We start from the raw sequence: 57,671 nt of genomic DNA on the forward strand, positions 1-57,671 counted from the left end.
TCCTTATGACGAAAGGCAATAATGAGATCGCGTTTTAGCGTTAACATAAATGCTTGGCGGTATGACAATGCCCCTGCTTGGCGATTCGATGCGTTTGTCATATCAAAATAACCTATAACTGAGTTCGATAGTTTTAACCAAGGCAGGATCAATCGCTAAATCTTGGTGTGTCGTTAATATCACACAGCCACCTGCTTTTGCATGAGCAACAAACAGAGCTTCGAGTGCGGCAACGCCTTGTTTATCAATGGCGGTAAACGGCTCGTCTAAAATCCAGACTTTGGCTTTGTTTTGCCATAACCTCGCCAATGCGATACGACGATGCTGGCCAGCACTTAAATGCGATGCGTAACAGTCTTCAAAACCCAATAGGTTAACGTTTGATAACGTTTCTTCAGCGAGCTCTGGATCTTCACCATTGAGCGCTAAATTAAAGGCTAAGTTCTCTTGCGCGCTAAGCTCAGCTTTAACACCCGGCATATGGCCTAAATAAAGCAAATCTTGGCAGTAAACTTCAGGTTGCTCGTGAATCGAGAGAGTTTTATAAAAAATATCGCCTTCAAATGGCATAGACAAACCAGCGAGAATACGCAGTAAGCTGGTTTTTCCGGCGCCGTTAGGGCCAGCCACCTGCACAATTTCTCCTGGCTGGATGGCGAAAGATAGGTGCTCGAACAGCACGCGATCTTCACGAATGCAGGTTAATTGCTTGGCTTGGATCAAAGATGGTGTGTCAGACAAGATAACTTCAGCAGGTTAGGGCGAGGTACAACTTTTTTGGCCAATTCGCCGTAATTGATAACGAGCGTTAATCATACTACAAATTGGCGCCGACAAAACAGTCTGACATACGATGAGTCTCGCTTTTGTTGTGTTAAATCATAAAAGCATGCGATTAGTTGCGAATTGTTACGGTGAAAAAGCTGAAATAAAGCAAAATTTAATGGTAAAATCGCCGGGTTTTTCAACGGCATGAAAGCGCATTATTCGCTGTTTATAGACACATAAATTATGCGGGTATTATTGGTTTAACGTGATTTAGCGCATTTACACCGCGGTAGGTGTTAACAAGTCAGTGCTGAGAAATTATTACAGAGCTTGGAGTTATACATGATCCCAGAACTTGGGCATTTTTCCCTGATCATCGCCATGGCGTTTGCCATGTGTTTGTCAGTAGTTCCGTTAATCGGTGTCTACGCTAACCAGCCAAAATTGGCAGCCTATGCCAAACCCCTTACTTTTGGTATGTTCATTTTTACTGCAATCAGTATTTTTATTCTCGGTTATAGCTTTGTAGTTGATGACTTCTCTGTGCGTTACATTGCCAGTCATTCCAATAGTTTACTGCCTTATTATTTTAAAATTAGCGCGGTTTGGGGCGGCCATGAAGGCTCCTTACTGCTTTGGGTATTTTCATTAACCGCCTGGACCATGGCAGTTGCGGTATACAGCAAAAACATTGAACAGGCGTTTATCGCACGCGTTTTAGCAGTGATGGGGATGATTGCGGTAGGTTTTATGGCGTTTACGCTATTAACGTCTAACCCGTTTGAACGTTTATGGCCGAATGTTCCGATGGAAGGGCGCGACCTTAACCCACTACTGCAAGACATTGGCCTTATCCTTCATCCGCCAATGCTTTACCTAGGGTACGTTGGTTTCTCGGTTGCCTTTGCCTTTGCGGTTGCCGCTTTGATGTCAGGTAAGATGGATGCGGCTTGGGCGCGTTGGTCTCGCCCATGGACAGTGGGTGCTTGGATTTTCTTAACACTTGGCATTGCGCTAGGTAGCTGGTGGGCCTATTACGAGCTTGGCTGGGGCGGCTGGTGGTTTTGGGATCCAGTAGAAAACGCGTCGTTTATGCCTTGGCTGGTCGGTACTGCATTGATCCACTCACTAGCGGTAACAGAAAAGCGCGGCACATTTAGAAACTGGACCGTGCTGTTAGCCATTTTCGCGTTTAGCTTAAGCTTATTAGGCACCTTTATTGTTCGCTCTGGTGTGATTACTTCGGTGCATTCATTTGCCGCTGACCCAACGCGTGGTGCCTTCATCCTGCTATTACTTGCCATTGCAGTGGGTAGCTCGTTAACGCTATATGCGTTTCGTGCCAGCAATGTGCAAAGCTTCTCACGTTTCTCTTTTTACTCTCGCGAAACCGCTTTACTCGCCGCTAATGTGATTTTGGTGACATCAGCGGTAACGGTAATGCTTGGTACCTTATACCCATTATTTATCGATGCGATGGGACTAGGGAAAATATCAGTAGGGCCACCGTACTTTAACGCGGTATTTGTGCCTATGATGTGCTTGCTGTTTGTCGTAATGGGCATTGGGCCGCTAATTCGCTGGAAAAAAGCTAAACAAGGCGAGTTACGCAAACAACTTAACCCAATCACTGTATTGAGTGTGCTGGTTGGTTTGGCCTTCCCATTTGTCTACGGTGGCAGTTTTGATTGGTTAGTCAGTCTAGGGATTGGTTTGGCGATGTGGGTGGCTTGTGTAGTGATCAAAGAAGCCATTAATCAGAAGCAAAAAACGGGCAAACTCACTATGAGCCAACTGGGCATGACGCTTGCTCACTTTGGTATCGCAGTAACCATTGTTGGTGTTACCTTAGTATCTGTTTATGAAACCGAAACCAACGTGCGAATGGTAGCTGGTGAAAAAGTAACGATTGACGGTTACACCATTGCTTTTAATGGTATCAAACCAGTTAAAGGGCCAAACTACTCGGCTGAACAAGGTCAGCTAGAAGTTTATCAAGGTGATGACTTTGTTGCTTTATTGCAGCCTGAGCGTCGTACTTACTTGGTACAAACGATGGGCATGACCGAAGCGGCGATTGACCCAGGTTTGACGCGCGATGTCTATTTAGCGCTAGGCGACCCTCTGGGCGATGGTGCTTGGGCGATTCGCGTGCATATTAAGCCATTTGTTCGATGGATTTGGTTAGGCGCGATATTTATGGGGCTCGGTGGTTTTGTTGCTATGATGGACAAACGCTACCGTCAACGCCGTAAACAGCACACAACATCTCGCGCAGATGAAAGTGCACCATTAACTCAGCAAACAGTTTAAGCAGTAGGCCAAGTAGTCAGTATTATGGGAAAAGTTATTCGTTTTTTACCACTCATTGTCTTTATTGCACTGGGTGCAGTGCTTTATCGCGGTTTATTTCTAAAGCCTCAAGAATTGCCATCGGCACTTGTTGGCGAACCCGTACCTGCGTTTAGTTTACCGAGCTTAAAAAATGCAGACACAGTGCTTACGCCAGCCGATTTGTCTGGTGATATTGTGTTGCTAAATGTTTGGGCAACTTGGTGTCCGTCATGTCGCTATGAACATCCTTATTTACTGGATTTAGCGAAAAGCGGCCAAGTGAGCTTATACGGCTTGAACTACAAAGATGAACGCCAAGCTGCACTCAAGTGGTTAGATGATTTAGGCGACCCTTATCTGCTCAATGTCTTTGATGAAGCGGGCAGATTAGGATTAGATTTAGGCGTTTACGCAGCGCCTGAAACCTTTGTGATTGACCACCATGGCATTATTCGTAAACGCTTTGCCGGCCCTGTTGATGCGAAAGTGTGGCAACAAGAATTTGCGTCGCTGGTAAAAACTATTCGCCAAGAGCAAGCGCGAGGAGAATAAGATGTTAACCCGACTATTATGCTTAATCGCTTTACTATTTATCGGTGCAACTAGTGTGTTGGCCATGCCAAGCCAAACCCAAGCGTTTGATGATCCCGTGATGGAAAAGCGCTATCAATCGTTAATCAAAGAGCTGCGCTGCCCGAAATGCCAAAACCAAAACTTGGCTGATTCAAATTCACAAATTGCCGTTGATCTGCGCAATGAAGTGTATGACATGCTTAACCAAGGCAAAGCGGACATGGAAATCACCAGTTATATGGTCGATCGCTACGGTGAGTTCGTTTTATATCGCCCAAAAGTGAATCAGTTGACCTACATTCTGTGGTTTGGTCCAGCGGTTATCTTGTTTATCGGTGTTGTTATTGTTGTGATCGCTGCTCGTCGAAAAGCGGCGAGCAAAAAAGAGCTGAGTTTGTCAGCTGAACAACAACAACAACTTGACGAAATTCTAAAAGAAAAAGATTAATTCATGTTTGAAGTATTAGTTTTAATAGTTGGTTTTATTCTTCTGCTACTAGCCGTTATTTGGTGGCATTTTATTCGCAGCAGCAAACAACAAGCTGTCGCCATGACAGGTGCTCATCGAGAAGACACTAATGTTGCCCTTTACAAAGAGCATAAAGCGGAAATTGAAAAAGACTTTAACGATGGCAAGATTGATGAAGAAAGTCATCAGTACTTATTGGCTGAGCTTGATAAGAGTCTGCTGCAGGATATTGAGCAGAATAAAAAAGCCCAAGCGACTAACGATGCCAGTGTTCAAAAGCTGTCGGTGATTTGGCCTATTGGTTTAAGCCTTTTTGTACTGATGTTCAGCTTAGCCATGTACAGTCAACACGGTGCTTATGAAAGGTTGGCACAGCCAAGAATGGTGGCGAGCAACGATCAGGCACAACAAGCGCAGCAGGAGCAAATGCATGCGCAACTGCAACAATTACAACAAGCCGTAGCCACTGACCCCAACGATGCTGATGCATGGTATGGTTTAGGCCAGTTGTATGTTACTGGTGGTCAATTTCAACTAGCGGTAGAAGCATTTGATAAAGTGATTGCCATTGAAGGGGAACAAGCCGACTTGCTAGGTGCGAAAGCACAAGCGACTTATTATGGTGCAAATCAAACCATTACCCCAGAAGTACAAACATTGATTGATCGCGCCTTAGCATTAGATGCCAATGATCCATCAACGAATATTTTGCTTGGTATGCACAATTTTATGAATCAGTCTTACCAACAGGCGATAAATTACTGGCAAAAAGTTGTTGATGCTGGCCGCCAAACGGTTAATGTCGCAGCGCTAACCGAAGCGATTAATGAAGCGAAGAGCCGTCTTTCACTGACGCAAGGAGAATCAAGTCAAGGTGATGCAGCTATTGGACCTCAGTTAACTTTGTCGGTTGAACTAGATGAAAAATTTGTTGATCAGTTAAACCAAGGTGAAGATAAAGTCGTATTCGTTTACGCAGTGCCCGCCAATGGTGGGCGCATGCCAGTTGCAGCGGTAAAATTGATGGCGTCTGATTTACCAACGCAAGTGGTATTAAATGACGCTCGTGCTATGAGTCCACAAATGACCTTAAGTATGGTAGACACTGTTAATGTCTACGCAGTGGTCTCTCAGCTTGGTGGGGCAGGCATTCAACCGGGTGACTTCAAAGCTGAAGTTAATAACGTTAAGGTGAATACAACAGCGCCTATCGCCGTTAAGATTGATACGTTAGTGCCTTAGGCGTTACCTGTAGGCATTACTTGTAGATTTTATCTGTAGGGCATTGCCAAAAGAATAAGAAATACTGTGCAATTTAGCGCGCATCTATTTTTAAAAGTATGTTTGAGAAGAGACCTGCATGATCGCAGGTCTTTAACTATGGTTAGCGGTATTTGTTATCTTTAACATTAGTTAAAAGGCGGTCGCCAATGCATCGCCGCTAACACAACAGGCAGCGCCAAATACTAATTTGGTAGTAATTCAATCTGGTGTAAATCCAATTTGGCTTACATTCAATCTAGTTAATATATGAGCGCTTACGACAATACATCACTTGTTGTTCATACGTTTATAGACTGTCTGTAACGTTGAACAGCTAACATAATAATTCGATAAGGATATAACGTGAAAAAATTAACGCTTACCTTACTATCTACTATTGCCGGTGTCGCTATGATGGCGCCAGCAGCAAATGCAACAAGCAGTGGTTCAGTAGATGCTAGTGCCAGCAAGTCATCAGCACAATGTGCACCTTTTTTGAATCACAGTTTCCGCAAGCTACATGCTAAAGATCAAGTTGATTTATGTGAGCTTACCGCAGGCAAACCAGTGCTCGTTATCAACACTGCCTCTAACTGTGGTTTTACACCGCAATTTAAAGCATTAGAAGCACTTCACAAGGAATATAAAGATCAAGGCTTAGTGGTCGTTGGCTTTCCGTCAGATGATTTTTTCCAAGAAGAAGACGATGAAAAAGACACCGCTGAAGTATGCTTTGTTAATTACGGGGTAACTTTTACCATGCTACAAACTTCACCAGTGCGTGGCTCAGATGCTAACCCAGTATTCAAGCATTTAGCGGATGAAACTACTGCTCCTAAGTGGAATTTCTACAAATATTTAATTAGTAAAGATGGCAAGCAGGTTAAGCACTTTAATAGTCGTGTTAAACCTGACGAAGCTGAGTTTATTCAAGCAGTGCAAGCTGTATTGTAAGCTCACACTCTTGACCTCTTACAGACAACAAAAGAGATAAGGTAGCTGTATGTCTCGATTCCTCGGGCTCGATAAAAGCATCCACGATAAGCGTTTAAAAACTGGTGTACTATTGGTCAACCTTGGTACACCTGACGCGCCCACGCCAAGCGCTCTGCGCCGCTATTTAAAAGAGTTTTTGTCTGATCCGCGCGTAGTAGAAATTCCACGCTTGGTATGGATGATCATCCTTCATGGCATTATCTTGCGAGTAAGGCCGGCGAAATCTGCCAAACTTTACAAAAGCATTTGGACGAAAGATGGCTCACCATTGTTAGCCATTAGTAAACGCCAAATGGGCAAGGTCAAGCAGCGTCTACATCAAACTTACGGTGAAGATGTGACTGTGGATGCTGCTATGCGCTATGGCAATCCAAGCGTCAGCTCGGTGCTCAAACAAATGCAGCAACGTGGTATCAACAACTTAGTGGTGCTGCCTTTATACCCGCAATATGCAGGCCCAACTACGGCATCTGCTTTTGATGCTGTGGTTAAAGAAATTCAACAATGGCGCTGGATTCCAAGTGTGAACTTCATCGGTTCGTATCACGACCATCCGCTGTATATCAAAGCGCTTGCTAATAGTATTCGTGAGCACTTTGAGCAGCATGGTAAGCCAGATAAGCTTGTGTTGTCTTACCACGGTATGCCTAAGTTGTTCCATGATAATGGTGACCCTTACTACTGCTTCTGCGCGAAAACCACACGCTTATTGGCAGAGGCACTTGAGCTGAGTGAGGATGACTTCGTGATGACCTTTCAGTCGCGCTTTGGCAAAGCAGAATGGCTTAAGCCATACACAGATGCAACGTTGGCAGAGTTAGCACAAAATGGTGATAAGCATGTAGCCATTGTTAGTCCTGCATTTAGTGCTGACTGTTTGGAGACGTTAGAAGAGCTTGAGTCTGAAAATCGTGAAGAGTTTATGGAAGCTGGTGGGGAAACCTATCACTATATTCCAGCGCTTAATGATCGCGACGATCATATTGATGTGCTAGAAGACTTGGTTAAACCGCACATTGTTTAAATTCAACTAAACTCTGAAGCTAAAAAAAGCAGCCAAATGGCTGCTTTTTTTGAATCTGGTATTTAACCTTTACGAATTTGTAAAGATTAAAGAGCTGTTACGTTCTCAGCTTCTGGGCCTTTTTGACCTTGCTTAACGCTGAAAGAAACAGATTGACCGTCAGTTAATGTACGGAAACCTGAACCTTGGATAGCGCTGAAGTGTACGAATACATCTGGGCCATTTTCTTGCTCGATGAAACCAAAGCCTTTCGACTCATTAAAGAATTTTACTTTACCAGTTACTGTGTCTGACATACCTAATTTTCCCGTAGTCAATAAATTTAAATAATGACGTTACCGTCGCTCACGGAGTAAATGCCCTCTACCCAAAAGTACAGACAGAGGAAGGTATATCCATTAACACAAAACGCGTCAGGTGACTTAACTTACTACACAAATAGCTAATTAAAACCTTCATCCGAACGCAAAAACTCAACGCGAACTAAGCTTAACACACGAATTAGCATTAAGCTTGTAAAAAATAAATAAATTATGTTGCAAACAGATGACTAAAAAAAGAAAAGGCCATCACATTCATGTGATGGCCTTGAGGTCTTACCAGATGTGGGCTAGCCCACAAATGCGAAAGCTAATTAAAGCGCTTCAATTTGCGCCTTTTGTTCTAGCATTTTTGCTAGCGTTGACTTTGCTTCTGCAAGCTTCGCTTTTTCTTTTTCGATAACGGCTTCAGGCGCTTTGCCAACGAAGTTTTCGTTGCTTAATTTACCTTTCACGCGTTGTACGTCTTTTTCCAGCTTTTCAATACCTTTGCTTAAACGAGCAAGCTCAGCATCTTTATCAATTAACCCCGCCATTGGGATAAGCACGGTCATTTCGCCGATCACTGCTGATGCGGAAGCTGGGGCTTCGCTAGCATCGTCTAATACCTGAATTGACTCAAGCTTGGCCAGTGAGCTTAAGAACTGCTCATTGTCGTCTAAACGGCGCTGGTCTTCTGCTGATACGTTGGTCAATAGCACTGGCAATGGCTTGCTAGGTGCAATATCCATTTCACCGCGAATATTACGAATGGCAACGATAAACTGCTTCACCCACTCAACATCCGTCAGCGCTTGTTCATCAACTGCGCTTTCGTCAAATTGCGGGAAGCTTTGGACCATAATGCTGTCACCTTTAGCTTCAAACGCAGAAAGCGGTTGAACTGATTGCCACACCGTTTCAGTGATAAATGGCATGATAGGGTGCATTAAGCGTAATAGCGCTTCTAGCGTGTTTACGAGCGTGTAACGTGTACCACGTTGCTGTGCTTCACTGCCTTTGAATAGCACTGGTTTAGTGAGTTCTAAATACCAATCACAGAATTGGTTCCAAGTGAACTCGTAAAGCGCTTGTGAAGCTAGGTCGAAACGGAACGTATTAAACGCTTCGTGCACGGCTTTTACGGTTTGTTGGAATTGGCTAGTGATCCAACGATCCGCTAGTGAGAATTCCATATCGCCGCCTGCCTTACCACAGTCGTGCTCTTCAGTGTTCATTAACACATAGCGGCTAGCATTCCATAACTTATTACAAAAGTTGCGGTAACCGTCTAAACGCTTCATATCCCAATTGATGTCGCGACCTGTTGAAGCAAGTGCTGATAAGGTAAAGCGCAACGCGTCAGTGCCGTGTGCTTCAATGCCTTCTGGGAATTCTTTCTTGGTGCGTTTGGCTATCTTTTCCGCCAGTTGAGGCTGCATCATATTGCCAGTACGTTTGGTCAGCAACTCATCTAATGAAATGCCGTCAATCATATCGATAGGGTCAATAACATTACCTTTCGACTTCGACATCTTGTCGCCATGGTCATCGCGAATGAGACCTGTTACATACACTTGCTTAAACGGTACTTGTGGCCTGCCATCGTCATCTTTGACAAAGTGCATAGTCATCATGATCATACGGGCAACCCAGAAGAAAATGATGTCAAAACCAGTCACTAACACATCAGTAGAGTGGAAGTCTTCTAGCTCTGGCGTTTTCTCAGGCCAACCTAGTGTTGAGAAAGTCCATAGGGCAGATGAGAACCATGTATCTAATACATCATCGTCTTGGCGAAGTGCAACGTCGTCAGCTAAGCCGTTTGTCGCGCGGACTTCCGCTTCATCGCGACCTACGTATACATTGCCGTTGTTGTCGTACCATGCAGGGATTCGATGACCCCACCATAACTGACGTGAAATACACCAGTCTTGAATGTCACGCATCCACGCAAAGTACATGTTTTCGTATTGCTTAGGAACAAATTCAATGTCACCGTTTTCAACGGCTTCAATCGCCGGTTTTGCTAGTGGTGCAACACGTACATACCATTGGTCAGTTAATAGTGGTTCGATAATCACACCTGAACGATCACCGTATGGCGCGACTAAGTCGTGATCTTTAATGCTGTCAAGCAAGCCAAGTTCGTCGAACTTAGCAATAATCGCTTTGCGCGCTTCAAAGCGGTCAAGGCCAACAAATTCAGCTGGTAGGGCAGTATCAAATGCGTCAGAAGGCTCGCCGTTGGTGTCGTAAACTTCAGCTTGGGCAAGTACTGCTGCATCTTTATCAAAGATATTGATCATGGCTAGGCCACAACGTTTACCGACTTCGTTATCGTTAAAGTCGTGCGCTGGTGTGATTTTCACACAACCTGTGCCTTTTTCCATGTCCGCATGCTCGTCGCCAACAATTGGAATGCGACGGCCAACTAATGGCAATTCAACGAATTTGCCAATTAAGTCTTTGTAACGAGGATCTTCTGGGTTAACCGCAACACCCGTGTCACCCAACATGGTTTCTGGGCGAGTGGTCGCGATGACCAAGTGATCTTGACCTTCGCTGGTTGTCGCGCCATCAGCAAGTGGATAGCGTAGGTGCCACATGTGGCCTTTCTTGTCTTTGTTTTCAACTTCAAGATCAGAAATAGCGGTGTGAAGTTTAGGGTCCCAGTTAACTAGGCGCTTACCACGGTAAATTAAATCGTCTTGATAAAGGCGAACAAATACTTCTTGCACCGCATGTGATAAGCCATCATCCATAGTGAAGCGTTCACGTTGCCAGTCTATTGAGTTACCTAGGCGGCGCATTTGCTGGCTGATGTTGCCACCAGATTCTGCTTTCCATTCCCAGATTTTATCAATAAAGGCATCACGGCCGTAATCGTGGCGAGTTTTCTCTTCTTCTGCGCCAATTTTACGCTCAACGACCATTTGCGTCGCAATACCTGCGTGGTCAGTGCCCGACTGCCATAAGGTCTTTTTGCCTTGCATACGTTGAAAACGGATCAAGGTATCCATAATGGTTTGCTGGAAGGCATGACCCATATGCAAGCTACCAGTAACGTTTGGTGGTGGAATAGCAATTGAGTAGCCATCGCCTTCACCTGTTGGGCTAAAGTAGCCTTTTTCTTCCCAGCTTTGGTAAAGCTGCTGTTCGATATCAGAAGGATTAAATGTTTTTTCCATCTTTAAAGTCTGTCTGCGTAAGTTGTGTTCGTAATATGTTGGCATTTGTACTGTGTTAGTTTGCTAAAGCTAACTGCTATGTCTAACTCGCTTGGCCTAATTCGATACGGCGTTCGTGTCGACTTGAAAGCCTAACTGGCGGCAAGCCTTAAAGCGCTCGCGGGCAAGTTGTTTTTCTTGCTCGGGTGCTGGTACAAAGTCCATTACATGTGAAAATTGGTTGGCAAACACAGGCATGTTTTGCGCTAAATTAATTAGCACTGCCCGTCTGCCGCGCGGTGGTTGCCAGCCGATTTCAACTGGCGACCCCTGCTTAGGACCTTCGCCCACTAGGTTGTGTGGTACAAAACTGTCAGGTTCGAACGACCATAACAGTTCATCAACATGATGGGCCAACTGCTGATCTTCGGTGAAAATATACACCTTTTGCTGTTGGCGAAAGTAGTTGGCAGCTAAGCTACAGGCATAATGTAGTCTTGCTTGTTCGCTGCTGCCATCAGGCATCAAATGAAAAACTGCTTGGGTTTGCATTCGTGAGTTAACCTAACGTTTTATTCTGTGTTAAAGCTGACGTATTACTCGCCTTGCTCTGCACCACTTTTGTTTAGTAAAAACTGGGTTAGCATGCTAACCGGGCGACCTGTTGAGCCTTTGTCTTTACCGCCGCTGCGCCATGCTGTACCTGCTATATCTAAATGCGCCCAATGGTACTTCTTAGTAAATTTAGCTAAGAAACAACCAGCAGTAATGGCACCTGCCGCACGACCACCTAAGTTAGTGAAATCGGCAAACGGGCTTTCTAATTGCTCGTGGTAGTCATCCCATAACGGTAAACGCCATGCGCGATCGCCACTTTGATCAGACGCGTTTAGTAACTCATGTGCTAATGGGTTATGGGTACTCATTAGGCCGGTTGCATGTTTACCTAGCGCAACTACACAAGCGCCAGTTAAGGTTGCCACGTCAATCACCGCTTCTGGTTCAAAGCGTTCTACGTAAGTTAATGCATCACATAGCACCAAGCGGCCTTCGGCATCAGTGTTTAACACTTCAACTGTTTGACCTGACATTGTCGTTAAAATATCACCTGGGCGATAAGCATTGGCATCAGGCATATTTTCACAGCCAGCCAATACACCAATGACGTTAATTGGTAGGTCTAATTCCGCTAGTGAATGCATTGCACCTAACACGCCAGCTGCGCCGCCCATGTCGTATTTCATTTCATCCATGGCTTCGCCAGGCTTAATTGAAATACCACCAGAATCAAAGGTTAAACCTTTGCCGACTAGCACAATGGGGGCTTGATCTTCATCACCACCTTGATATTTGATGATACTCATCATGGATTCATTCGCCGAACCGCGACCAACGGCAAGGTAAGAACCCATGCCTAGCTCTTCCATTTGTTTCTCACCAACAACTTCGGTGGTTACTTTGTCGTAGTCGTTCGCTAAGATATTAGCTTGCTCGGCAAGGTAAGCTGGGTTGCAGATATTTGGTGGCATGTTAGCCACATTTTTACAGGTATTGATACCTTCGGCGACACCTAAACCGTGCGTAATGGCTCGTTCACCAATTGGCAATTCGCGGCGCGTTGGTACGTTGAAAACAATTTTACGCAATGGGCGGCGAGGCTCTTCTTTGCGCGTTTTTAAGCTGTTAAAGCTGTATAGGCAGTCTTGTGTTGCTTCAACAGCTTGGCGCACTTTCCAGTAGGTATCGCGGCCCTTAACATGTAACTCAGATAAGAAACATACAGCTTCCATTGAACCTGTTTCATTTAAGGTGTTAATCGTTTTACTGATAATTTGACGGTATTGACGTTCGTCTAATTCACGCTCTTTACCACAACCAACAAGTAGCACGCGCTCACTTAGAATATTTGGCACGTGATGTAGTAAAAGCATTTGGCCTGACTTACCTTCTAAGTCACCGCGGCGCAGTAAGTTACTAATGTAACCTTCACTAATTTCGTCTAGTTGTTCAGCAGTAGCAGATAAACGGCGAGGTTCAAAAACGCCAACAACAATACAGGCGCTGCGTTGTTTTTCTGGGCTACCACTTTTTACACTAAATTCCATGAATTCTCCTACTGGATTGCTTGCGTGCAATTATCTTTTTGGTGCGAAACTGTATTTCACTTGTATTTACCCGTCTCTGACCTCAACAAATCAGCCAAACAAAGCGTTGGATCTCTCGTTTAGCGACAGATAAACTAGCTAAAATATCTAATTAACCTATTAGGTTACTATCAATTAGATAGGGCTAAGGGCTATAATTATAGCCACATTCAACGGGTTTGCTACGCGCAAGTACGTTCAATTATGTATAAAAATAGCAATTTTACTTAAAAATTGCGCCATTGTCAGAAAAAAACTAAGTTTTTAATCATGGTTATCGATTTGAGGTTTAAGTGATTGTATTTCGTTATCTATTAAAGGAAGTGGCTAAAGCGCAGCTTGCTGTTTTCTTTGTGTTGATGACCATTTTTATAAGTCAGAAATTTGTTCGTGTGCTTGATGACGCCTCTGAAGGGGGGATTCCCGGTCATCTGGTGATGGTGTTTATTGGCCTCAAAATGCCTGATTTAGCGGGCATGTTGTTGCCATTGAGCTTATTCCTCGGCGTTTTGCTCGCTTATGGGCGCATCTATGCTGACAGTGAAATGACGGTATTGCACGCATGCGGGGTCAGCGAATGGTATGTGGTGCGAGTCACACTCGTACTCAGTTTAATTACCGCGATATTTACCGGCATATTTACACTGTACCTTGCACCTATGGCGGCAGAATATGAGTATCAAGTAAAAGAAAGGCTGGCGGCCGATTCCGGCATCAGTGCTATGGTCGCGGGGCGTTTTCAAAAAACGGGCAACGATAAAGCGGTGGTGTTTATCCACGATAAAGACAGAGCCGATAGCTCGCTCAACAAAGTATTTGTCGCGCAATTGCCGAGTGAAGCGGGTGGCGTTGAAAGCGTGATTAATTCCAGCCTAGTTTACGCTGATAAAGGTCGAGTCGTTGAAGAAGAATCAGGCTCACAGCGTTTGGTACTAGAAGATGGCACACGTTATCAAAGCGATATTAATTCCGGCGAGTTTCGCGCTGTAGCTTTTGATAAATACTACATTCAAATTCAAGATCAAAAAGTTGAACATAAACGTCGAAAAATCAGTGCAATTGCCACCGAAGATTTACTGTTAGATGACTCGCAAGATGCGCAAGCCGCGATACAGTGGCGTTTAGCCTTTCCACTCGCTTGTATTATTTTAACCTTAGTTGCAGTGCCGTTGTCTGTGGTCAATCCAAGACAAGGCAAATTCGCTAAATTGTTGCCTGCACTGCTTTTATTCCTCGCCTACTTCTTGTTATTAACGGCAATGCGCTCTGGTGTTGAAGGCAACGCGCTACCTTATTATGTCGGGCTCTGGCCTGTGCACCTGATAGCTTTGGCGCTTGGTGCGAGTTTATTAATACAAAGTAGAACTAGTGGCTTGCGCTTAAAAGCTAGATTACCCAAACGAGCCAGAAATAGAAGAGCCAGCGACGTTAAATCAACCGCTCAATCTGAGCTAGAGCGGAGGCAACAATAATGCGTATTTTAGATGCTTATATCGGCCGTGTTATTGCTTCAACCACTTTTATTACGCTTATGGTATTTGTCAGTGTCAGTGGCATTATCAAGTTTGTTGAGCAAATGGGCGATGTTGGTCGTGGTAATTACGAACTAGCGCATGCTGCGCTTTATGTTTTATATGCGGTACCACGTGATATCGAGATTTTCTTCCCAATGGCGGCGCTGATTGGTGGCTTGATTGGCATTGGTATGCTGGCGAGCAATAGTGAGCTGGTGGTAATGCAAGCTGCAGGCTTATCAAAACTTACTATTGTTAAATCGGCAATGAAAACAGCAGTGCTGTTAATTTTAGTGTCAATGGCGGTAGGTGAGTGGTTAGCGCCAGCAGGTGAGGCGTCAGCACGAGAACTTAGAGCGCAAGCCATCTCGGGTGGTAGCCTGATCTCCTCGAAAAATGGTGTTTGGGCGAAAGATGGCGATTACTTTGTTCATATTACGGAAGTAGAAGATCAAGGCACACTAAACAAGGTGCAAGTCTATCGCTTTGATGAGTCATTAAAGCTAGAAAGTTGGCTATCGGCAGATTCAGCAACGTTTGCAGACGGTGCTTGGCAACTTAGCAATGTTAAAGATACGAAAGTCACCGACCGCGCAGTATTAGAAGAAACGTATGAAACGTTGGCGTGGCAGTCGAGCTTAACGCCGGAAAAACTTGGTGTGGTAACAGTTAAACCAGAGTCGCTGTCGGTACAGGGCTTGGTTAGCTACTTAGAGTACCTTTCACAAAACGAACAAGATCAAAGTCGTTACTTGTTAGCATTTTGGCGAAAATTGGTTCAGCCATTAACCGTTGCGGTCATGCTCTTGGTTGCTTTGTCGTTTATCTTTGGCCCATTGCGCTCAGTATCGATGGGCGCGCGCATCATGATGGGGGTATTGACAGGCTTGTTGTTTCACATCACCAACCAAGTGTTTGGTAGTTTAAGCTTGGTATATCAGTTGCCGCCCATTATTGGGGCGGTTATGCCAAGCATCTTGTTTGTCAGTGTCGCGCTGTTCTTGATGAAGCGAAAGGCATAAAGCAAAATCGACAAACCAAAACCGATAAATCAAAAAAGCAGCTATTTAGCTGCTCTTTTGGTTTTTATTCGATATTCAATAGTCTTTCTTTAATACACTTTCTTAAGCACTCGCTATTTTACACTCTTTGTTCAGTTTTGGTTTAACGTCTTGGCTCATTGGCGGCAAGTGATAAAACAACAACTTCGGTATTGGTTAGTTTATCTTGCAGGCTTTGCTTATTCTTTCTATCAAATAGCACTAAGAAATTCCCCAAACCCAAAAGTGTTGGTAACAAGCGTTTTAAGCCTGTTTTTTTATCGATAACACTGCCGTCTAAATTCTGTACTCGCAGTCGCCATGCTTTCATACCAATAGTCTGACCGTTACGTGCCCAAAAATAAATGAAGAAAAAGGCGACCCAGCCAATGCCCCAACCATCCACTAATATTCGATAAACGATAGAGCTCTCTTTAACATCAATTAGGTGATCATATCCTGCTGTATCTACCAAGCCGATATTGGCAGCCAAGGCGAAAAGTCCAAAGCCTATGGCACCCGCGACCATATAAACCGCAATTGCGATTAATGCATCGTAAACCCAAGAGCCAAAACGACGGAAAAAGCCCGCGCGAGGAAATTCGGTATAACGGACAAAAGTAGTATCTTCTTGTTTAGCCGTTTCTTGTTTAGCCATAGGGAAGTGAGCTTGGTAAATTCGGATTACATTGAGGGGCTAGTATACAGCGCTCTAGTTCACAAACCCAAGCTTAAGTTACGTGGGGAAGGTGGCACGCTTATCTCACAGCTTAAGTAAAACAGGATTTATATACCATTCGCATAATTAATCGCCACTTAGTCTTATTTACGAATAAAAAGGATTGATTCATTAAGATCTTTTCGTATAATGCCAAGCACTTTCGTTAGTCAACGAAACGACACGTGTTGCCGGAGTGGTGGAATTGGTAGACACGACGGATTCAAAATCCGTTGCCTTTGCGGGCGTGCCGGTTCAAGTCCGGCCTCCGGTACCATTTTCTCTAAAAGAGAAAACTAATAAACCTGCTTAATGCAGGTTTTTTTTGTTTCTACTGTCTGTAAAAGCTCAAATTTCGCATCTACTTCAAGCTCCAATCCTATGTTTGTGCAACTAACTTGATAACACTCGCCAATACGTCTTTGTGTTATTTCACTGATATTAAAGCATGTTATTTTCAGTGTTCGAGGTTGTGCCGAAACTAGCGTATTGTTCGTTAGTTTCTGGCATTACAATAGTGCGCCATATAAGCGTTAAAAATTAACTCGTCGAGCGATTGCTTCCCGTCATCTTCGGCCAAACCACAAATCACTTCAATATTACTAATACGCTTTTGGTGTAAGTTGTTGTTAACAAGGGTTGATATTTGTTGAGCTGTGCTAGTTAAAGAATTCATTGAACAATTTGAAAACAGGCCAACAAAGCCAGATTCTTCATATCGGGCAATAACATCTGAGCCAGTAGAGCTTAATTTCAAAGAATTGACAACAATCTTAAGGATCGTTGTATAGCTATCGGGTTTTAAATCCTTTAACCCTGCTAAACCTTTTACATAAAAGTACATCACGGCTAGCGGGATATCAGCATCTCGGCAAATTTTTTGACCAATTGTGGCTATTTGATTAAACCCATCATGATTAAGCAACTGGCTTTCAAGGCAATATGCTTTGCCATTTCGGGCGGCAAGCTCAAGTTCTACAATAGCGGCGATTTGTTTTAACTGCCGCTGTGAGGCTAAATTAAATTCTCTCGGCTTATTGTCGATTAAACACAGTGAGCCAATATTGAACCCTTCAGGAGATCTTATTGGTTGAGCGGCGTAAAACCTGATATCAGGTTTGCTCAATACAAACGGATTTTCTGCAAAGCGCTTGTCTTTTAATGTGTCTTGTACGACAAAGCTTTCTTCTTGAAGAATGGCGTGCGCACAAAAAGAATCATTGCGGTGCGATTCTTTTGCATCTAATCCTATTCGTGACTTATACCAAGTTCGTTTGCTATCAACGATGGAGAAGAGTGCAATAGGGACACCAAAGAGTTGTGAAACAAATTGGGTCAAACGGTCATATTTATCTTCAGGGGCTGTGTCTAAAATATTCAGCTTTTTAAGCGACGCTATTCGGCTTCTTTCATTAGCTGAAATTGGGGGGTTGAGCATGGCTATAAACTCTAAATAAGCCCGAAATTTTCCGCAATTGTAGAGCAAGGTTGTCAGTATGCAATATCAAGCTGCTCAATTCACAAGCAAACGAAATAACTTTTTTTCGAATATTTATTTTATGTGAAATTTTAGTAAACAATTGTTTGAAAATTTGTTTAGTCATGCTCGATTATTTTCTAGATATAGAAAACCATCTTGCCACTGTTTAATTCAAGCAATCGCAAAGATGTTTAAATGTTATTGCACGAATCACGAAACTATTCGTAATTTGTTAGTCCATCTAGTTCTAAATACATGTGGTCAACCAATGATAAAATAATAACATTACTTGATCGCTCCTTTCTGTGTCATCAACAACTGCCGGTCAAGTGCCATTTATCAACGTTAACTAGCGCGTTAGCGTTTCACATTTATTCCCAGACTTTTTCTAGGTAGTGTTATGACTTACTTTAAGCCTTCTGTTATTGCTATGGCTATTGCAACCGCAGCATCTGCTGGCAGTGTTGCGACAAGTGTTGCATTTGCTGAAACAGTAAATGAACAAGAAATTGAAAAAATAAGCATTATTGGTTCTCGCCGTTTAGGGCGCAGTATTGAAGACAGCCCTGTGCCTATCGATATTCTGGACGCTGATACGCTGGCAGGCACTGGCCTAACGGAAACTAACCAGCTGTTAAATACACTATTACCTAGCTTTAATTTCCCTCAGCCTTCATTGACTGATGGCACCGATCATGTGCGTCCCGCTCAACTGCGCGGCTTAGCGCCAGATCACACGCTAGTATTGATCAATGGTAAGCGCCGTCATACCAGTGCTTTATTGAACTTAGGTGGCTCAGCCGGCCGTGGCTCTTCGGCGGTTGATTTAAATGCGATTCCTGTGAATGCCATTGAGCGTATCGAAGTACTGCGTGACGGTGCGGCAGCACAGTATGGTTCTGACGCGATTGCTGGTGTGATCAACATTGTACTGAAAAACGCATCAAGTGGCGGTGAAGTGTCAGTTACTTACGGTGGTAATGTTACTGAAATGGAAGGAGTGCCAAATTTAGAAGGTGTTAGTGTTGGTGAAGACGGTAACTTGGCCTTTGAAACCGGTGGTGACCGCGATGTTACAGACGGACAAACGTTAACACTGCGTGCTAATTCTGGTTTTGCTTTAGGTGAAGACGGTTTTGTTAATGTCTCACTGGAATATCGCGATCGTAACACCGCCAACCGCGCTGACTTTGACCCGCGCGAAAATTACGAGCGCCAAGCAGATGGTTCATTGGACCCTAGAGAACTAACGATTAACCGTTACAACCATACCTTTGGAAATGGTGAAGTAGAAGATATCGCGGTTTTTGTTAATGCCGGCTACTACCTTGATGAAGATACTGAGCTTTACGCCTTTGGCTCATACAGTGGCCGAGAAGGTGAAAGTGGTGGTTTCTATCGCCGTGCCAAAGACAGCCGCAATGTTAAAGCTATTTACCCTGACGGCTTTGCGCCACGTATTACTTCAAAAATTAATGACTATTCATTAGCCGCAGGCGTCAAAGGCTATGTATTAGAAGAATGGAACTACGATGTTTCTGCTGTTTATGGCCGCGATCAGTTCCAATTTGGCGTCGAAAATAGCTTAAATACGTCATTGGGTGCCCAGAGCCCAACTGATTTTGATGCCGGTAGTTTGATTTACGATCAGCTTACACTAAACGCTGATTTTAGCCGTGTATTTGACTCAGCCTTATTTGAAAATGGTTTGAACGTAGCGTTTGGTGTCGAATATCGCCACGAAAGTTACGAAATTGAAGCGGGTGAGCCAGCCTCGTATCAGCGCGGTGAGTTTGGCCGTGGCGGTGCCGTGCGCACCTCAGATAGTGATGCTTTTGGCGCGGCTGGTTCGCAAGTATTTGTTGGCTTTAGCCCAGTATCTGCAGGCGACAATAGCCGCCATAATGTTAGTGCCTACATCGACTTAGAAACTGATATTACTGATTTTTGGAACATGACTGTTGCTGCGCGTTACGAAGACTACTCAGATTTTGGCTCAACGTTAAACGGCAAAATAGCTAACCGCTTTAGCTTAACCGAAGAACTTGCTTTGCGTTTATCAGCATCAACAGGTTTTAGAGCGCCATCATTGCAGCAGCAGTTTTTTACCAATATTCAGACCACGTTTGTCGATTCTGTACCAGTAGAAACGGGCACCTTTGCACCGGGCAGTGATGTTGCTAAAGCACTAGGCTCGCCGGGCTTAGACGCAGAAGAGTCTGTAAGCATCGCTGGCGGCATTACGTGGACACCAGTGGCTGAGCTTAGCTTATCAATCGATGCTTACCGCATTGATATTGATGATCGTATTGTTTTATCAAATAACCTTTCAGGCCCAGGTATTGAAAGCTTGTTGGCAGGAACAGGTGCTACGCGTGCACGTTTCTTCCTAAACGCCATAGATAGCCGCACTGAAGGTGTTGATGTGGTCGCGACTTATTCGTTAGATCTAAACACTTACGGCAACGTGCTGTTTAACGCAGGTTATAACTATAACGATAATGAAGTGACCAACATTATTGAGCCACCAGCGGCACTACAAGGTGCTGGTGTTGACCAAGGTAACTTATTCTCAGGCACAGAAATTTTGCGCTTTGAAGTGGGCTCGCCAAAAAGTAAGCTGAACTTAAGTGCGACATGGAACTTTGATGATGTTAAGGCAACGTTGCGCACCACTCGCTACGGTGAAACGCAAGACCCATCAATTAACCCTGCGCGTAATGAAGTGATCCCTACCGAATGGGTTACAGACATTGATGTCGCTTACCAATTAACTGATGGCTTATCGTTGAGTGTCGGCGCGAACAATGTATTCGATCAATACCCAGATGCAAGCCGTAACTTGATTGACGATGTGACCACCTTTACTCGTATTTTCGCTTATTCTCCGTTTGCGCCATATGGTTTCACAGGCCGATTTGTTTACGGAAAAGTTAGCTACTCGTTCTAATAGCTACTACTAACGTTTGAACTAAGTGAAAGCCCCAAAGTTTTAGAAACTTTTGGGGCTTTTTTATTTTTTGCGTTGATAGTATTGACTGCGAATTTGCTTAAATTTTCCTTCGCGTTTTGCTTTTTCGATGACCTTTTCTAATTCATCTATGTGCTCGAAAAGATGTGATTTTTTGGAAATAATAAAATGCGAGCTGCTTTTTAATGACTTTGGTTGCCACCTCGATGGCACAATCGCATCGCTAAGTTTTCGTTCAGTCAGCACTTTATTCGTACTAAGTGCGGTATGGAAAAAGCCATCAATACGTTTTCGCTCAAGTAGCTGAACTTTTTGACTAAGTGATTTAACTCTCACTTTGTTTGAATAATCTTCTTTTTCAAACATTAAATAGCTATTTGCCCCTTGGCTGAGCCCAATTATTGCGGCCTTTAGCTGTTCTGTATTAGCAATTTTATCGCGATCTTCCGCGCTTACAAAGAGCATTTCCGTGACCGCAGTGTATGCTGGCATCAATGCTACTAGCGCAGGGTTATTATCTTTACCAAATATAATAATATCGACATCTCCTTTTTCTAACTCTTTGACTCGACGGGCAAGCGGTAAAGGTTTGATGCGAATATTTTGGCTGAGCTCATCGGCCAGAAATTGAAAGTACTTTGCGTGTAGCCCATTAGGAAAACCAGGTGATACAGAGGCAATGATAGTTTCTTTAGCCAACGAAGTTGCGCTAAATAGAAAAATACTCATTACCAATGTATTAATGGAAATACGCAAATTAGAAAACTCCTAAAGGTTAGTGCGCGTTAACAGTTTGTTAATGCAAATTACGGTCATTATAGCCTAACTTGATAAGCCTTTTTTAATCAGTCGAGCGTGTTACCGTATTCGCCAAAACCAGCGCAGGTGAATGCGATGTTCGAGGGTTTGTCTGCCACATTAAAAGTCATGGGCATTGATAAAGATAGTGGAGAATCTTCTAAAAAAGAGTCAGTGCGCTATTTTGATAACACCAAGTCCGTACCAGTAAAACATGCAGGGCTATGGTTCCCGACACACGCCAAAGGACGTTTTATTGAAAAAGGCGAGGTGCTAGGAGTACTTAAGGACTACTTTGGCAATGAGCTTGAGCAAGTAATAGCGCCAGTAAGTGGTTATGGTATTTATGGCTTAAAAGGGCCTGCCATTAGAAAAGGCGATAGCGTAATGACGATTGCAATCCCAACGAATTCAATTAAAGAGTAATTATGCTCTTTAATCTCGTATTTAAGGCTATAAATTACAGCTGAAGCCACCAAGTTAAATTTGTTAAAAGTAGGCCGAGATATGAACTCGGCCTTTTAGTATTTCATTCATGACAAGCGCTCTAACTGTAAATCTAGCCTTCTGGAAAATCCAATATTTTTTTAGGGGGCGTTCGCTGCTCGAATTCTTGTGATCTTTAACCAAATCTCTAAGCAAGTAAATGTTATGTCTGTAAGCTGAGTTATGTCGCATTGGAATAACGTAACAAGAGTTTGCAAAATTGTTAATTTTCTGTAACTAATTAATGGTTGTGATTGCACTGCAGGTTCACTGCTTTATAATGCGCGCGAAATTCATCAGAACAGTTTAAAAAATGTTCGCTTGGCTCATAGAAGTAGCTGGCTTAATGCACTTACGCTTTCGGTTTCCGATCGGTAGACCAAGAAAACTGTTCACTTAAATCACTCATATTGGCACTAGCCACAAGCCCATTTAAAAACGTAATAGGGAATCAATGAAACTTGATATTCGTTCTAAAGTTGTTGCTGCGTCAGCAATCGTAATTGTTTTAGCCATTGCGCTTGTTAGTACTTTTAGCATTATTAACACGCGAGATATTGTGCTGTCTAACACAGTAGACAAGCAAATGCCTGCGGTAATGGGGGAGGTAGCCAACAGTATCAATACTGACTTACAGCGCCCAATTGCTGTTTCTCGCGTGTTGGCAACAAATCCAGATTACAAACAATTTTTAGCGAGCGGTGAGCAAGACAGTGCTAAGTTGTCTAACTACCTAAAAGCGATTAAAGAAGAGTTTAATGCAACCTCTTCATTCTATATTTCAGACATTACGGGCAACTATTACACAACAGATGGCATTTTAACGAAAGTTACCTCCAATGATCCTGGCTTCTCTTGGTTCTATGATTTTAAAGCAAGTGGTAAGCCCTTTGCTGTGGTCATTAATATTGACGAAGCGAATGGCAAAATGACCTTGTTTGTAAACTACCGTGTTGAAATTGATGGTCAGTTTAAAGCGCTTGCAGGTGTCGGTTTTGCTGTCGATAGTATGGCTGAGCTTATTAAACAATATAAAATTGGCGAAAAGGGCATCGTTTTTTTGGTTGACGAAGACGGTAAGATCGCTGCGCACCCAGATTCCGACAAGGTTGGCCAAAATTATTTCTCGCACATTGGCGCAGACAAATCGGCACTTCTTACGAAACAGGCATTTGCCAGTTATGAACTAAGCAATGCTGAACACCATAGTTTATTAGCCAGCAGCTACTTGGCTGATCTTGGCTGGTATATTGTTGCTGACGTGCCTTACGACGACGTTTTCGGGCAACTTGATAGCCTAACCTACTCGCTTGTTTTACTCGGCGTTATTATCGCTGTGGTATTTCTAGTATTTGTTACGCTAGTAATCACGCGCCTTATTTCACCGTTTAGCGACATGACCAAATTACTAGAGCAAATTGGCCAAGGTGGTGGTGATTTAACGATTCGCTTAGACGAGTCTAGAACTGATGAAGTTGGTCGAATGGCACGCGGCTACAACAACTTTGTTGAGCATCTAGCTGATATTTTACGTCAAGTTTCTCGTGCAGCGGATGAATTACAAAGCTCTGTTAGTCATGTAGATGCTAAAACCTCTGAGATGACTGATGAGCTTTCAGTGCAAACACAAAACACCGAGCAAGTGGCTACGGCAATTGATGAAATGGGGGTTACCGCAAGAGAAATTGCCAATAATGCCCAGTCAGCTGCTGATTACTCAAAAGCCGCTGAGGATTTAGCGAATCAAGGTACAGAGTCAGTGGTAGAAACTTTAGCGACAGTGAATAGTACAACCTCACAATTAGCAGAAACTACCGACTTAGTTAATCAGTTATCCGATAACACTGAGTCAATTGACGCTATTTTGGAAGTGATTCGTTCGGTATCAGAGCAAACTAACTTGTTAGCGTTAAACGCGGCGATTGAGGCAGCCCGAGCTGGTGAGCATGGTCGAGGCTTTGCCGTGGTTGCGGATGAAGTGCGCAGTCTTGCGTCTCGCAGTCATCAGTCGGCAGAAGAAATTAAAACGACCATTGAGTCATTTAAAGAGCAAACCCAAGTGGTGGTCGACTCTATCGCGCAATCAGTTGAATTGAGTAATTCGAGCTTGGCACAAGCGACTAAGTCAGGTGAGCACTTGGAAGAAATTGTTGGCAATATGGCGCAAGTCAATGAGATGAACTTCCAAATAGCTTCAGCAACAGAAGAGCAGTCTAATGTGGTAGGTGAAATTACGCCGCACGTAGCAGCCATTGCGGAAGTCGCGCAGCATAATTCGTCTAACCTCAATGAAATGGCAGATGACAGTCAGCAATTAAACGAAATGGCGAGAAGCCTAAACAAATTAGTTGCTAACTTTACCTTGGATTAGCTGAATTAGGATTAGTTAAGCTCAAAATATCTGCTGTTTGTTAACACAAGCTAAGTCGCTACTTGGCTTGTGTTTAACTTGTCTAATATCTATTTTTAGTGCGTTAGCCTTGCAGCATTAAAAACTCGACAATTTTATTCATTTCTAAATTAAAATCATCTGCTCGCACACTTTTAATCACAATACCTTCAGTGCTCGATAAATCAATATCTTCAGCCATGGTGTAGTGGCGGTGATCAATGTCGTAAAACGAACGAACTTTTGGGCGGGTTGGGTCATCGGTTCTTGCTTCAACAATGGCTAAGCGATTGGCGTTTAGTTCGACCAAAGAGCCTATTGGGTAAACCCCCATGCAGCGGATAAATTGATCAACCAGAATTTGATCAAGCTCACCATCTTTAGCAAGCTTTCTTAAAATATTAAATGCTTTAATATGGCAGTAGCCTGCTTTGTAGACTCGGTTAGCAGTAAGCGCATCGAAAATATCACAAATAGTGATCATCCTGCCGTACATTGAAATATCATCAGCCGCCAACTGGTATGGATAGCCTGAGCCATTGAGCTTTTCATGATGAAGGGCAGCGACCTCCATACTCAAATCTGAAATACCAGCAATGTTATTAATGATATCAATTGAATGTTGAACATGGGTTTGCATTACCGCAAACTCCTCAGGTGTTAATTTGGCAGGTTTATTAAGAATTTCGTCAGGTATTTTAACTTTGCCAACATCATGTAAAAAAGCGCCGATAGCAACCTCTTTGGCTAAACGCTTTTCAATGCCTAAATGGCGGCAAAATATGCTCATCAATATAGATACAGAAACTGCATGTTCCAGCAGGTAGTCATCTTTAATGCGGATATTAAGCACACAGGCTAATGCGTCTGGGTTTTTAAATACCGCTTCCACAGCATCATCAGTAACTTCTTTTACAGGCACGATGTCAACATCAATGTCATTCATGATATTGCGCAACAGTTGACGTTGAATGCTTTTTGAGTGGGAAAACAGGGCTTTTGCCTGGCTGATTTCGAAGGCCAATGGTTCTACATAAGTGTCAGTTTGCTCAGGACGAGTAAACTGAATGTCGCCATTGTCTGAATTTTTGATAACTAGTGACTTGCTAGTGTCAATTAGAACACTCGAAACGCCGTGATTAGCGAGATTATCAATAATCGCTTGCGATTTAACATGGCCTGGACCTTTTAGTTGATAGGTGCCCGTTTGTTCAACAATATCAACAATATATTGGCCCAATTTTATTTTGGTTATCCCTACTTCAATAATCATTTACTGCCATTCCGTTTCTTCTATTTAATCAAACAATCGAGCAAGGGTAACGAGCCAAGTAACCTGCCAGTGGTGTTAATGCTAAGTGTAGACGTCTAAGGGGGCTTTGCAATTTTATAAGGTGGCCTAATCATCAGTGATTGTGATCAGTATCAAGCCAGTGATGTGCGTGAAAAAAGCAAGTGCTAATGTAGGACTAGCCTATTAGCGCTGGGCTACCCATTAGCGCAGGGCTAAGCTATGTAATTGTTTGAAAGATAAGAATTAAGAGTGAGTCGGGTGTGTTGCTTTATGGCGATATTGGGCTTGGTCTGCCAGTTTAAGTAGGTCGTCCATTGTTTGTTTGCCATTACTTTGAACTGCGCCACAACTAATTGTGACTGGCAGTAATTTGTCTTGGTAGCGCATTTGATGGTTCGCGAAGAAACTGACTAGCCGTTGTGCAACTTGGTCGGCTTCGTGTTGGCGTTGGTTGGCAAGAGTAATGACAAATTCATCGCCAGCATATCTAAAGCAATGGTCAGTATCGCGAATCAGTTCTTTAATTTGGCTAGCAACATAAACCAGCACTTTGTCACCACAATCGTGGCCATAAGTATCATTGATTTGCTTAAATTTATTACAGTCAATAAATAGCAGTGAAAATGGCGTGCTGTAGCGCTTTTGGCGGCTTAACTCTTCGGTAATAGTCACTTCCATTAAGCGACGATTGGCAACGCCGGTTAGGCGATCATAATTCGCCATATATTCGAGTTGTTCACGAATCAGCACATTAGATAAACAAAGACTGACTTTAACTGCTAGCTGCTCAAGGTGGATTGTACCTAAGTCCGGTGCAAACCGGCCGCTGCTGCGATCGGTTAACAGCAAACTACCAAACAGCTTTCCTTCTAATTTTACCGGAATAAAAGCGGCAGATTTTGCCCCTTCGAACAAACTCGTTGGTAAAATACAGTCAAGTTCTGCCAGTTGATTGGTTAGCAATGGTTTTTCGTCGCCATGGAATAACGCTAGTCGTTCGGCACTAATTTGACGGGTATGTTGCGTGTGCCAATCGGTTTGAGCCACTTGGCTTAACATATAGCTGAGCGGTGGAGGGTCAATCAGCAGTAGGTGAATATCATGCAGTTGGAACTTGTTTTTTATCAATGTCAGTAGCGTTTGCAATAACTCTTTGCTTGATGAGCAGCTAAGAATTTCTGTTTCAATTTCAAACAGTTTTTTAGCGATTGCTTCATTCGTTCTGGAGTTTTCAATTAACTGCTGTATTGATGACATAGATGTCCACTCGACTATTTTTCTACTCTGTAATTGTTAAGAATTCTTGCGCATGAGGCAAGCGAAAAATTATCAGAAATTGGTATTTGTGACACTGGTATCTAAATTGCTTTATCTAGCCTATCAGTTGAGTTTCACAGTATTGTTCGCCATGTTTTTGGCGCGGCTAGTGCCGCAAATTAGGGTAGTGATTTATTGATACGTTGCGTATTTCTGCCCAGCATTGCCTTTGCAGACTATGAATTGGCAATGGCTAAGACTTTACTTATTGCTGCCGATAACGGAAGTTAATACTGCAATACTTTGCAGTATTGGCAGGGCTACTGGTTATACGGCATGCGTAAACATATGTAAACCAAGTGGGGTGGGCAACTGATTAATATTCGGTAGTGTATCTCCGACTAATAATTTAAATGGTAAGTAGGTTGGTTTTTTGACAATGCGAGTTTGTTTTATTCTATTTATTGTGGCGCTATCTTGGTTATTTGCGTTGCCAAGCAAGGCACAGAGCTTTGAAGCGGTACAAATTTATACCGACAATCAATTACTTGATTTAATCAAAGAAAATAAACATTTGAGTCAAGTGGTGTTAGATGAGTGCCAGCTTGTGCAAGATATTGAAGCACGTGCTGTGAAGGCAAAACTACCATCGTATCAATTTTTATGGGGCGATATGCTGGCCTTTGGCGTTTGCATTGAAAAAGATATTGAACTTGGTCTTTACTACATGCAGCTATCTGCCGATCAAGGGCTGCCTGAAGGGTTAGAGCAGCTTGGCCGTTATCACCATGTAGGAAAGTTTATGCAGCCTGACTTAAACAAAGCCATTATGTATTTAAAAGCGGCTTCTGCATCGAACAATTTAAAAGCGCAATTGCGCCTAGCCGATATTTACAATCAAGGTCATGGCAGCCCGCTAGACTTTCCAGAGCTTTACTCACAGTTACATTACGCGGTAACTGATGATAAAAAGGTGCATAAGCGCATTAGTATGTCATTAGCGAAACTTGCGAATAAAATGCCAGAACATATTGTCGCCAAAGCTAAACGAATAAAATACTAGCTTTTAGTTTTCACAAAATAAGCTAAATAGCTCACTAGAAGTGTTCAACACAGGTTATACTACAAAAAAAATCCTGAGCATTTCATGTGAGCCCAAAAGACCCATTCCTAGAGCGTGAAGCTAATAAATACGAAAAGCCTGTCGCTAGCCGTGAACACCTGTTAGAACTCATCAAATTATCTGCAGTACCTATGACGTATAGCGCCATCGTTAAAAAGCTAGGTTATGGCAAAGACGAAGATCGCAAAATCGGGGTGAAGCGTCGTTTGCGAGCCATGGAAAATGCCGGTCAACTGACGTTCAATAAATTTAAGCAATACGTAATTGCTGATCAAAGTGCCAAGCTGACTGGTAGGGTCATTGGCCATCGCGATGGCTACGGTTTCTTTGCTCCAGATACTGGAGGTAAAGACTTTTTTATTTCCTCACATGAAATGCAGCGAGCGATCCACGGCGATATTGTTGAAGCGATATTGCTTGACCGTACCGATCGCCAAGGCCGCAAAGAGATTAAAATACTCGATGTCATCGAGCCGCGAAAAGCTGGAATTGTAGGTCGCTTTTTTGTTGAAAATCACTTGGCCTTTGTTGTGCCTGATGATGCCCGCATTAACCAAGATATTTTGATTGTGCCCGATGGCAAACTGGGTGCTCGCCACGGCCAAGTGGTGGTGGTTGAAGTGGTGCAACGTCCGAGCAAGCGCAGTAATGCAGTCGGCAAAGTAATTGAAGTACTGGGCGATCACATGGCGCCGGGTATGGAGATAGACATTGCGCTGCGCGAACACGATTTACCACATCAATGGTCGCAAGCGGTAACAGATGAAATAGCTGAGCTTAGCGAAGAAGTTGAAGAGTCTGCTAAACAAGGGCGTGTCGATATACGCGACTTGCCACTTGTGACCATTGATGGTGAAGACGCACGAGACTTTGATGATGCGGTTTACTGCGAGCGTAAAAAGTCAGGTGGTTGGCGCTTGTGGGTGGCAATTGCTGATGTCAGTTATTATGTACGCCCAGGTAGTGGCTTAGATGATGAAGCGATTGCGCGCGGTAATTCGGTGTACTTCCCAAGCCAAGTCATTCCGATGTTGCCAGAAAAGCTTTCCAATGGCTTGTGTTCGCTTAACCCAGATGTTGACCGCCTTTGTATGGTCTGTGAAATGACCATTAGTGAGCGTGGCAAGCTCTCTGGCAGCAAATTTTATCCAGCGGTAATGCGCTCACACGCACGTTTTACTTACACCAAAGTGGCAGCCATTTTAGATGGTGACGAAGCTTTGCGTGAACAATATGCTCCGCGCGTTAGTGAATTAGAAGAGTTACACAAGCTTTACACTGCGCTTAACGATGCCCGCTTAAATCGCGGTGCGATTGCGTTCGAAACGGAAGAGTCGCGTTTTATCTTTAACGCCGACAAAAAAATTGAAGCCATTTTGCCACTAGTGCGCAACGACGCGCACAAAATGATTGAAGAGTGCATGATTTTGGCGAATGTCGCCACGGCGAAGTTCGTTGAAAAACACGCGATGCCAGGTTTGTTCCGCGTGCACGATAAACCTAGTGAAGAGAAGTATAAAAACTTTGTTAGCTATTTAGCTGAATTGGGCATTGCGATGCCGATTTCCCAAGAAGTTGAACCTCGTGATTACAGTGATGTGTTAGCAAAAGTGGCTGGCCGCCCCGATCAAGAGCTGATCCAAACCATGCTATTGCGTTCAATGAAACAAGCGGTTTATCAAAGCGACAATATTGGTCATTTTGGCTTGGCGTTGCAATCATACAGCCACTTCACTTCACCGATTCGTCGCTACCCTGATTTGGTAATTCACCGCGTTATCAAAGCAATTTTAGAAGCACAAGAAAACAACCCAGTGAATGTTGGCTGTTTTAGCTATTCACAAGAGCAAGTTGTCAACTTAGGCGAGCATTGCTCAATGACAGAGCGCCGCGCAGATGATGCGACCCGTGATGTTGCTGATTGGCTAAAATGTGAATATATGCAAGATCATGTCGGTGATGAATTTACTGGTGTGATTTCAACAGTCACCAACTTCGGTATGTTCGTGCGCTTGTCAGACTTACATATTGAAGGCCTAGTGCATATTACTTCGCTTGGCCGCGATTATTATCACTTTGATGACGTTCGCATGTCCCTGACCGGCGAGAAAACGAATACCCGTTACCATGTTGGCGATGTGTTAAAAGTCCAGGTAGCAGCGGTAAATTTGGATGAGAAGAAAATAGATCTGGTCCTTTGCGGTGAAGACGCTGTTATTAAGCGCGCTAAACCCTTACGTGGTGCAAACAAAGGCAGTGCAAACAAAAGTGGTGGTGCGACGAAGGACAAGGGCAAGGCAAAATCGACAGGTCGAGGCGGCGTAAGTTACCAACCTGAGCGTAAGGGTGATAAAGCCGCAGGCAAAAAGCCCAAAAAAGCTAAGGCAAAAAGCGAGCTGCCCAAAAAGGAAAAGTCAAAAGCGGAAAAACGTAAGGCGAGAAAATCTCGACCTGGCAAAAATGCCCGCAAGCGCGCTAAGCAATAGCTTCATATGGCAGTGTCGCTGGCTGCTAGGTGACAAGCGCTAAGCGGAAATTAGCTAAGCCAAAATATTTAGTTAACATCATTTAATTAACAAACACTTAAGACATTAGAATTTAATAAGTCTAATGGCAAAGAAATGGTAAAAGAATGGCAAAAGAAGAAATTGTTTTAGGTATCCACGCGGTTAACGCGCTTATTAAACGCTCACCTGAGCGATTTGTTGAAATGTGGTTACTAAAAGGGCGTGATGATGAGCGCTTATTACCCATTATCAACTTGGCGCGAAAATATGGAATTCCTGTGCAATTGGTGCATCGTAAAGTGCTCGACGACAAAAGCGATGGCGAGCAACATCAAGGGGTAGTAGCACGCGTTAAGCCAGGAAAAACCTATACTGAAAATGATTTGGAAGACATTTTAAGCGAAGCTGAGCGCAACGACGAGTCACCATTTTTACTGATCCTTGATGGCGTAACTGACCCGCATAATTTAGGCGCTTGTTTGCGCAACGCCGATGCCGCGGGCGTTCAGGCGATCATTGTGCCAAAAGACAAAGCGGCGCGTATTACGGCAACAGTGCGCAAAGTTGCTGTTGGTGCGGCGGAAACTGTGCCGTTAGTTCAGGTTACTAATTTAGCACGTACCATGAAGCAATTGCAGCAAATGGGTGTGTGGATTATCGGTACGGCTGGTGAAACGGATACTTGCTTGTACGATGTTAAGCTCGATGGCCCAATGGCACTGGTGATGGGCGCGGAAGGAAAAGGGATGCGTCGTTTAACGCGCGAGCATTGCGATCAGCTTGTTAAGCTGCCAATGGCAGGCAGTGTTTCTAGTTTAAATGTGTCGGTAGCAACGGGTATTTGTTTGTTTGAAATTGTCCGCCAGCGCCGAGCATAGTCTGATTTAGTAGTGTCCAAGCCACAATAAAAAACGCCAGCCTGATTTGTAAATCAGGCTGGCGTTTTTTTTTGTTTCAAGAGCTTCGAGCACAGAGCTTAGAGCTTAAAGCGGCATTACCTTGTCATTAATTTTTAGCTGACCTTGTGCAAAGCTAGCGGTAAAACTCAGCTTACCTTCATCTTTTGTTAATAAGCCTTGCTGTACATAGCCATCAATCATTGGCGATAGGCCAAGTTGTTGGAAGAAAGCTTCTGGGCCAGCGCCATTAGCCTCTAGATTCATAGCCGCAACGACTGACATGGGGTTGTTGATATCGACCAAGTCTTTATTGATGTCTAGTTTAGCTTTGGATGCTAATTTACCATGTTCAGTTACAACACTAAATTCTTCGATGGCGATTTCTGGGCTGTGGTCAAGCATCGCCATAGCAGTTGGAATTAGGCTAGCTAAAGCCTGTTGGGTTGCTACTGATTGCGGATCACCGTTAAACGATTGCGACGCGCGATTAAGTGCTTGAATTGCTTTAATATCAAGGTTACGTATCGCAACTACTAGGTTGCTTTCAGTCACTTTTTTGTCCATGGCTGTGATCTCATCTGCGCCATAAGTTAATGTTAGATCGAGTAGGTCATCGTGCTCTGTGGTATTACCCTCAATATACATATTGTTAATCGCCAACGACTGGCCGTTTGCTTTGTTATCAAATGAAAAGCGTTCAACACTGACACTGAAGTCGCCAACTGAAACAGCATCACCTGAATACATATCTCCAGCAATTAGAGTTTGATCTAATTTGAAAGTTAACGGCAGTACTTCAAGGGCTTTTCCTTGGCCTTTAATTGACAGCCCTTGCCAAACATATTCACCCGTTAATGTGTCGCCACTTAAAGTGAACTCGCCAAGCGATGGTCTGATATTAACTGACTGGTCGACTTCGTCGATATCAAAGGCAAGCGTTTCAAGCCTAGTCGAATAGTTTCCTAACCAAGATAGTACAGAGCTTATTTTGATGTTTTGATTGAGCTGTTCAACAATTTGGGGCTGAGCGGCGAAAAGGGGAATATCGAAACTTGCTTTCGATTTTACCAATGAAAGTTGTAGCCCGCTGGTAGAAATGTTGACAGGACCAAAGGTTAACGACTCTGTTAATACCAGATCAACTGTTGGCATTTCAGGTGCTTGCGTAGCAATTGATAAGGTTGTTACTGCTTCGCCACCAAACCAGTTACGAGTAAATTGATAGTCTTTAACAGCAATAGCTGGATTTTTTTCTATCGAAGCAATGGTGTTTTGGTGGTAAGTCTGAAATGAGTTGCCAACAAAGTAGGGCAGTATGAGGCAGCCAGTTATTGCGATGGCTGCGCCTATGCTCGCTTTTTTCATGATAATTCCCTTATAAAACATTCCTTGGTATGCAAACGTGTAAGTTTTGCAAACAGGCAACAACAGTACGACAAAAACATAGTTTAGGCAAACAAAAATCTAGTGCTTTCATGGGCTTGTAGATTTCATTAACGGCTCAAATATCATACTTGCCTCTAAACTCGGCAGGGTGAAAATCACTCAAGCTCAGTTCATTATCTGAACACGCCAATGCATTGGGCGTTATCCGCTGAATGTTTCACTATTTGTGGGGTGTAATATCTAAGCCCATTTAGTAGATTTATATAGGGAATAATGGCTTGGTGATGTGATTTATCGCTGAACTTTCACGGCATATGCCTTACTATTCATGTCAGTTTTAAATTTGATATTGAAATAATTAGTGGCCTAAGTATTCAGGTTATTAAGTTACTGGGAATAATTGATGAAGAAAATATTAATTACTGGCGCGGCAACTGGCTTTGGTCGCGAAACCGCTATCGCATTGGCAAAACGAGGTCATCAAGTTATCGCTGCAACTTACGATGAAAATCAAGCAGAGTCGCTAACTGAATTTTCAAAATCGCAAAACGTTGAGCTTCAAATTATTAAGCTTGATATAACTAATCCTGATGATGTCGAACAGGTAAAATCGTTCGATCTTGATGTGTTAATCAATAATGCCGGTATCGGTGAAGGTGGCGCGTTAGTGGAAGTGCCATTAGAACGCATTCGTAACAACCTTGAAACCAACGTGATTGGTACGATTGCTATGATTCAAGCGGCAGCTCCAAAAATGATGGCTAAGAAAAAAGGTACCATTATTATTGTTACGTCGTTAGTTGGTCGTATTCCATTGCCATTCTTGTCGCCTTATTCGATGACTAAGTTCGCGCTAGAAAGTGCGGGCGCTGGTTTGTCAGAAGAGTTGGCACCATTTGGAGTTAATGTTTCTATGATTGAGCCAGGTCCATACGGTACTGGCTTTAACGAAGCCAATATGGAGAAGAAATTCTCTTGGATGAAACCTGATTCGCTTTATAGCGATCACAAAGATTATATTGCCGAAGTAGAGCAAAAGTCAGTGTTAAATATGCAGAACGACAATATTCAACCTGTTATTGATGCTATGGTTAAAGCCGCCGAGCACGACAAGCCTAAACTGCGCTATGCTGTGCCTAAGTGGATGGGACTAGCCGTTAATGTAATGCGTGGTTTTGGTAAATAAAGGCTCTAATAAAAACAACCTTTCCCTGCGACAAAGCCGTTTAACAAGAAGCGGCTTTTATTTTTGCCTGAAGTTTTTGGCGAGCGTTTGCAGTTGGGCTAAGCAAGCTAGCAACAGTAACTCTTCCCAATTTTGTACACAAATACTTTTAATTGGCAGCGCTCCCTATTATCCTTACAAAGTTTGTGGCATTGAAAAGGATTTTATGCTGAACACTTTATTACATCGTGCGACCCTTGAGTGTAGCTTTGCAAGTTGTCATAGCTGCCCTAGTGATTGCACCAGTATCGATGCATTAGCAGCCTCAATTGGCTGCTTTTTTAGATCTCACCTTGTTAGTCAAATAGGTAGCTATAAGTGACTTCAAATAATTCGTCGGCAACTACTCAAGTGATTGAGCAAGTTGAGCAAGATATTGAACGACGTTCACTTAACGGATGTTATATCTATTTATTAGGCTGGCTAGCGATAGGAATTGGCACTGATTTTTATCGCGAGCAGAGCGAATGGTTTTATGGCATTGCTGGCGCATTATTATTGCTCGGCGCTTTTCGTATTGTCTTTTACTTTAGCTCGAAATCACTAAAGCAATATAGCCATAAAGTTTGGTGGTTATTGTTGCGTGCAAGTGTGCTGCTGCCCTGTCTTATTTTCAGCTCTGTATTCGCGCTCTCTATGTTGCTACCAAAATTTGAGCCTTTGTTTATCTACGTCTTTATGACGATATTTGCGTTAGTAAGTAGTGGAACGGTGACCTATTCCCTAGATAAGTCTTTGTACACTAGTTACCTAGCATCAAATACGGTGATTCCAATTATCACTGTGGTGCTAATGTCGGACTCTGTAGTGGCTCAACTTGAAGTTGGTATGCTGTTTTTTTACAGCATTTATATGTTATTTCAAGGGCGACAGTTGAACAAAGAATACCTAGAAAAATTAACTCAGAAGCAAACCTTAAAAGAGCTATCAATAAAAGATGCGTTAACCGGCATATATAACCGCCGCCACTTTGATCAGTACCTAGCACATGCATGGGATGCAAATATGCGCCGCCAAACAACCTTGTCGATTGTAATTGTTGATATTGATTACTTTAAGAAAGTGAATGATCGGTATGGTCATCCTGCGGGTGACGAAACTATTAAGCACATTGCCAGCGCGATGAAGTCAACATTCCAACGAGATACCGATATTGTTGCGCGTATAGGGGGGGAAGAGTTTGCGGTTATCGTTACTGGTACCGAGCAAACTGACGTGTTTAACCTAGTAGAAGCGCTACGTGAAGAGATCAGTTCCTCGACGATTTATTTTAATCAACATGACTTTTCAGTCTCCGTGAGTGCAGGAATTTATTCATTAGTACCTGGTCAACAAAGCAGCGCCAGTAATTTGATGAGCGGCGCCGATAAGGCACTTTATCAAGCGAAAGCTAATGGTCGAAACTGCACGGTAATTAATAAGGGTTAGGCTTAGCTAACGCCAATAGTTAGTGAGTTGTTGTCTATACGGTAATTAACACGCGTTTTTTCTCGCGCCGTACTTGCCTTCCTTGGTTATTTTCCCTACAATACGCGACCTTAAATCAGCCGCAAGTTTTGTTCCTTGCCTCAACACTGGTGTTGGCTGAGCCAGATACGAGGCTACAACCGTAAGGAGCTCGTAATGCGTCATTACGAAATCGTATTTATGGTTCACCCTGATCAGAGTGAACAAGTACCTGGCATGATCCAGCGTTACTCAGACATGATCACAGCTGCTGAAGGCTCAATCACACGTCTTGAAGACTGGGGTCGTCGTCAATTAGCTTACCCAATCAACAAACTACACAAGGCACACTACGTTTTAATGAACGTTGAAGCGCCTCAGTCAGTTATTGATGAATTAGAAACTTCTTTCCGTTACAACGACGTGGTTCTACGTAACATGATCATGCGCACTAAAGGCGCGGTAACTGAAGCGTCTCCTATGGCGACTGCTAAAGATGACCGTCGCGAAGCTAAGAAAGAGGTTACTGAAAAGCCAGCTGAAGCTCCTAAGAAAGAAGAAGCTGCTGCTGAATAATTAGTAATCCGTGACTAACAGCTTCGTTCTTGTTGGTAATGTGGCAAGCTCACTGAAATTATCAACTAGCCCTGCGGGGGTTCACCACTGTCAGTTTAGTATCGAACATCGTTCAATCCAGGTTGAAGATGGCTTAAGCCGACAAGCATTCGTTAGAATGAAAGTGGTCGCAACAGGCGAATGGTCACAACGATTAGCAAGTGAATTAATTGAGGGCATGCAAATTCAAGTGACAGGTTTTATTAACCGTCATGAGTCAAGAACCGGAAATCCAGTACTTGCCTTGCATGCTCAACAGATTGAAATGATTTGATTCGATGATTGTTTAATTGAGTGTTTGCTCAGTAAGCAACATCAATGATTAGGAGAAATCCCATGTCACGTTTTTTTAGACGTCGTAAGTTCTGCCGCTTCTCAGCGGAAGGTGCTGCGCAAATCGATTACAAAGATATCGCAACACTAAAAAACTACATCACTGAAAGTGGTAAAATCGTACCTAGCCGTATCACTGGTACAAGTGCTAAATACCAACGCCAACTAGCTACTGCTATCAAGCGTGCACGTTACTTAGCACTATTACCATACACTGATTTACACAAGTAACCTAAAGGGGCATTAAGATGGAAGTTATCCTTCTAGACAAAATCGCCAAGTTAGGCGGCCTTGGTGACAAGGTGACGGTAAAGTCTGGTTACGCACGTAACTACTTACTACCAAAAGGTAAAGCTGTATTCGCTTCTAAAGCTAACGTTGAGCACTTTGAAGCTCGTCGTGCAGACTTAGAAAAGCAACTAGCTGAAGCTTTAGCTGCTGCTGAAGCACGTGCTGCTAAAGTAACTGAGCTTGCAGAAGTGACTATCGCTTCTAAAGCTGGTGACGAAGGCAAGCTATTCGGCTCTATCGGTACTAAAGATATTGCTGATGCTATCACTGAAGCTGGTGTTGAAGTTGTTAAATCAGAAGTTCGCATGCCTCACGGTTCAATCCGTGAAACTGGCGAATTCGAAATCGCACTTCACTTACACACAGATGTAGACGTTAACGTTAAAGTTGTTGTAATCGCTCAAGCATAATTTGCTTTGTAGATAACAACGACACGTTAATAAAAAAACACCATGTGCCTCGGCCATGGTGTTTTTTTATGCCTATAGATAAAGACAAAGATATAAATAAGCTGAATTAATTGGCGAATACCTCGGTCGTTATACCAATTGGTAAGGAAAACCTGTACCGAGTTAAATATCAATACTATAACTTATTAAACGGAGTTAATTTTGTCAGAGGCTGCTGTGCCGCATATTTTCCAGCATACATTAAAAGCGGTTATTAAACGGTTTGAACTTGGGGCTTTGCTACTTTATTTGGCAAGCGTTGCTTTTGCGCTGGGTGCAATTTGGTTTGAACAAAATCAGCAAGCTGAAGCAATAATGCAGGCGACTAATCAATGGTATCCTGCTTCTCTGGTTGAAATCTTTAATATTGAGTCGGGTTTACCGCTTTATCACGAGCAGTTGTCTTCATCTGATTTCACCTTGTTAAGAGAGGTGAGCAACGACACCTTAACCTTGGTTTTTATCCATCCATTCTATCTACTCGTTAGTTCGTGGCTGTTTATTGCATTTAATATCGTTTTTGTTGCTTTTGTGGTGGCAATTCGTGGCAGCTTATCAAAAACACTCACTTTATCTTTTGACCCGATTCACGCATTGGAGAATTGGGTTGCCTTGTCACGCATTCATGGCAAATATCAACCAATCCAAGCGAAAGAGCCGATCAGTGAGTCAATTGCAGAGCTTTTACAGAAGCTGCAAGAAGCAAAAGCGAGTCAAGGTCAGGCAGAGCTACAAATTCGTGAAAGACTTTTATTAGAGCCTGAAACAGGGGTTGGTAATCGAGAATTTTTCAACAATCGCCTAGATGCACTGCTCAAAGAAGAAGATTCAAGAGGCTGTGTCATGCTAGTTTGTTTTAAAGATTTCGATACGGTCCAAACTGCTTATGGCGCGCAGCAAGCACTTGATATTGTCGAACAAGCTATTGGCTTGATTCAAAAACGCCTTGTTAACTTTAATAACTATTTTATTGCACGCCCGAATGAAGCTGAACTGGCTCTATTGCTACCCGGTTTTTACGCAGATGAAGCAGAAAAGCTTGCTAATCGCGTACTCGCGAGTATTAGCCAAGTGCCATTACCGATTGGTGTTGCTCAAGAAGAGTTTGTTCATATGGGGGTTGTTTGTTTTGCGGGCGACAATCAAGCCTACAAAGTGATGGCTGAAGCGGATATGGCATTGCGCAATGCGCAGCTGCAAGGCCCATCGCAATGGTTTATGTATGACACAGGAGAAGTCGCAGCGGAAACCGCGAAAGGCTCACTAAAGTGGCGTACATTTTTAGAGCGGGCCATTGAGAAAAATGCCTTTGTTATCTTCTTTCAACCTGTCATAGCAAGCCAAAGCGATCAAATTCTTCATCACGAAGTTTTGTCAAAAGTGCGCGATAGCCAAGGGCAATTAACCAGTGCACGCGTTTTCCTGCCTATGGCGCAAAAATGTGGTTTAAGTGCCAAAATCGATCTGTTGGTATTTGAACAAGTGTGCCGTTTATTGCAGTACGAGAGTAAACAGCCCGATGCATGCAGTTTGAATCTCTCGATAGATGCTTTGCTTGACGAACAATTTATCGAAGCAATGTTTATTAAATTAGCGCAGGTACCGGACATTGCCAATCGGTTAATTATTGAAATTAGCGAATATCATTTAGTCACGCATTTAAATAAATTAGCACCGGTAGTGGGGCTTTTGGATGAGCTGGGCGTAAAAATACTGGCTGATAAAGTAGGGCAATATGTGGTGAGTACTGATTACTTAAGAGACTGCCCGATCAGTTATATTAAATTGCATCGCAGTATTGTTTATCTAGTGCACGAAAAAATGGAAAATCAGGTTTTTATTCAAAGCTTAAAAGCACGCTGCTTGCAACATGGTGTAAAAATTTATGCGCTGGGTGTTGAAAGTAAGGAAGAGTGGCGCACCTTAGTTCATCTTGGTGTAACTGGCGGTCAAGGGCACTTCTTTACTGAACCTGTGGCGCAGATGGCAAATGCGATTGTACTGCCTTAATAAATTCGTTTGGTAGTAATCCTCGTTCTATCTGGCCGCCAAGGCCTTGCAGTCCGCCAGTGTGCAGTAATACAATTTTGTGGCCTGCTGGAAAGTACCCTTGTGCGATCAAATCCAACAGCGCTAATACTATTTTCCCTGAGTAGATTGGTTCAAATGGGACGCCCGTTTGCGCGATAAACTCAGCTAAACGCAAGCAATCTTGGTCACTAAATTTTCCATAACCACCGCGATGAAATTCGGTTAGTAGCTGCCAATTATTGAAAGTCTTAGCCGTTTGATTTTGACTAGTTGAGAGTAGTTGATTGATATTGTTACGTAAATAGTCAGCCTGTTTCAGTACTGCAATCCCGAGAATTTGGTGTTGGCACTGATCAGCGTTGATAATGCCAGCGATGGTGCCGCCGCTGCCAACGGGTAACATTAAAGTGTCAAAGCTTATCTGCTGATTTAGCTCCTCCACTAACTCCGCGAGCCCAGATAATGCCAATTGATTACTGCCGCCTTCTGGCACAATTAAATAGTCTGGAAATTGTGTCGCGAGTGCAGCTAGATACTCAGCCTGTTCTCGTTGACGATAGGTTTGGCGATCGACAAATATGGGTTCCAGCCCCCAATGCATTGCCCAGCTCAAGGTGTAATTGGTCAGGTATTCAGGTTCACCTCGAATAACTGCCTTTGCTGCTAATTCTTGTTGCTGACAGGCATAGGCTAGAGCGTGCAAATGATTTGAATAAGCGCCGCCAAAACTCAGTATGCCTTTTAATCCCTTTGCTTTGGCATAGGATAAATTGCCCTTTAGTTTACGCCATTTATTACCAGAGATAATCGGATGAATCAGGTCATCGCGCTTGATATATACCTCAATTTGATGTGCCTTAAATAGTGGGTGTTCGATGATTTGCAGTGGAGACATAAGTGATAATCGATGGGCTAAACACACTAAACGAGCGGCTAGACGACTAGTAAATAGACGCTTATTGAGGCAATTATTTAGCTAAGTTGAAGCATAAGTATAGTTATTGTCTCAAGTGACGATATCGAAAGTAAAGTGGGGTAACTTATTCTCAATATCTAAAATGCGTGAATTAAACTCCGTATTAGGTGCTGCTAAGCGATTCATTTACTGCCTAGAGAAACGTGACTTAAAGCTTGTTTTTGTTGCTAAAAAACTTGCGCATCAAAGGGAATAAGGGATAATGAAGCTGTATAGCTGTACCGTACTGGAATAAAAAATAAGAACCATTGGATGTCGTTAACCTCTAAATTCTCTAAGCTGTTTCGCGGCAAAAAAGTCGCACACCAAGTTGGCTTGGCATTTCGACATGATGCCTTGGCAGTTTGTTATGCCACCGATCAAGGCGATTACCATTATCACCAGTTTCCTGTAACTAATGGCGATCAATTGGCGGCACTTGAACAATTTGCTAGCGAAGGCAAGTTAAGTGCCGAAGGTCATTTAGTCTTGGCGCCCGCGCAATATCAAATCGTGCAAGTAGACAAACCGAATGTACCGACTGATGAGATTCTTAGCGCTTTAAAATGGCAGATCAAAGACCTAGTGACTATCCCGCCTGAGGAAATGATCCTCGACTATTTCTCTGGTCCAACGCTATCAGGTGGTGCAGAAAAGATTAACGTTGTGGTTTCAACTAAATCAGCGTTACAGGCAATTGTTGAGAAGATGTCGGGTAGCATCGTTGAGCTCACGACAATTTCCACTGAAGAATTTGCGTTTGCTAGCTTAGTGCCATTTCAAGAGCACGCCGTATTGCTTGTCTGTCAGCAGCCAAATGAAGAAGTGGTGATTTTAATCGTCAAACACGGACGTATCTTCTTCCATCGACGCCTTCGAGGTTATGCCCAACTGGCAAGTAAAACCATGGAAGAGCTTTCGTTTGGTGCGATAGATTCGTTAAGCCTTGAAATTCAGCGCTCCTCTGACTACTTTGAACGCCAATTAAAGCAAGCACCAATTAAAGAAATTCAAGTGATTCTGCCAATAAAAACGCAGAATTATATCGTCACTAAGCTGGCAGAAAATACTAATACGCCGGTTAATGCATTTGTTTTTAGTGAGCAGCATCAAGACAAAGCCATGTATGCAGCGGCTATTGGCGCGAGCCAGTTGGCATCGAGCCAAACAAGTAGCGAGGAGCAAGTGACTCATGATTAAGTCATCAATCAACTTGCTGCAAGCGGAGTTAGTGCCGAAGAAACCTTGGTTAAGTTTACCAACGGTTATTACTATTTGGGGACTGACGCTAATTGTGATGTTTGCTGGTGCTAGTTATAGCCATTGGCAACAGTCAAAAACAGCGCAAGAGTTGGCAAGGCTAAATCAGCAGAATCAGCAGTTTAATGATCAATTAGAGCAGTTGAAGGCGCAACAAATCTCCGCTAAAGCTGACAGTCAACTAACCGCTGAACTGGCGAGCTTAAAAACACTTACCAGAAACAAGCGCTATTTATATGGGCACCTCACCAATACAGAGTATTCTTACATTGGTGGTTTTGCGTCTGCCATGGCTGAGCTTTCACAATTACATAACCCTAACATTAGCCTGACTCATATTAATATTCAGGAACGTCAATTTTATTTTGCGGGCATGGCACGTCAAGCGAGTGCTGTACCGCGTTGGTTAGCCAATTTTGAAAAGTCACAAGTATTGTCTGGGCAGGTATTTCAGCAAATGCGTTTGATAGAATCTGATGACAAGCTTATTTCATTTCAGGTGAGCTCAACGGACAACTTGGTTGAGGAGACTGAATAATGGAACAATGGCTTCAATATCAAGAGAAATTTTTACTGCTCACTAAGCGTGAAAAAAACATTATCTTATTTGGCGGTTTATTTCTGATTTTGTATTTGGGCTTTACCTTTGCAATCGAGCCTAATATCAAAAGAGTACAGCAAGAAAGTGCGAGAATTAAAGACCTAAAAATTTCAATTAATGCAGCACAAGCCTCGATCAATATTTATCAAGAAGCACTGATTACAGACCCAAATGAGGCTGTTAGCAAAGAAATTGAACAGCAAAAAGCCTTACTTAGTAATATTGATGAAGAGTTATTAACACTAACGTCAGAGTTGATTAACCCAGTGCAAATGCGAATTGCTTTGGTTGAGTTATTGGCGTTGCAGCCTGGTGTGTCACTGTCATCCTTTGAAGTGATTGCGCCAAGTGAATTATTTATTGCTAATCAAGCTCAAGACAAAGCAAACGACCTAAATCAAGCTGGTGAAAACGCTACTGGTAATAATAGTGCTGTTTCGGAAGGTAGCGCTGAACAAGCCGCTGGAAATGGTGATGAAACTGTCGCCTTGTATCGCCACGGCATAAAGCTGACATTAACGGGGCGTTACAGTGCGCTTCAGGCATACTTAGCAGAGCTTGAGCAATTGCAATGGAAGTTTTTCTGGCAAGAGTTTGATTTAAAAGTGACAGAATACCCAAACAATGAGTTATCGGTAACGTTATACAGTTTGAGTACGGCAAGGGAATTTATTGGTGTTTAAAGTAGTGAGTAAAAAGCAGGTATTTAGCCAACTCAGCCTTGCTCTAGTCATTGCATCGAGTTTCGCTGTGGCTAACGCTTCGAGCGATCCAACTCGGCCTTTAGTAGCAGGTTTAGCATCAGCGAATGTCGACTCAGCGACGCGTAAGCCTGGCGAATTAGTCTTGCAATCAATTATTTCGCCATCAACAGGTACTTCGCCTCAAGGCGGGAGTGCAGTGCAGCATAAAGCAATTATTAGTGGTCAACTTGTTAGCCTAGGCGAGCAAGTTGACGGTTATCAGGTTATCGATATTAGTGAGCGACAGGTTGTTCTTCAATCGGAAGATAAAAGCAAAGAGTTAGTGTTGTTTTCTCGTTCTGTCGTGACATACAAATAAAAGAAGTTATTATGAAAAAGTCTCCCATTTATCTGTTTGTAACAAGCTCATTAGTTGCCTTGGCAGGCTGTACTTCGGTACCAGATAAACCGACATTTATTGAGCAAGAACTCGACAAAGCCATGGCAGATAAGTCTGCTGCTGATAAACGCAAGCCATTGACTCAATTGCCAAATGCGGTTCAGCAAGAATTAATGCAGCAAACCATGAACAATGCCAAAGCGTCATTGTTAGCCGAAAAGCGTTTAGATATTGCCGCCGTTGATGTTGATGCTAAAGCCTTTTTTGCCGCTTTAGTGGAAGACTCAAACTATAGCGCAGCGGTGCATCCAGAAGTTGCGGGCAATATCACGTTGAACCTTAAAGATGTCACGATTGATGAGGCTTTAGTTGTATTGCAAGACCTTTATGGTTTCGACATTAAACGCTTTGGCAAAGTGATTCAGGTGTACCCAGCGGGTATGCGCACTGAAACGATCCCATTAAATTACCTGTTCGTTAAGCGTTATGGCACTTCGAGCACCAGTATTAACTCTGGTGGCGTTTCTGAAAACGATCCAGACAGTGGTAATAACAGCAATAGTAGCTTCAACAATAGCGGTAGCAACAGTAACAGTAATAACCGCTCAAGCAATAATAACCAAAACGGCAGCAGTGGTATCAACCTCTATACCGAGAACGAATCTGATTTTTGGACAGAATTGAAAGATACATTGGAATCACTTGTTGGTACAGAAGATGGTCGTTCTGTTATTGTTTCTCCGCAGGCTGGTTTAGTCACTGTGCGAGCGTTTCCTGGCGAAATTAAATCAGTTAAGAAGTTTATCGACGATACGCAAAAACACTTGCGTCGCCAAGTCATCATTGAAGCGAAAATCATGGAAGTGACGTTAAATGATGATTATCAACAGGGTATTCGCTGGGACAATGTCTTAAGTCATGTTGAAAGTACAGATCTAAACTTCTCAACCACAGGCAATATTGCTGGCAATACCATTTCGTCAGCGTTGGGTGGCACTACTTCAATTAGCTTTTTAAATGCTGATTTTTCAGGGGTTATTGAGCTGCTGCAAACGCAAGGTAATGTGCAGGTGTTATCAAGCCCGAGAATTACTGCGACTAATAATCAAAAAGCGGTGATTAAAGTTGGTGAAGATGAATACTTTGTTACCGATGTATCAAGTACAACGACAACGGGAACATCAACAACGGTTACGCCAGAAATTGACCTAACACCGTTCTTCTCAGGTATTGCTTTAGATGTCACACCACAAATTGATGCAAATGGTGAAGTGATTTTGCATGTTCACCCGTCGGTAACCTTGACGCAAGAGCAGTTAAAAACGGTGACCATCAACCAAGAAGATGTTGTACTGCCGCTGGCACAAAGTAGTGTTCGTGAGTCAGATACAATTATTAGAGCTAAATCGGGTGAAATCGTTGTCATTGGCGGCTTGATAGAAACCAGAAAAGTCGATTTAGAGTCGAAAACACCATTACTAGGCGATATTCCGCTGATGGGCGAGTTGTTTAAGAGCAAATCGCAATCAACTCAGAAGAAAGAGCTAGTGATCATGCTCAAGCCGGTAGTGATTGGCCAAGATACTTGGCAAGATCAGCTGCAAGAAGCACGCGCCTTATTGAAGCAATGGTTTCCTGAAAGCGAATAATAATGTTGGCAGTGTGCTGCCAACATTAACCTAAATAGTAAACTGGCGAGCAATGTACCTTTATCATTATGGGTTAAGAGAGTTACCTTTTACGTTAACCCCTAATACCAACTTTTATCTTGGGCTAGCGCCGCATAACGAGGCGCTTGCGGTATTGCTTACTGCGCTAAAAACTGGCGAAGGCTTTCTCAAAGTCATTGGTGAAGTAGGCACAGGAAAAACCTTACTATGTCGTAAATTGCTCAACGATATTCCTGACCATTTTGTTACTGCCTATATTCCAAACCCCTACTTAAGCCCCGACGAATTGCGCCGAGCAGTAGCGGTTGAATTGGGTGTTAAACAAGCACAACGTATGTCAGTGCAGCTGCTAACACAGCGTATTCAAACGCGACTGCTGGAATTGCATAGCAAAGGCCACTCTGTGGTGTTAATTGTTGATGAAGCCCAAGCGTTGCCAGAAGAAAGTCTAGAAGCGTTGCGTTTGTTTACTAATCTAGAAACAGAAAGCCGAAAGTTACTGCAAGTCGTAATGTTTGCGCAACCTGAGCTAGATGCACGTTTAGCCGAGCAACATTTTAGGCAGTTGCGACAGCGCATCACTTTTTCTTATCAGCTAAGGCCGATGACGGCTGAAGAGGTTGAGCATTATATTAGCCATCGCCTGAACATAGCTGGATACAAAGGTGCAGCATTATTTTCAAGCAAACTTTGCCAAAAATTAACTAAGACGAGTAAGGGTATTCCTCGTTTGGTCAATGTTCTTTGCCATAAAATGTTGATGCTTGGTTATGGTGAAGGGCAATATGAGTTAACCCAAAAGCACTTAGCGTTAGCGGCTAAAGATACTGAAGATACTGCCCCTGTCGGCAGTATAAGCGGCTTTTGGTCAAAACTAACGGTCGGTAATCTAGCGATTGCTCTCATTATTATTTTGCTTGTGTTGTTTGGTGCCACTTGGCCATTTTTACCTGTTGGAGAATTCATGTGAGCGTCATTAATCAAATGCTCCAAGACCTAGAGAAGCGAAATACACCGACAGGAGATGAAACCGTAACTTCATCTGTCGTTGTGAGTGCGCCGCAAAAATCCCATGTGCTTCCTATTGTGTTATCTGTGTTTATCACTGCAATTATTGCCGCGGCACTGTGGCTTTACTATGAGAATCAGTCGTTAAAGCAGCAAACATCGCCTCAAGCTAGAGCCTATGTCGCACAGCAAGATGTTATAACTCAAGCAGATACTAAGCCACTGTTAGATACTCGAGTACAAGTTGATACTAATGCTAAAAGCAGCACTAATAGCCAATCAACAGCTTTACCAATGGCTGATGTTGAGCAAGTGCCCAATTTAAAAGGCACTACAAAAGACGCTAAAAAAGCTAGCGAACAAACAGACATTCAAGCTGATGCCAAAGCTAAGCAAACAATACCTAGCGCCGAGCCTCATACACAGCCGCTGGAACCGCAAGAAAACCAGTTAGCAGCGGTACAAAAGCATCGCTCGAATACACAAGTTCAAGAAGAAGTAGTGAAAGGCGCTGAGTTAAATCAGCCAAAAGCGCAATCACCTGTATTATCGCAACCAGCTCATGCACCTATTGGGCAAGAACGTGTTAAGCAAGAATCTCAACCAGCTCCACTAAACACTGAGCCCTTAACCACTAAGCCTTCATTGACGATTGCTCGAAAACAGTTAACTTCTGCCCAGCTTGCTGTTCAAAAAGTGAATCAAGCAGAGCGCGCTATGGCTGAAAAAGAGGGGCAAAAAGCTGAACAATTGTTGCAAGACGCTCTACTGCTTGCTCCTGAAAACAAAAATGCGAGAAAGCAACTGGCGGCAATTTGGTTTGCCAGAGGCGCGAATCAAGCCGCGATGAATCTACTGAATCAAGGAATTAGCTTATCGCCCAACGAACCAGATTTTCGTTTAATGAAAGCGAAAATACTGCTGAAAAACCACCAGCAAAATCAAGCTCAAAGTGCTAGCCAGTTATCAGCACAAACATCACCGCAATTGACACAAGCCTTTGAAACCTTGGTAGCATTAGCTAATGTGCCGCAGGTTGAATATCAATCGATGTTGGCGACGGTTGCGCAGCAATATCAACAATTATCAGCCGCCGTTAGTGCATACCAGCAGTTGGTGCTACTGCAACCTAACCAAGCTAAGTGGTACTTGGGGCTAGCAATTGCATTTGATCAAAGCAGCCAATTTAATGATGCTTTGAATGCATACCAGCAGGCACTAGCGGTTGGTGGGTTGTCTTTGCAAACCCAGCAGTTTGCTCAGCAACGAATGACAGAATTAGGAGAGTAGACGATGGCTGCACCAAAGTTAAAAATGCGTCTGGGTGACTTATTGGTTCACGAAGGCATTATCAGTAATGATCAGCTAATGCAGGCACTGAATAGCCAAAAAACCTCTGGTCGAAAACTTGGTGATGTGTTGATCGAGTTAGGTTATATCAGCGAACGTCAGTTACTGGAATTTTTAGCGCAGCAACTGGATGTGCCATTTATGGATATTAGCCAACTGCGCGTACCGGGCGAGGTAGCTAAGTTACTACCAGAAGTCCATGCCCGCCGCTTGCGTGCACTTGTGATGGAAGATCGCGGAGATAGCGTGCTGATTGGTATGAGCGACCCTGCCGACTTAAACGCACTTGATCAGCTAGAGCAAATGCTTGCCCCCAAACGCATTCAACTTGCGGTTGTGATGGAGTCGCAGCTATTTGAATCGTTCGACAGCCTCTATCGTCGTACCGCTGAGATTGAATCGTTTGCCAGCCAACTAGAGCAAGAGTACGAACAAACCTCTGATTTTGATATGTCATCCACCTTTGATGATGGTGGTGATGCAACAGTAGGTAAGTTACTGCAATCGGTATTTGAAGACGCTGTGCAAATGCGCGCTTCTGATATTCACATTGAGCCAGATGAGAAGCAACTTCGCATTCGCCAGCGTATTGACGGCGTGCTGCAAGAGAACATTCTTAATGAGAACAAAATTGCCGCCGCTTTGGTATTGCGGTTAAAGCTGATGGCTGGGCTAGATATTTCTGAAAAGCGTTTACCGCAAGATGGTCGTTTTAATTTGCAAGTGAAAGGCCACAATGTTGATGTTCGGATGTCGACCATGCCAGTGCAGTACGGTGAGTCTGTGGTGATGCGTTTACTTGATCAGTCAGCGGGCATTTTATCGCTTGATGAAACCGGTATGCCGCCTGAATTGGTGCAGCGTTTACGCCATCAAATAAGTCGTCCACATGGCATGGTGTTAGTGACCGGCCCAACCGGTAGCGGTAAAACAACTACGCTTTACGGTGCGCTAAGCGAATTAAACCAATCGTCAAAGAAAATTATTACCGCAGAAGACCCGGTTGAATATCGTTTACCGCGTATTAATCAAGTGCAGGTAAGTAGTAAAATTGACTTAACTTTCTCCAGTGTACTGCGCACTGCATTACGACAAGATCCCGATATTATTATGGTGGGTGAGATGCGTGACAGTGAAACCGTAGAAATTGGTCTTCGAGGCGCATTAACAGGTCACTTGGTATTATCAACACTGCATACCAATGATGCGATTACCAGTGCACTGCGTTTGATTGATATGGGCGCAGCAGGTTTCTTAGTGGGTAGTTCATTGCGTGCTGTCATTGCCCAGCGCTTAGTACGCAGAATTTGTGAAAACTGTACTGAAGACTACCGCCCAGATGCACAGGAAAAGATGTGGCTAAATAACTTAACCGGATTAGATTGCAACAGCATATCTTTTAAACATGGTAGAGGCTGCCAATCGTGCCAGTATACTGGCTATCGTGGCCGTATCGGTGTGTTTGAATTACTAGAAATGAACGAGCCAATGATGGCCGCGTTAAAACGAGAAGACACCGAAGCGTTTACCGAACAAGCGAAACGCCACCCTACATTTAAACCGCTTGCTAAAGCCGCTTTTGACTATGCCGTTGAAGGTATAACCAGTGTTGAAGAAGTGCTAAGGTTAGTCGAAACCGTAGACGTAGCGGGTTAATCTAAATCATGGCAATGTTTAACTATATCGGGCGTGATGCGCAGGGGAGCCAAGTAAAAGGCTCATTAGAAGCAACCTCTGCCAATGCGGTGGCTGAGCTATTAGCGCGTCAGCAAATCACGCCTGTATCGATTGAACAAGGGAAAGAAAACCAGCAAGTATCGACGGGAAATATTGATATTGGCGAGTTATTGGGCTTTTCGCCAGTAGCACTGGATGATTTGATCGTACTGTGTCGCCAAATGTACGCGCTAATGCGCTCTGGTGTTCCTATTTTGCGAGCCATTAATGGTTTAGCAGAATCCAGTGCATCACCAAAGCTGCGCAAAGTACTCGCTGAAGTCGCCAGCCAACTTGAGGGCGGTTATGCACTGTCTTCCGCGCTTAACCAGCACCCAAGGGTTTTCTCCTCTTTGTTTATTTCGATTATTCATGTAGGCGAAAATACCGGTCAATTAGATGGTTCATTTTTAAAACTAGCGACCTACTTTGAGCGTGAACAAGAAACGCGAAAGCGGATAAAGTCGGCGTTGCGCTACCCTAGTTTTGTGGTTGCGGCGGTTGTTATCGCTATTGTCATCCTCAACATTTTTGTTATTCCGACCTTTGCAAACATGTTTTCCCGTTTAGGTGCAGATTTACCATTTGCCACTAAATTATTGATCAATAGTTCAAACTTCTTCCTTGATTATTGGCCACATATGTTAGCTGGCTTGATTGCCGCTATTATCGGTATACGCGCATATGTGAAAACGGAGGCAGGACGCTATCAATGGGATAAACGCAAACTAAAAATTCCTGTTGTTGGTAGCATCATTGAGCGTTCAATTTTGTCGCGTTTTACCCATAGTTTCGCAATAGTACTTAAAGCCGGTGTGCCGATGACTTCTGGGTTGAGCCTAGTCGCTGATGCCGTTGATAACGATTATATGCGCGATAAAATTATTAAAATGCGCCAAGGTATCGAAAGTGGTGAAAGCCTGTTACGCACCTCACTCACTAGCACCTTATTCACACCACTTGTATTACAAATGGTGGCGGTTGGGGAAGAAACGGGCCGTGTTGATGAACTGCTTGAAGAAGTGGGTGATTATTATGAACGCGAAGTTGATTATGATTTAAGTACTTTGACCGCGCGAATTGAACCTATCTTATTAGTTATTGTTGCGGCAATGGTACTGGTACTCGCACTTGGCATATTTACGCCAATGTGGGATATGGCTTCAGCGTTTCAAGGCAAGTAATGCTTAAGCAAGTAGTGGCAGAGCACAAAGAGCGAAGCGTGCTTGAGTTAATTATTATTGGCGTGTTGATTACCTTGCTAATGGCGAATTTTCTATACGCTTTTTTTAAGCAAGAAAGCTCAATTGAGGAAGCGGGCTTTCGTGCCTTGGCAAATCGCTTTACCACCAAAGTCAATGCGATTCATGGTCAATGGTTGATGGATGGTCGCCCACAGGTTATCGAGTTACGTGATAATTTAGGACAAACCAATAAAGTAAAAGTTAATCAATTTGGTTGGCCAGATGGCAAAAACTGTGAAGCTATTTGGCAACTCGTATTGGATATGCCGCTGATGTTATTGAATCAGCCTATCTCAGTATTGGAGCTTAATACTCAGTCGGTAGCAGTAGAAAATAATGATAACTTGAGCATAGATAAAGTCTGTCGATATTATTTTACCCAAGGGCAATATTTTGATTATCAGCGACATAGCGGCAAAGTACTGCTATAACCTAATACAAGCTGGAATCTATTTTTGTGCTGAAAATGACCTAAAGTTAGGCCAAAAGTCAGTGACTTATGTAACAATTCATTGCTAGAATCAACCAATCAGCATAATTTACGGGTGTACCCATGAAAAAACAATCAGGTTTTACATTAATCGAATTGGTTATTGTGGTCGTTATATTGGGCTTTTTAGCCGTAACTGCTATTCCTAAATTTTTAGACTTAACCGACCAAGCTAAACAAGCGAATATTGAAGGTATGGCAGGTGGCTTTGCTACTGCGGTATCACTCGTAAGAGCGCAATGGGAAGCTGAAGGGCGCCCACAGAGTAGTATCAGCAATGCAACGGTTAACTCAGTCAACTATGATGGCGTTAATCTTGTACTTACAACTCCAGCGGCCAACCAAGCGAATGTAAGACCTGGTTATGTCACAGGCTTAACCGATGGCGCAACATTAGGTGCAGCTTTTGACGTGAGCAATTGTGTACAAATTTGGCAGAATATTTTACAGCAGCCTCCGGTCATAGAATCAACCATTGGCAATTTAAATAACAATAGTGGTGCAAGCTACTTAGCAACTATTATTGCCAATCAGCCGCCAGCCAGCTCTAATATTTGTGCTTTTTATTTGAAAGAGTCACTAAATCAAGATGCTAACGGTAACTTTATTGCGCCAACAGCAGGGGCAGCAACTGGCACTGGTAATTTATTTACCTACAACCCTGCGAATAGCTCCGTAGTTGTTTATATTAACAACTAATATAGTTTTAAGATAAAAACGTTAATTATTAATAAATAAAGAGTCGTATTATGAAAACATTACAGAAGCAAAAAGGTTTTACCTTAATTGAACTCGTCGTTGTAATTGTTATTTTAGGTATTTTGGCTGCTACTGCAGCGCCTAGATTTATTGATCTGCAAGATGATGCACAAACTGCTACTTTGCAAGCCGTTGCAGCTTCTATGCAAAGTGCCGCTACTTTAGTTCATAGCAAGTCATTGATTGCTGGTAACCAATCTCAAGCTGATACTACTGTTCAGGTCAATAATGCCGACTTAGATATTGTTTTTGGCTACCCAACATCTGCCGATGCTGATGGTGAGGCGGCATGGCGCGCCTTATTAGATTTAGATTTTGATGATGGTAACGCTAATACTGGCCCTGAAGAGTTTGATATTATTGTCGACAGCAATGTCGTTACAATTTTCCCTGTAGGACAAGCGGTAACTGATGCGAATGACGCTTGTTCTGTCTCTTATACAGACCCTGGTCAAGCAGGCGGTCCAATTGATGTTAATGTAGTTCCTTGCTAAACAAATATTGCAAATTATAAAGAGGGCTCTTTAGCCCTCTTTTTTTATCTGAGATTTAGTAGTCTTGGTACTAGTTTAGCAATTTGGACTATTGCATTGTTAACAGTATACTAATCAATAGTATAAATACGTTAATCAAACGTTATTTGTCGCTCAAGATTGTCGCATGAGTAAGGAAAGGTAGCTGGCGTGGACAATAATTCGTTGAAAATAACTAACTGCGCTAGGCGAGATACGCTCTCTATCGATAAATCTGCTTTACCTAAAAGTTACAGCAAACTTGACACTCAATTGGGTTTTACACTGCTAGAGTTGATTGTCACTATTATTATTATCGGCGTATTAGCTGTCACTATCCTGCCTCGATTTACCGGCTCTGATGGCTTTGAAGAATATAGCTATCGCACCCAAGCTATCGCAATACTGCGTAATGCTCAGCAACGCGCGATGAATCAAGATGCCAGTGCATGTAATCGCATTCTGATTGACAGCACGCGTTTAGGTATTCCGGATAATGCTAATTGTAATGGCTTTACGAGTGATTTTGGCGATCGCGACAATGACTTTACCCGCTTAACAGAGCTAAATACTGCCAATTCTGGTGTGACGATTTCAACGACAGCATCTGGTAATACCATCATTTTTGATCAAATGGGCAGGCCAAGTTGTGGTAACAATTGTGCTATCCAAATAACAGGTGATGAACCGCTCCGTATTGTAATTGAATCACAGGGGTTTATTCATGCGGACTAACAAGTCTGGTATGTGCATTAAATCAATTAACAGGGTGCAACAATGCCAATATTCGCACAATCGAGGCTTTACGCTGATTGAGCTGATAATCGGTATTGTAGTCTTGTCGATTTCTTTCTCCGTGATCACTAGTTTGGTGATGCCAGCAACCGTGCAAAGTGCCAACCAACTTCAACAAGTGCGAGCAGCAGAGCTTGCTCAAACGGTGATGAATGACATCTTAGCGCGGTCATTTGATGAAAACTCAGATCATGCAGGTGGTATTGCGCGATGTGGTGAGCCAAGCAGCAACCCTTGTACAGCCCATAACTTGCTAGTCTTGGGAAACAATGGTGATCTAGTAAGTAATGATGGTGAAAGTAATAGAACACTCTACGACGACGTTGATGACTATCTTTGTATCAACAAAGCGGATCCTGAAAACCCCGAAGGCTTAGATTGTGCTGATTTAAGTAAATGGGGTAATACTTCGTTTGCCAACGACCTATATACTGGTTTTCGACTAATTGTCGATGTGTTTTATGATGGCGATTATGACGGTGTTGATGATGGTCGAATCGCCAATGCGAAATTAATTGAACTGCGCGTTATTCCACCAGACGGCGATGCCATAGTCGTTACAAGTTACAAGGTAAACTTTTAATGCTAAGACATAGCCGTGGTTTTACCTTGATTGAAATGGTCATGGTAATCGTGTTATTAGGTATTACTTCTGTTGGTATTGGCAGTTTTATTCGCCTTGGTAGCCAAGCCTATGCTGAAGTTTCTGCGCGTGATGAGTTAATTGCTAGCGCGCGCTTTGCCGTTGAGCGATTAAATCGGGAATTGCGACAGGCTTTGCCAAACAGTATTCGAGATTACTTTATCAGCGTGAGTGCGCAATGTGTTGAGTTTATGCCGATTGTGGCGAGCACTATTTACCAAGATATTCCGGTAGCGCCAGAGCCCGCTAGTGATACTCTAAGCATTATCAACTTTAGCGGCGCTAACAATGTAAATAACAATCACAGTGTTGCTGTCTATCCGATAAATGAAACCGACTTGTATGCCAGTAATACTGATTATATTTATCCGGTCGATAGTGTGAATATTGCAGCAAATGCTGATACAGGTACAGTTGAGCTTGATGTCCCGTTAAATGTTCACTTTGCTGAAGATTCACCAACACAGCGGTTATATTTTATTAGTCAACCCATAAGGTATTGTGTTGAGAACACAGAGCTTTACCGCTATGAACAGCTCAACAATGTGCAAAATCGCGTATTAATGGCAGAAAACTTACAAATACCGAATAACAACCCTAGTGATGCCATTCCTGACTACGCACCATTTGAATTAGCAACGGCATCTCAATTTCGAAATGCAATTACACGTGCAGAGCTTAGGTTTATCCGCGGCGACGAACAAGTGATCTTTAACAATGAAGTGCAGGTGTTGAATGTACCTTAACTATCGCTTAATCCGTCAAAGAAATTCGGAATATTCCCTTAACAAAGCCAAAGTTAAACAGCATGGTAGTTCACTTATTTTAGCGATTTTTGTGTTAGTGGTGATGTTGTTACTGGGTACAGCACTGACGCGCATGCTAGCAACATCTTCTCAATCAGTTGCGTATGAAGTGTTAGGGACTCGCGCATACCAAGCTGCCAATGTGGGCGCACAACAGCGTTTATCAATGATTTTCCCTATATCTTCAGGCACCCAACGTTGTGGTGTGTCAGATCCTGTAAGCAACCGAAGCAGCGACAATACTATTCCAAGCGTGCTTAATAGTTTGAGCGGTGTAGATGGTTTAAATGGCTGTCGTGTTAGTGCACTTAGCTGTAATGATTTTGTTGTTGATGGGGTCACTTATTATCGAATCACAGCGAGTGGGCAATGTACTGCTGGTGAAGTTCAAACCCTAAGAACCATTGAAGTAGAAGCGAGAAGTTTGTAATGCGTTATTGTTTCTGGTTATTCACCTTGCTACTGAGCTTAGTGTCCATTTCTGCCAAAGCTGCCATTACTTGCGATGCAGCAGATAGCTTTGAACAGGTCACATTTGACAATTTTAGCAGTGATCAAGGGCTATGGAGTCGAGTCGACTTTAATCGCACGGTAAGTAACTGGCCGAACGATTCAATTCTCAACACCGGCAATGGACGAGAGTCGCTAACGTTTAATATTCGCAGTAACCGTTTAAATATTCAGGGCAACGACAACGAATTTGGTATGGTTGCTTATGACTTTGGCTCATTAGGTACCGATTTTGCGCGCCAGTTTAGTATCACTACCAATATCACCTCTAATGCTTCCCGCCCAACAAACAACGACTTAGGTATTGTTTTTGGTTATCAAGACGAGCGCAACTATTACCTAGCGCGTTGGACAAAAATTGGTACTAGCTACCGAAATAACACGTCATTTCCTGGTACGTACCGACAACTTGATTTAGTAAAAGTAGCTGGCGGCGTTCCAATCCTGCTTGATAGTGCGCCGAGTACAGGGACAAGCGCAGGCAACAATTTCACCATGAAAGTGGTGGTGACCAGTGATGGCACAGGCGTATGTTTAGGCAATGCAGGGGGCAACAATATGTCGCTTGTATTGTCATCAAATGAAATTCCATCGCTACAAACAACAGGCCTTTACTCCTACGACAACGACAATGACGTTCGTTATGACAATTTTGAAGTGCGCTGTGATGACTGTGTACGATTGTTAGCAAACTATCGTATGGATGAACAAAGTTGGAATGGCATTTCGGGAGAAGTAGCCGATCAAACGGGTAACTTTAGCGCAACCGCTATTAATGGCGCGGTTACCAGTGAGCTCCTGCCAGCATTAGCGGGTGATCCTGGAACATGTCGCTATGGCAGTTTTGATGGGGTAAATGATTACTTGGAGTTACCCAGTAATTTTGATAATTTGCAAGGCAGTTTTACGATTACTGCATGGATAAACCCTAGTAACTTAGACCGCGGCTCTCGCATCTTCATTGATGATGAAAACAACTCAGATAGAGGCTATGGTTTTAGCCTTGGCGACCCTGGCAATGGCCGTTTAAGATTCTACTCTCGTGGCGTAAATCCTATTAGTGTTGATACGGCGAGCTCAATTCCAGCTAATACTTGGACATTCGTTGCAGCGGTGCACGATAGTGCGAATAAAACTCGTCAGATTTATGTGAATGGGGTTGCTCAACAAATAACAGGTGGCAGCACCATTAATACCTACACAGGTAATTGGGGCACAGCATCAGGCCCAGCCTCAATTGGTGGTGAAACAGATAGCGGCGAAACGGCCAATCGCTTTACCGGTGATATGGATGAAGTCAGAGTGTATCGCGGTGCGTTATCAGGTGCGCAAATCAACAATATTTTTCAAGAAAGGCACCCATGTCCAACTAGTAGCTTACTCGCTCATTACACCTTTGAGCAAAGTGATATCTCTGGCCAAATTGATGATATGAGCGGCGGCAATAATCACGCAACCAACATTGGTGGCCTATTAGATACCGACAGTAAATTTTGTCGCGGCTTTGATTCAGCGGGCGAAAACGCAAGTACGGCGATTAGCAATGCCTTTCGTTCATCGCTAGATATCGACGAAGACGTTGGCGCGCGTGGTACCATCAGTTTTTGGTTCAATAGTGATATCAACTGGAATGCAGGTAGAGAGCGCGTATTATTTGATGCTTCATGTAACGGCAACCCTAATTGCGGCTCAGCGCGAGACAAGTATTTTGTTTTAGAAATTGCTGCTAATGGTCGACTAAAGTTCAGTTTTGAAGACTCCAGAGATAGAGATTTTTCATTTCAGGAGTCAAGCTCAAGCTCTCGGACAGCAGATACTTGGTATTATGTGACAGCGACCTGGAACTACCCTGATGACAGATTTGAGCTCTACGTTGATGGTAACTTGCGTGCGGGTTTAAACTTTAATACCAATGGTCAAATGAGTGACCTTAATCAAATTGTCTTCGGTGACAATGCGTCGAATTATGCGCGTGGCGATGCAAGTAATTTCCCATCAACGCGGTCTTCGCAAGGCCGTTTTGACGAAGTAAAAATATACAACAAAGTGCTTACTCAAGCAGAAATTCAAGCGGATATGTTGGTGGGTACCGATTGCGTGGATGACAAGCGTGTTTTCCAAATTCGTCATGACGGATTGGGGCTAACCTGTGAACCAGAGGCGATTCAAATTGTTGCCTGTACCAACGGCGATTGCACCAACATCGATAGCGCTATCACCACAGATGTCACTTTAGCAATTAACGGTGGCCTAACCCGCACGATATCGCTTACTAATGGTCAAAGCCCTGCCTTAAATAATGCTAATCGCGCCGAGATAAATTACAACCAAGCAGGCAATGCAACGCTCAGTTTAAATTTAGGCGCAGACAATACCTTTGAGTGCGGTGATTTAGGTGGTAACACCCAAAGCTGTGATATCGCTTTTGCAACGGCAGGGTTTGTTTTTGATGGGGTTAAAAATGGCACCGCAGGGTTACCAATACAAAATGTGACGATAGAAGCAAAGCAAGACAATGGTAGTGGCCAGTGTCAAACCTTGTTCGCTAATCAAAATAGAAATGTTGACTTAGCGTTGAGATACCTTACCTCGAACAATCAGGGAAGCAACCCATACACTATTGGCGGCAAGGTTATACCTGATATCAGCAGTGGCTATGAAGATGTAAACCTTAGCTTTGACGCAAATGGCAAAGCAACATTACCTAGTAATATTCATAACGATGCTGGCCAAGTGCAACTAGCTGCAAGGTATATACAGCCAGCCAATTTGCCTACGCAACCGGGCTTTACTTTATTGGGCAACTCTGGAGCCTTTTGGGTTAAACCACATTACATTAACATCTTGGTCGAGAAAAACGATGGTAGTGCCTTAGATGGTATCACTGCCGATTCACTAATCACGCATGCTGCGAGCGCGCCATTTAACGTTACGTTTGAGGCTGTCAATTACAGCGGTTCGACGACCATTAATTATC

51 protein-coding genes and 1 tRNA gene (2 of these 52 only partly in view) are annotated in these 57,671 nt (G+C 43.3%); 39 read left to right on the forward strand and 13 right to left on the reverse strand.

Features of this window, described 5'->3' with window-relative positions; all coding sequences use genetic code 11:
- Both ccmB and ccmA read right to left on the reverse strand, forming a co-directional pair.
- A protein-coding gene (ccmB, locus tag DXX94_RS14230; RefSeq protein WP_116001525.1) for a heme exporter protein CcmB crosses the window boundary here: on the reverse strand, positions 1-101 show its 5' portion. The gene continues 607 nt to the left of window position 1, outside the view; only the first 101 of its 708 coding nucleotides appear in the window; it begins with the start codon at positions 99-101; the stop codon falls past the left edge of the window.
- A gap of 1 nt (position 102) precedes the next feature.
- Positions 103-741: a cytochrome c biogenesis heme-transporting ATPase CcmA gene (ccmA, locus tag DXX94_RS14235; RefSeq protein ID WP_374188836.1), complete on the reverse strand. Its 639-nt coding sequence runs from the start codon at positions 739-741 to the stop codon at positions 103-105.
- A 369-nt stretch (positions 742-1,110) separates the two neighbouring features.
- Here ccmA and DXX94_RS14240 point away from each other — a divergent pair, with 369 nt between their 5' ends.
- From DXX94_RS14240 to hemH, 6 genes are all read left to right on the forward strand, one after another.
- The gene (locus tag DXX94_RS14240; protein ID WP_116016882.1) at positions 1,111-3,081 is read left to right on the forward strand and encodes a heme lyase CcmF/NrfE family subunit; all 1,971 of its coding nucleotides are present in this window, start codon (positions 1,111-1,113) and stop codon (positions 3,079-3,081) included.
- A gap of 24 nt (positions 3,082-3,105) precedes the next feature.
- Entirely contained in the window at positions 3,106-3,654 is a 549-nt protein-coding gene (locus DXX94_RS14245; protein ID WP_116016884.1) for a DsbE family thiol:disulfide interchange protein, read from the forward strand.
- Between the two features lies 1 nt (position 3,655).
- Positions 3,656-4,123, forward strand: a complete 468-nt coding sequence (locus DXX94_RS14250; RefSeq protein WP_116016886.1) for a cytochrome c-type biogenesis protein — start codon at positions 3,656-3,658, stop codon at positions 4,121-4,123.
- 3 nt (positions 4,124-4,126) lie between these two features.
- Positions 4,127-5,386 carry a c-type cytochrome biogenesis protein CcmI gene (gene ccmI, locus DXX94_RS14255; RefSeq protein ID WP_116016888.1) on the forward strand — a complete coding sequence of 420 codons (1,260 nt, stop codon included), beginning with the start codon at positions 4,127-4,129 and terminating at the stop codon, positions 5,384-5,386.
- Positions 5,387-5,821: 435 nt separating this feature from the next.
- Entirely contained in the window at positions 5,822-6,361 is a 540-nt protein-coding gene (locus tag DXX94_RS14260; RefSeq protein ID WP_116018549.1) for a glutathione peroxidase, read from the forward strand.
- A gap of 49 nt (positions 6,362-6,410) precedes the next feature.
- Complete coding sequence (gene hemH / locus DXX94_RS14265) at positions 6,411-7,427, forward strand: ferrochelatase (RefSeq protein ID WP_116016890.1); 1,017 nt, start codon at positions 6,411-6,413, stop codon at positions 7,425-7,427.
- A gap of 86 nt (positions 7,428-7,513) precedes the next feature.
- Here the strand turns inward: hemH and DXX94_RS14270 are convergent, their stop codons facing one another.
- From DXX94_RS14270 to pepA, 4 genes are all read right to left on the reverse strand, one after another.
- Positions 7,514-7,723: a cold-shock protein gene (locus tag DXX94_RS14270; RefSeq protein WP_116001511.1), complete on the reverse strand. Its 210-nt coding sequence runs from the start codon at positions 7,721-7,723 to the stop codon at positions 7,514-7,516.
- A gap of 338 nt (positions 7,724-8,061) precedes the next feature.
- Positions 8,062-10,917 (reverse strand): valine--tRNA ligase, encoded by a 2,856-nt coding sequence (locus DXX94_RS14275; protein ID WP_116016892.1) that lies wholly within the window; start codon positions 10,915-10,917, stop codon positions 8,062-8,064.
- 96 nt (positions 10,918-11,013) lie between these two features.
- On the reverse strand, positions 11,014-11,448 hold the full coding sequence (locus tag DXX94_RS14280) for a DNA polymerase III subunit chi (RefSeq protein WP_116016894.1): 435 nt from the start codon (positions 11,446-11,448) through the stop codon (positions 11,014-11,016).
- A 44-nt stretch (positions 11,449-11,492) separates the two neighbouring features.
- Positions 11,493-13,001 carry a leucyl aminopeptidase gene (gene pepA / locus DXX94_RS14285; RefSeq protein ID WP_116016896.1) on the reverse strand — a complete coding sequence of 503 codons (1,509 nt, stop codon included), beginning with the start codon at positions 12,999-13,001 and terminating at the stop codon, positions 11,493-11,495.
- A gap of 332 nt (positions 13,002-13,333) precedes the next feature.
- Between pepA and lptF the strand changes: the two genes are divergently transcribed.
- Together lptF and lptG are read left to right on the forward strand one after the other, a co-directional pair.
- Complete coding sequence (lptF, locus tag DXX94_RS14290) at positions 13,334-14,512, forward strand: LPS export ABC transporter permease LptF (protein WP_116016898.1); 1,179 nt, start codon at positions 13,334-13,336, stop codon at positions 14,510-14,512.
- Positions 14,512-15,576 (forward strand): LPS export ABC transporter permease LptG, encoded by a 1,065-nt coding sequence (gene lptG / locus DXX94_RS14295; RefSeq protein WP_374188837.1) that lies wholly within the window; start codon positions 14,512-14,514, stop codon positions 15,574-15,576. Before lptF ends, lptG begins: the two co-directional genes overlap by 1 nt.
- Positions 15,577-15,718: 142 nt before the next feature.
- Here the strand turns inward: lptG and DXX94_RS14300 are convergent, their stop codons facing one another.
- Positions 15,719-16,252: an RDD family protein gene (locus DXX94_RS14300; protein WP_116016902.1), complete on the reverse strand. Its 534-nt coding sequence runs from the start codon at positions 16,250-16,252 to the stop codon at positions 15,719-15,721.
- Between the two features lie 250 nt (positions 16,253-16,502).
- Here DXX94_RS14300 and DXX94_RS14305 point away from each other — a divergent pair.
- Positions 16,503-16,589 (forward strand) — tRNA-Leu (locus tag DXX94_RS14305).
- Positions 16,590-16,808: 219 nt separating this feature from the next.
- On the opposite strand, the gene DXX94_RS14310 is transcribed toward DXX94_RS14305, so the two are convergent.
- Positions 16,809-17,750: a GAF domain-containing protein gene (locus tag DXX94_RS14310; RefSeq protein WP_116016904.1), complete on the reverse strand. Its 942-nt coding sequence runs from the start codon at positions 17,748-17,750 to the stop codon at positions 16,809-16,811.
- A 442-nt stretch (positions 17,751-18,192) separates the two neighbouring features.
- Here DXX94_RS14310 and DXX94_RS14315 point away from each other — a divergent pair, with 442 nt between their 5' ends.
- A complete protein-coding gene (locus DXX94_RS14315; RefSeq protein WP_116016906.1) occupies positions 18,193-20,742 on the forward strand; it encodes a TonB-dependent receptor plug domain-containing protein in 2,550 nt (849 codons plus the stop codon).
- Positions 20,743-20,805: 63 nt separating this feature from the next.
- Here the strand turns inward: DXX94_RS14315 and DXX94_RS14320 are convergent, their stop codons facing one another.
- Positions 20,806-21,519, reverse strand: a complete 714-nt coding sequence (locus DXX94_RS14320; protein WP_147302296.1) for a substrate-binding periplasmic protein — start codon at positions 21,517-21,519, stop codon at positions 20,806-20,808.
- Positions 21,520-21,657: 138 nt separating this feature from the next.
- On the opposite strand from DXX94_RS14320, the gene DXX94_RS14325 reads away from it, so the two are divergent.
- Both DXX94_RS14325 and DXX94_RS14330 read left to right on the forward strand, forming a co-directional pair.
- Positions 21,658-21,987, forward strand: coding sequence for a hypothetical protein (locus DXX94_RS14325; RefSeq protein ID WP_116016910.1), 330 nt, complete (start codon positions 21,658-21,660; stop codon positions 21,985-21,987).
- A 514-nt stretch (positions 21,988-22,501) separates the two neighbouring features.
- Positions 22,502-24,418 carry a methyl-accepting chemotaxis protein gene (locus DXX94_RS14330; protein ID WP_116016912.1) on the forward strand — a complete coding sequence of 639 codons (1,917 nt, stop codon included), beginning with the start codon at positions 22,502-22,504 and terminating at the stop codon, positions 24,416-24,418.
- A gap of 103 nt (positions 24,419-24,521) precedes the next feature.
- Here DXX94_RS14330 and DXX94_RS14335 read toward each other — a convergent pair whose 3' ends face one another.
- Both DXX94_RS14335 and DXX94_RS14340 read right to left on the reverse strand, forming a co-directional pair.
- Positions 24,522-25,709, reverse strand: a complete 1,188-nt coding sequence (locus DXX94_RS14335) for an HD-GYP domain-containing protein (RefSeq protein WP_116016914.1) — start codon at positions 25,707-25,709, stop codon at positions 24,522-24,524.
- 264 nt (positions 25,710-25,973) lie between these two features.
- On the reverse strand, positions 25,974-26,987 hold the full coding sequence (locus DXX94_RS14340) for a sensor domain-containing diguanylate cyclase (protein WP_116016916.1): 1,014 nt from the start codon (positions 26,985-26,987) through the stop codon (positions 25,974-25,976).
- Positions 26,988-27,426: 439 nt separating this feature from the next.
- Between DXX94_RS14340 and DXX94_RS14345 the strand changes: the two genes are divergently transcribed.
- The 3 genes from DXX94_RS14345 to rlmB all read left to right on the forward strand — a co-directional run bounded on the left by DXX94_RS14345 (position 27,427) and on the right by rlmB (position 31,495).
- Complete coding sequence (locus DXX94_RS14345) at positions 27,427-28,050, forward strand: tetratricopeptide repeat protein (RefSeq protein ID WP_116016918.1); 624 nt, start codon at positions 27,427-27,429, stop codon at positions 28,048-28,050.
- A gap of 86 nt (positions 28,051-28,136) precedes the next feature.
- The gene (rnr, locus tag DXX94_RS14350; RefSeq protein WP_116016920.1) at positions 28,137-30,596 is read left to right on the forward strand and encodes a ribonuclease R; all 2,460 of its coding nucleotides are present in this window, start codon (positions 28,137-28,139) and stop codon (positions 30,594-30,596) included.
- Between the two features lie 146 nt (positions 30,597-30,742).
- Positions 30,743-31,495, forward strand: coding sequence for a 23S rRNA (guanosine(2251)-2'-O)-methyltransferase RlmB (gene rlmB / locus DXX94_RS14355; RefSeq protein WP_116016922.1), 753 nt, complete (start codon positions 30,743-30,745; stop codon positions 31,493-31,495).
- Positions 31,496-31,600: 105 nt separating this feature from the next.
- On the opposite strand, the gene DXX94_RS14360 is transcribed toward rlmB, so the two are convergent.
- Positions 31,601-32,881: a DUF945 family protein gene (locus DXX94_RS14360; RefSeq protein WP_181901567.1), complete on the reverse strand. Its 1,281-nt coding sequence runs from the start codon at positions 32,879-32,881 to the stop codon at positions 31,601-31,603.
- A gap of 424 nt (positions 32,882-33,305) precedes the next feature.
- On the opposite strand from DXX94_RS14360, the gene DXX94_RS14365 reads away from it, so the two are divergent.
- The 7 genes from DXX94_RS14365 to DXX94_RS14400 all read left to right on the forward strand — a co-directional run bounded on the left by DXX94_RS14365 (position 33,306) and on the right by DXX94_RS14400 (position 39,271).
- The gene (locus DXX94_RS14365; protein ID WP_116016926.1) at positions 33,306-34,088 is read left to right on the forward strand and encodes an SDR family NAD(P)-dependent oxidoreductase; all 783 of its coding nucleotides are present in this window, start codon (positions 33,306-33,308) and stop codon (positions 34,086-34,088) included.
- A gap of 357 nt (positions 34,089-34,445) precedes the next feature.
- Complete coding sequence (locus DXX94_RS14375) at positions 34,446-35,555, forward strand: GGDEF domain-containing protein (RefSeq protein ID WP_116016930.1); 1,110 nt, start codon at positions 34,446-34,448, stop codon at positions 35,553-35,555.
- Between the two features lie 195 nt (positions 35,556-35,750).
- Positions 35,751-36,149: a 30S ribosomal protein S6 gene (rpsF, locus tag DXX94_RS14380; RefSeq protein ID WP_116009229.1), complete on the forward strand. Its 399-nt coding sequence runs from the start codon at positions 35,751-35,753 to the stop codon at positions 36,147-36,149.
- Positions 36,150-36,159: 10 nt separating this feature from the next.
- Entirely contained in the window at positions 36,160-36,462 is a 303-nt protein-coding gene (gene priB, locus DXX94_RS14385) for a primosomal replication protein N (RefSeq protein ID WP_116016932.1), read from the forward strand.
- A gap of 62 nt (positions 36,463-36,524) precedes the next feature.
- Entirely contained in the window at positions 36,525-36,752 is a 228-nt protein-coding gene (gene rpsR, locus DXX94_RS14390; RefSeq protein WP_116001469.1) for a 30S ribosomal protein S18, read from the forward strand.
- A gap of 17 nt (positions 36,753-36,769) precedes the next feature.
- The gene (gene rplI / locus DXX94_RS14395) at positions 36,770-37,222 is read left to right on the forward strand and encodes a 50S ribosomal protein L9 (RefSeq protein ID WP_116001468.1); all 453 of its coding nucleotides are present in this window, start codon (positions 36,770-36,772) and stop codon (positions 37,220-37,222) included.
- Between the two features lie 201 nt (positions 37,223-37,423).
- Entirely contained in the window at positions 37,424-39,271 is a 1,848-nt protein-coding gene (locus DXX94_RS14400; RefSeq protein ID WP_116016934.1) for an EAL domain-containing protein, read from the forward strand.
- Here DXX94_RS14400 and DXX94_RS14405 read toward each other — a convergent pair.
- Positions 39,225-40,187 (reverse strand): 1-aminocyclopropane-1-carboxylate deaminase/D-cysteine desulfhydrase, encoded by a 963-nt coding sequence (locus DXX94_RS14405; protein ID WP_116016936.1) that lies wholly within the window; start codon positions 40,185-40,187, stop codon positions 39,225-39,227. The genes DXX94_RS14400 and DXX94_RS14405 overlap by 47 nt on opposite strands.
- A 333-nt stretch (positions 40,188-40,520) precedes the next feature.
- On the opposite strand from DXX94_RS14405, the gene DXX94_RS14410 reads away from it, so the two are divergent.
- The 17 genes from DXX94_RS14410 to DXX94_RS14490 form a co-directional block, all read left to right on the forward strand.
- Positions 40,521-41,447, forward strand: a complete 927-nt coding sequence (locus DXX94_RS14410) for a hypothetical protein (RefSeq protein WP_116016938.1) — start codon at positions 40,521-40,523, stop codon at positions 41,445-41,447.
- Positions 41,440-42,045, forward strand: a complete 606-nt coding sequence (locus DXX94_RS14415) for a PilN domain-containing protein (RefSeq protein WP_116016940.1) — start codon at positions 41,440-41,442, stop codon at positions 42,043-42,045. Before DXX94_RS14410 ends, DXX94_RS14415 begins: the two co-directional genes overlap by 8 nt.
- Entirely contained in the window at positions 42,045-42,791 is a 747-nt protein-coding gene (locus tag DXX94_RS14420; protein ID WP_116016942.1) for a hypothetical protein, read from the forward strand. Before DXX94_RS14415 ends, DXX94_RS14420 begins: the two co-directional genes overlap by 1 nt.
- Positions 42,784-43,170, forward strand: a complete 387-nt coding sequence (locus DXX94_RS14425; RefSeq protein ID WP_116016944.1) for a hypothetical protein — start codon at positions 42,784-42,786, stop codon at positions 43,168-43,170. Before DXX94_RS14420 ends, DXX94_RS14425 begins: the two co-directional genes overlap by 8 nt.
- An 11-nt stretch (positions 43,171-43,181) precedes the next feature.
- Positions 43,182-44,840, forward strand: coding sequence for a pilus (MSHA type) biogenesis protein MshL (gene mshL, locus DXX94_RS14430; protein WP_116016946.1), 1,659 nt, complete (start codon positions 43,182-43,184; stop codon positions 44,838-44,840).
- Positions 44,841-44,892: 52 nt separating this feature from the next.
- Positions 44,893-45,831 carry an ExeA family protein gene (locus DXX94_RS14435; protein ID WP_116016948.1) on the forward strand — a complete coding sequence of 313 codons (939 nt, stop codon included), beginning with the start codon at positions 44,893-44,895 and terminating at the stop codon, positions 45,829-45,831.
- Entirely contained in the window at positions 45,828-47,159 is a 1,332-nt protein-coding gene (locus DXX94_RS14440) for a tetratricopeptide repeat protein (protein ID WP_116016950.1), read from the forward strand. The genes DXX94_RS14435 and DXX94_RS14440 overlap by 4 nt, the downstream gene beginning before the upstream one ends.
- 3 nt (positions 47,160-47,162) lie before the next feature.
- Positions 47,163-48,875 (forward strand): GspE/PulE family protein, encoded by a 1,713-nt coding sequence (locus DXX94_RS14445; protein ID WP_116001448.1) that lies wholly within the window; start codon positions 47,163-47,165, stop codon positions 48,873-48,875.
- Positions 48,876-48,883: 8 nt separating this feature from the next.
- Entirely contained in the window at positions 48,884-50,119 is a 1,236-nt protein-coding gene (locus tag DXX94_RS14450) for a type II secretion system F family protein (RefSeq protein ID WP_116016952.1), read from the forward strand.
- Positions 50,119-50,610, forward strand: coding sequence for a hypothetical protein (locus DXX94_RS14455; RefSeq protein WP_116016954.1), 492 nt, complete (start codon positions 50,119-50,121; stop codon positions 50,608-50,610). The genes DXX94_RS14450 and DXX94_RS14455 overlap by 1 nt, the downstream gene beginning before the upstream one ends.
- Before the next feature lie 122 nt (positions 50,611-50,732).
- Positions 50,733-51,368: a type II secretion system protein gene (locus DXX94_RS19680; RefSeq protein WP_116016956.1), complete on the forward strand. Its 636-nt coding sequence runs from the start codon at positions 50,733-50,735 to the stop codon at positions 51,366-51,368.
- A 50-nt stretch (positions 51,369-51,418) separates the two neighbouring features.
- Positions 51,419-51,922 (forward strand): prepilin-type N-terminal cleavage/methylation domain-containing protein, encoded by a 504-nt coding sequence (locus tag DXX94_RS19685; RefSeq protein WP_116016958.1) that lies wholly within the window; start codon positions 51,419-51,421, stop codon positions 51,920-51,922.
- Between the two features lie 189 nt (positions 51,923-52,111).
- A complete protein-coding gene (locus DXX94_RS14470) occupies positions 52,112-52,675 on the forward strand; it encodes a type IV pilin protein (RefSeq protein WP_116016960.1) in 564 nt (187 codons plus the stop codon).
- Positions 52,665-53,318, forward strand: a complete 654-nt coding sequence (locus DXX94_RS14475) for a prepilin-type N-terminal cleavage/methylation domain-containing protein (RefSeq protein WP_116016962.1) — start codon at positions 52,665-52,667, stop codon at positions 53,316-53,318. The genes DXX94_RS14470 and DXX94_RS14475 overlap by 11 nt, the downstream gene beginning before the upstream one ends.
- On the forward strand, positions 53,318-54,124 hold the full coding sequence (locus DXX94_RS14480) for a PilW family protein (protein ID WP_116016964.1): 807 nt from the start codon (positions 53,318-53,320) through the stop codon (positions 54,122-54,124). The genes DXX94_RS14475 and DXX94_RS14480 overlap by 1 nt, the downstream gene beginning before the upstream one ends.
- Complete coding sequence (locus DXX94_RS14485; RefSeq protein WP_116016966.1) at positions 54,114-54,614, forward strand: pilus assembly PilX N-terminal domain-containing protein; 501 nt, start codon at positions 54,114-54,116, stop codon at positions 54,612-54,614. The genes DXX94_RS14480 and DXX94_RS14485 overlap by 11 nt, the downstream gene beginning before the upstream one ends.
- Positions 54,614-57,671: the 5' portion of a LamG domain-containing protein gene (locus DXX94_RS14490; protein WP_116016968.1), read on the forward strand. It continues 1,304 nt past the right edge of the window; the window shows 3,058 of its 4,362 coding nt (coding positions 1-3,058); its start codon is at positions 54,614-54,616; its stop codon lies beyond the right edge, outside the window. Before DXX94_RS14485 ends, DXX94_RS14490 begins: the two co-directional genes overlap by 1 nt.

Source organism: Thalassotalea euphylliae (assembly GCF_003390375.1).
Lineage (GTDB): Bacteria > Pseudomonadota > Gammaproteobacteria > Enterobacterales > Alteromonadaceae > Thalassotalea_F > Thalassotalea_F euphylliae_A.

What these genes read in the sequence shown, in the direction of transcription:
- DXX94_RS14240 (WP_116016882.1), top strand. Translation starts at nt 1,111, where the DNA reads ATGATCCCAGAACTTGGGCATTTTTCCCTGATCATCGCCATGGCGTTT.
- DXX94_RS14245 (WP_116016884.1), top strand. Translation starts at nt 3,106, where the DNA reads ATGGGAAAAGTTATTCGTTTTTTACCACTCATTGTCTTTATTGCACTG.
- DXX94_RS14250 (WP_116016886.1), top strand. Translation starts at nt 3,656, where the DNA reads ATGTTAACCCGACTATTATGCTTAATCGCTTTACTATTTATCGGTGCA.
- ccmI (WP_116016888.1), top strand. Translation starts at nt 4,127, where the DNA reads ATGTTTGAAGTATTAGTTTTAATAGTTGGTTTTATTCTTCTGCTACTA.
- DXX94_RS14260 (WP_116018549.1), top strand. Translation starts at nt 5,822, where the DNA reads ATGGCGCCAGCAGCAAATGCAACAAGCAGTGGTTCAGTAGATGCTAGT.
- hemH (WP_116016890.1), top strand. Translation starts at nt 6,411, where the DNA reads ATGTCTCGATTCCTCGGGCTCGATAAAAGCATCCACGATAAGCGTTTA.
- DXX94_RS14270 (WP_116001511.1), bottom strand. Translation starts at nt 7,723, where the DNA reads ATGTCAGACACAGTAACTGGTAAAGTAAAATTCTTTAATGAGTCGAAA.
- DXX94_RS14275 (WP_116016892.1), bottom strand. Translation starts at nt 10,917, where the DNA reads ATGGAAAAAACATTTAATCCTTCTGATATCGAACAGCAGCTTTACCAA.
- DXX94_RS14280 (WP_116016894.1), bottom strand. Translation starts at nt 11,448, where the DNA reads ATGCAAACCCAAGCAGTTTTTCATTTGATGCCTGATGGCAGCAGCGAA.
- pepA (WP_116016896.1), bottom strand. Translation starts at nt 13,001, where the DNA reads ATGGAATTTAGTGTAAAAAGTGGTAGCCCAGAAAAACAACGCAGCGCC.
- lptG (WP_374188837.1), top strand. Translation starts at nt 14,512, where the DNA reads ATGCGTATTTTAGATGCTTATATCGGCCGTGTTATTGCTTCAACCACT.
- DXX94_RS14300 (WP_116016902.1), bottom strand. Translation starts at nt 16,252, where the DNA reads ATGGCTAAACAAGAAACGGCTAAACAAGAAGATACTACTTTTGTCCGT.
- DXX94_RS14310 (WP_116016904.1), bottom strand. Translation starts at nt 17,750, where the DNA reads ATGCTCAACCCCCCAATTTCAGCTAATGAAAGAAGCCGAATAGCGTCG.
- DXX94_RS14315 (WP_116016906.1), top strand. Translation starts at nt 18,193, where the DNA reads ATGACTTACTTTAAGCCTTCTGTTATTGCTATGGCTATTGCAACCGCA.
- DXX94_RS14325 (WP_116016910.1), top strand. Translation starts at nt 21,658, where the DNA reads ATGTTCGAGGGTTTGTCTGCCACATTAAAAGTCATGGGCATTGATAAA.
- DXX94_RS14330 (WP_116016912.1), top strand. Translation starts at nt 22,502, where the DNA reads ATGAAACTTGATATTCGTTCTAAAGTTGTTGCTGCGTCAGCAATCGTA.
- DXX94_RS14335 (WP_116016914.1), bottom strand. Translation starts at nt 25,709, where the DNA reads ATGATTATTGAAGTAGGGATAACCAAAATAAAATTGGGCCAATATATT.
- DXX94_RS14340 (WP_116016916.1), bottom strand. Translation starts at nt 26,987, where the DNA reads ATGTCATCAATACAGCAGTTAATTGAAAACTCCAGAACGAATGAAGCA.
- DXX94_RS14345 (WP_116016918.1), top strand. Translation starts at nt 27,427, where the DNA reads ATGCGAGTTTGTTTTATTCTATTTATTGTGGCGCTATCTTGGTTATTT.
- rlmB (WP_116016922.1), top strand. Translation starts at nt 30,743, where the DNA reads ATGGCAAAAGAAGAAATTGTTTTAGGTATCCACGCGGTTAACGCGCTT.
- DXX94_RS14360 (WP_181901567.1), bottom strand. Translation starts at nt 32,881, where the DNA reads ATGAAAAAAGCGAGCATAGGCGCAGCCATCGCAATAACTGGCTGCCTC.
- DXX94_RS14365 (WP_116016926.1), top strand. Translation starts at nt 33,306, where the DNA reads ATGAAGAAAATATTAATTACTGGCGCGGCAACTGGCTTTGGTCGCGAA.
- rpsF (WP_116009229.1), top strand. Translation starts at nt 35,751, where the DNA reads ATGCGTCATTACGAAATCGTATTTATGGTTCACCCTGATCAGAGTGAA.
- rpsR (WP_116001469.1), top strand. Translation starts at nt 36,525, where the DNA reads ATGTCACGTTTTTTTAGACGTCGTAAGTTCTGCCGCTTCTCAGCGGAA.
- rplI (WP_116001468.1), top strand. Translation starts at nt 36,770, where the DNA reads ATGGAAGTTATCCTTCTAGACAAAATCGCCAAGTTAGGCGGCCTTGGT.
- DXX94_RS14405 (WP_116016936.1), bottom strand. Translation starts at nt 40,187, where the DNA reads ATGTCTCCACTGCAAATCATCGAACACCCACTATTTAAGGCACATCAA.
- DXX94_RS14410 (WP_116016938.1), top strand. Translation starts at nt 40,521, where the DNA reads ATGTCGTTAACCTCTAAATTCTCTAAGCTGTTTCGCGGCAAAAAAGTC.
- DXX94_RS14415 (WP_116016940.1), top strand. Translation starts at nt 41,440, where the DNA reads ATGATTAAGTCATCAATCAACTTGCTGCAAGCGGAGTTAGTGCCGAAG.
- DXX94_RS14420 (WP_116016942.1), top strand. Translation starts at nt 42,045, where the DNA reads ATGGAACAATGGCTTCAATATCAAGAGAAATTTTTACTGCTCACTAAG.
- mshL (WP_116016946.1), top strand. Translation starts at nt 43,182, where the DNA reads ATGAAAAAGTCTCCCATTTATCTGTTTGTAACAAGCTCATTAGTTGCC.
- DXX94_RS14435 (WP_116016948.1), top strand. Translation starts at nt 44,893, where the DNA reads ATGTACCTTTATCATTATGGGTTAAGAGAGTTACCTTTTACGTTAACC.
- DXX94_RS14445 (WP_116001448.1), top strand. Translation starts at nt 47,163, where the DNA reads ATGGCTGCACCAAAGTTAAAAATGCGTCTGGGTGACTTATTGGTTCAC.
- DXX94_RS14450 (WP_116016952.1), top strand. Translation starts at nt 48,884, where the DNA reads ATGGCAATGTTTAACTATATCGGGCGTGATGCGCAGGGGAGCCAAGTA.
- DXX94_RS14455 (WP_116016954.1), top strand. Translation starts at nt 50,119, where the DNA reads ATGCTTAAGCAAGTAGTGGCAGAGCACAAAGAGCGAAGCGTGCTTGAG.
- DXX94_RS19680 (WP_116016956.1), top strand. Translation starts at nt 50,733, where the DNA reads ATGAAAAAACAATCAGGTTTTACATTAATCGAATTGGTTATTGTGGTC.
- DXX94_RS19685 (WP_116016958.1), top strand. Translation starts at nt 51,419, where the DNA reads ATGAAAACATTACAGAAGCAAAAAGGTTTTACCTTAATTGAACTCGTC.
- DXX94_RS14475 (WP_116016962.1), top strand. Translation starts at nt 52,665, where the DNA reads ATGCGGACTAACAAGTCTGGTATGTGCATTAAATCAATTAACAGGGTG.
- DXX94_RS14480 (WP_116016964.1), top strand. Translation starts at nt 53,318, where the DNA reads ATGCTAAGACATAGCCGTGGTTTTACCTTGATTGAAATGGTCATGGTA.
- DXX94_RS14485 (WP_116016966.1), top strand. Translation starts at nt 54,114, where the DNA reads ATGTACCTTAACTATCGCTTAATCCGTCAAAGAAATTCGGAATATTCC.